Below are 57,671 nucleotides of genomic sequence, written 5' to 3' on the forward strand. Positions count from 1 at the left end.
TCTACAGCAGCCTCATTTGCTGTCAAGTGATTATTTTCAGAAGCTTTCGAAGATTTCTTCAACAACTTCAACCACTTGCGCTTCCGATCTCTCGTTAGCGGGAGGCGAATTCTACAGCGTTACACGCTGCTGTCAACACCTCTTTTTCTCCGCTTTCGACCGAGAAGATCGAATCGTTAATAGCGCCAAACAGCACGACCCTATCAACTCCTTCTGGGCTTCAATGAACTGAAGCAATTCGCCGTCTAATCCTGCATAACTCTTTGTTTACCAAGGAGTTTTACGTTTCGACTGCGCCGGAAGTGGGGAGAATTATAGACAGATACAATTCGCCGTCAACACTTAATTTCAGGTTTATTCGGATTTGAGCGTAATACGCGCAAATGCCTTCTTCCCTGCCTGACAAACGTGGGTAGCACCCAGCTCGTACATAAAGGTGCGATCCACCACTTCACCATCTATACGCACACCGCCAGACCCCAGAAGGTCACGCGCAACCGCCGAGTTCTTCACTAGGCCCGCCTTATTAAGGACAGCAGCAATCGGCATGGCTTCAGCAGCAGTCAATTCAATCTCGGGAAGATCATCCGGCAGCTCGCCATCCTTCATGCGGTTACCCGCCGCACGGTGAGCACTGGCCGCAGCCTCTTCACCATGGAAACGCGCCACGATCTCTTCCGCCAGTTTGATCTTCACGTCCCGCGGATTGGCGCCCGCCTCTACATCCGCACGCAGCGCGCTGATCTCATCCATCGAGCGAAAGCTCAACAGCTCGAAGTAGCGCCACATCAGGGCATCCGGGATAGAGACCAGCTTGCCGTACATCACACCCGGAGCTTCCTGAATGCCGACATAGTTGCCCAGGGACTTGGACATCTTCTTGACACCATCCAATCCTTCCAACAACGGCATGGTCAGGATGCATTGAGCTTCCTGACCATAAGCACGCTGCAACTCACGCCCCATCAGCAGGTTGAATTTCTGGTCGGTACCACCCAACTCAACATCCGCGCGCAGCGCTACCGAGTCATAACCCTGAACCAGCGGATACAGGAATTCATGAATCGCGATCGGTTGATTGGTTGAATAGCGCTTGTCGAAGTCATCACGCTCAAGCATGCGCGCCACGGTGTACTGGGAAGTGAGGCGAATGAAGTCCGCCGGCCCCATCTGATCCATCCAGGTGGAGTTAAACGCCACCTCGGTCTTGGCCGGATCAAGAATCTTGAATACCTGGGTCTTATAGGTCTCGGCATTATCCAAAACCTGCTCACGGGTCAGCGGCGGGCGCGTAGCACTCTTACCGCTCGGATCGCCGATCATCCCGGTGAAATCACCGATAAGGAAGACCACCTGATGCCCCAGCTCCTGGAACTGACGCAGCTTATTAATAAGCACGGTATGCCCCAGGTGCAGGTCCGGCGCGGTCGGATCGAAACCAGCCTTAATACGCAGGGGTTGGCCACGCTTGAGCTTTTCGATCAGCTCGGCCTCGACCAACAGTTCTTCCGCACCACGTTTTATCAGCGCTAGCTGCTCTTCAACCGACTTCATAACAGACCCGCAAGGCTCAGATTCAAAAGGGAACCAACCATACAAGATCAGGGACTAATTACAAGTTTTGCCCTGCGCACGGACACCGTTCAGCAAGCCCAGCGTTCGCGAGCTTGCGTCACAGATGATTTGGTTATATTTTATACAGTTATTTCATCTTCATCATGTCATTCATCTTTTCCATTTCATCTTCAAAGTCAAAATTACCTATGACCACTGAACCGTCTAAAGCGCCGCCGCTTTACCCGAAGACCCACCTGCTCGCTGCAAGTGGTATCGCCGCCCTTCTCAGCCTGGCACTCCTGGTATTCCCTTCCAGTGACGTAGAAGCCAAACGAACATCCCTGAGCCTTGACTTGGAGAGTCCGGTTGAACAACTGACACAAGATCAAGACGCTTCCGACGCACAACAAGCCACAAATGCTCCAACTGAATCGCCGTTTGCCCAGATCGAAAACACGCCGGAAGATACCCAGCAAGCCGCTCAAGAGCAGCAAAAGCTCGTAGCAGAAACCGCCAAGAACCCTCAACACCGCGAAGTGATCGTGGCGAAAGGCGATACGCTTTCTACCCTGTTCGAGAAGGTAGGCCTTCCCGCAGCCACCGTTAACGACGTGCTGGCCAGCGATAAACAGGCCAAGCAATTCATCCAACTCAAACACGGCCAGAAACTTGAGTTCGAACTGACACCAGACGGTCAGTTGAACAACCTGCACACTAAGCTCAGCGATCTCGAAAGCATCTCCCTGACCAAGGGCGCCAAAGGCTTTGCCTTCAACCGCATCACCACCAAGCCAGTCATGCGTTCCGCCTACGCTCACGGCGTGATCAACAGCTCACTGTCACAATCTGCCGCGCGCGCCGGCTTGTCCCATAGCATGACTATGGACATGGCCAGTGTGTTTGGTTACGACATCGACTTCGCCCAGGACATCCGCCAGGGCGATGAGTTCGACGTGATCTACGAGCAGAAAGTCGCCAACGGCAAAGTGGTCGGCACCGGCAACATTCTCTCCGCACGCTTCACCAACCGCGGCAAGACCTACACTGCCGTCCGCTACACCAACAAGCAAGGCAACAGCAGCTACTACACCGCCGACGGCAACAGCATGCGCAAGGCCTTCATCCGCACCCCGGTGGATTTCGCTCGTATTAGCTCGCGTTTCTCCATGGGTCGCAAGCATCCAATTCTGAACAAAATCCGCGCCCATAAAGGCGTCGACTATGCCGCCCCACGCGGCACGCCTATCAAGGCGGCCGGCGACGGCAAGGTCCTGCTCGCAGGGCGACGCGGTGGCTACGGCAACACGGTGATCATCCAGCACGGCAACACCTACCGCACCCTGTACGGCCATATGCAAGGTTTCGCCAAGGGCGTGAAAACTGGCGGCAACGTGAAGCAGGGCCAGGTGATCGGTTATATCGGCACCACTGGCCTGTCCACCGGCCCGCACCTGCACTATGAATTCCAGGTCAATGGTGTGCACGTTGACCCATTGGGCCAGAAGCTGCCGATGGCCGACCCGATAGCCAAGGCCGAGCGCGCGCGCTTTATGCAACAGAGCCAGCCGCTGATGGCGCGCATGGACCAGGAGCGCTCCACCCTGCTTGCTTCGGCGAAGCGTTAAGGTATGCCGCTCTATATAGGCGTGATGTCCGGGACCAGTCTCGATGGCCTGGATATCGCCCTGATCGAACAGGACTCGGCGGTCAATCTGATCGCCACCCACTACACACCCATGCCGGACACCCTGCGCGCAGAGCTGTTAAGCCTGTGCGCCAGCGGCCCGGATGAGATTGCCCGCTCAGCGATTGCCCAGCAGCACTGGGTCACCCTCGCCGCCCACAGCATCCACACGTTGCTCGACCAGCAAAACCTCAAGCCTCGAGACATACGTGCGATCGGCAGCCATGGCCAGACCATCCGTCATGAACCCGCCCGCGGGTTTACCGTGCAGATCGGCAACCCGGCATTGCTTGCGGAGCTGACGGGCATCACCGTAATCAGCGACTTCCGCAGCCGCGATGTTGCCGCTGGCGGCCAGGGCGCGCCTCTGGTGCCCGCATTTCATGAAGCGTTGTTTGGCGAAAGCACCGGCAACCGTGCGGTGTTGAATATTGGGGGCTTCAGCAATCTTAGCCTGATCGAAACCGGCAAGCCCGTAGCTGGCTTCGACTGCGGCCCAGGCAATGTGCTGCTGGACGCCTGGATTCAACAGCAGCGCGGCGAACACTTTGACCGTGACGGGCAGTGGGCGGGTAGTGGCAAGGTCGAGCCTCAACTACTCGCGGCACTACTCAGCGATCCATTCTTCCTGACCAAAGGCCCGAAAAGCACCGGCCGTGAAGTGTTCAACCTCGGTTGGCTGCACCAGCACCTTAGCCGCCTGCCCGCCTTTACCCCTCAGGACGTACAGGCCAGCCTGTTGGAACTGACCGCACTGACCATCGTCGAGGCCCTGCAAACCGCACAACCCCAGACAGAAACGCTACTCGTCTGTGGCGGCGGCACCCATAACACCACAATGATGAACCGTCTGGCAGCGTTGTTGCCGTCCACTCAAGTCAGCAGCACCGCCACCCACGGCGTAGACCCGGACTGGGTCGAAGCCATGGCCTTCGCCTGGCTGGCTCACTGCTGCCTCGAAGGCATTACCGCCAACCGGCCCAGTGTCACCGGCGCACGCGGGCAGAGGGTACTTGGCGCGATCTATCCCGCCTGACGACCACCTCGCCAGAATCGCAGACAGCAAAACGCCGCTTGGCCGATCAAAGCCAAGCGGCGTTTTTTATTCGTTGAGGATCAGGCTGTCGATCAGATCGAGAACGAAGAGCCGCAACCACAGGTGGTGGTAGCGTTAGGGTTCTTGATCACAAAACGCGAACCCTCCAGACCTTCCTGGTAATCCACCTCAGCGCCTGCCAAGTATTGGAAGCTCATCGGGTCCACGACCAGGCTTACGCCCTCGCGCTCAACGATGGTGTCATCGTCGGCCACATCTTCATCAAAGGTGAAACCGTACTGAAACCCTGAACAACCGCCGCCCGTAACGAATACGCGCAGCTTCAAACGATCATTACCCTCTTCATCGACCAGGCTCTTCACCTTGTGCGCAGCACCGTGGGTGAATTGCAAAGCCGTGGGGGTGAAGGATTCAACGCTCATGCTGATAATCTCCCGGCGTAGCGCCGCCATATGCGTAATGACGGGCATTATCCGCTTCTCCTAGAAAAGCGGTCAACTATTGTTACGGTATATCAATCTGCATCGCCGCCATTAGAAACACAAAAGGCCCGATCAACGGGCCTTTTGCACACTCTACCAATCTTCTTAAGGCAACATGCCGGCGTGGGACAGACCGAGTTTTTCGTCCAGACCAAACAGGATGTTCATATTCTGCACAGCCTGGCCCGACGCGCCCTTGACGAGATTATCGATCACCGACAACACCACCACCAGATCACCATCCTGCGGGCGGTGCACAGCAATCCTGCACACATTAGCGCCGCGCACGCTACGGGTTTCCGGATGGCTGCCCGCAGGCATTACATCGACGAACGGCTCGTTGGCATAACGTTTTTCAAACAACGCCTGCAGATCTACCGAACGATCGACCACGGTGGCATACAACGTGGAATGAATGCCACGAATCATCGGCGTCAGGTGTGGCACGAAGGTCAGGCCCACGTCCCTGCCCGCGGCGCGACGCAGCCCCTGGCGGATTTCCGGCAGGTGGCGATGCCCTTTTACTGCGTAGGCCTTCATGCTTTCCGACGTCTCAGAGTACAGCGAACCTACCGCTGCACCACGGCCCGCGCCGCTGACACCCGACTTGCAGTCTGCGATAAGGCGCGAAGCATCCGCCAGCCCGGCTTCGAGCAACGGCAGAAAGCCCAGTTGCGTCGCCGTCGGATAGCAACCCGGCACCGCGATCAGGCGCGCCTGCTTGATCTGCTCACGATTGACTTCCGGCAGGCCGTACACCGCCTCTTCCAACAGATCCGGTGCACCGTGAGGCTGGCCGTACCACTTGGCCCATTCGTCGGCGTCTTGCAGGCGGAAGTCAGCCGATAGGTCGATGACCTTGGTGCCAGCCGCCAGCAGTTCGCCAGCCAACGCATGGGCAACGCCATGCGGGGTGGCAAAAAACACCACATCGCAGGCGCCAAGGGTGTTGATGTCCGGAACGCTGAACGCGAGGCCGTCGTAGTGGCCTCGCAGGTTCGGGTACATATCGGCCACGGCCAGGCCGGCCTCGGATCGAGAGGTAATGACCACCACCTCAGCTTGCGGATGCTGAGCCAACAGACGCAGCAATTCGACACCGGTGTAACCCGTGCCGCCGACGATACCGACCTTGACCATAAACCTGCCCTCAACGAACCCACTGGAAAGCCGTCGATAATAGGGGCCGTATCGTCCTGCGACAACCGTCAGCGTGACGTATGGCTGCATGAGCCACTACTATCTTCGCTACCGTGAACCTGGGAATAACTAAAAATGCTTTATCTATGGGTCAAAGCCTTCCATATCGTCAGCATCGTCTGCTGGTTTGCCGGGCTGTTCTACCTGCCGCGCCTGTTCGTCTACCACGCTCAAAGCGAGGACACCGTCAGCAAGGAACGCTTCAGCGTCATGGAGCGCAAGCTGTACCGCGGCATCATGGGCCCGGCAATGCTGGCCAGCCTGGTGTTCGGTATCTGGCTGATCGCCCTTAACCCCGGCATCTTTCAATCGGGCGCCTGGATCCACGCCAAGTTGACCCTGGTAGTGTTCCTGATTGGTTACCACCACATGTGCGGCGCGCAGGTAAAACGTTTCGCCCGTGGCGAAAACACCCGCAGCCATGTCTTTTATCGCTGGTTCAATGAAGTCCCGGTTCTGATATTGCTGGCTATCGTAATTTTGGTCGTGGTCAAACCGTTCTAACTTCACTTACTCGGGGTACCTCCAATGTCGCTGCCCGCTCTGCTTGAACAACGTCTGCGCCTGCCCGTGGTGGCTGCGCCGATGTTCCTGATTTCCAATCCGCAATTGGTGCTGGCCTGCTGCCGCAATGGGGTAGTCGGGAGTTTCCCGGCGCTCAACCAGCGCGAGAGCAGTGGCTTCAAGGCCTGGCTGGAGGAAATCGAAGCGGGCCTGGCGCAGTTGGACAATCCCGCGCCCTACGCCGTCAACCTGATCGTGCACAACAGCAACCCTCGTCTGCAGGCGGACCTGGCGATCTGCGTCGAGCACAAGGTGCCAATCGTGATCACCAGCCTGGGCGCGGTGAAAGAACTGGTGGATGCCGTGCACAGCTACGGCGGCCTGGTATTTCATGACGTCACTACCCGGCGCCATGCCGAAAAAGCCGCCGAAGCCGGCGTGGATGGCCTGATCGCCGTGGCCGCAGGCGCCGGCGGCCATGCCGGTACCTGGAGCCCATTCTCGCTGATCGCAGAGATTCGCCAATTCTTCGACAAGACCCTGCTGCTGGCCGGCTGCCTTAACCACGGCCATGAGATACTCGCCGCCCAGTTGATGGGGGCAGACCTGGCCTATTTCGGCACACGTTTTATCGGTACCACTGAAAGCCACGCCCCGGATGCGTATAAAGAGATGCTGCTCACATCGCGCGCTGCCGACATCGTGCACACTCCCGCTGTCTCCGGCGTACCAGCAAGCTTTATGCGCCAGAGCCTGGAGAATGCCGGTTTCGACCTCGCTGCCCTGCAAGGCAAAGGCGAAGTAAACTTCGGTTCCAAGCTCAAGCCGCTGAGCGACGAAGCCAAGGCCTGGAAGACCGTATGGTCCGCCGGCCAAGGTGTCGGTGAAATTAATGATTTACCCAGCGTCGATGAACTCGTTGCCCGCCTGGATGCCGAATACCGCAAGGCGCGCGAGCGGGCGACACAGTTGCGCTGGCCACGTTGACCCAACCGCAAGGTCTGCCGATCGAGCAGTCCTGCATTACCCCCACTGATTCAGTGACAAGGATGCCCGCATGAGCGACAACCGTTTCAAGATTGTGTTTGATGGGGCCTTGCTCCCGGGTGTCGAAAGCACCACGGCCAAGCTGAACCTGGCTGAACTGTTCAAGAGCACAGTCGAGGACATCGAGAAACTCTTCACTGGCCGCCCGGTTGCACTGAAGCGCGACCTGTCGCGCCCCGACGCCGAAACCTACCTCACCGCGCTGAAAAACGCCGGGGTCGATGCCCGCATCGAAGCAGAACAACCCGTGGCCTTCAGCCTCGCCGAAACCCACGAGACAGATTCCGACGCTGCGGACCTCTCCCGCCCTGTCGCTTCACCGTACGCACCACCGCGTGCTGCCGTAGGTGAAAGCCTGCCGGAATACGCCACCCTCAAGGTCTTCACCATCAATGGCCGTATTGGTCGTCTGCGGTACCTGGCATGGACGCTGGTACTGACCGTCGCCATGCTCGTCGCAGCAGGTATCCTCAGTACTGTGGGCTTTGCCATCGCGACCGCGTCGCCGACGATAGCCATCATCCTCGGCTCGCTGCTGGGCTTCGCGCTGTTCGTCGCGGTTGTGGTCGTGAGCGTGCAGATCGGCGTGCAGCGTCTGCACGATCTGGGCTGGTCCGGCTGGTTGTACCTGCTGAACCTGGTCCCGCTGGTGAACAGTATTTTCCCGCTGCTGCTGTTGGTAGTGCCAGGTAACACCGGTGCCAACCAGTACGGCGCACCGCCACCGCGCAACTCCACCGCGGTGAAGGTCCTGGCCTCACTGTGGCTGGCATTCATTCCGCTGATGCTCATCATCGTGGTGTCGCTGGGGATGAACGGCTATCTGGATCAGCTCGAGGCCAATGTGGATAGCAGCTACGAAAGCAGCTCCCTAACCTCTGACGAAGACGCGGATCAAGGCGCCACCGTCGAGGAAGACGAAGCGCAAAGTGCTGACGAAGCGGCCGAACCTGTAGACTCTCCAGAACATTAAAAAACGCCCGCCGCCTGTGATGCCTCCGTCACAGGCCCGGCGGCGTTGTGATGGAGAAAGGCATGACCCGTTACGCTCTGATCACCGGCGCCTCCAGCGGCATCGGCCTGGCTTTGGCCGAAGCCCTGGCACGTCGCGGCCGCAGCTTGATTCTGGTGGCCCGCCAGCGTGATCAGTTGGAAAGCATTGCAATCGAATTGACCCAGCGCTTCGGCGTCGAAGTGCTGTTTCGAGCGTGCGACCTGGGCGAGCCATTGCGCTTGTCCGGGTTCCTGCTGGAGCTTGAAGAAGGCGAACGGCAGATAGATTTACTGGTGAACTGCGCCGGCATTGGCACCAGCGGGCCATTCCTGGCCCAGGACTGGATGACCGAGCAGGACCTCATCGAAGTCAACATCCTCGCCCTCACCCGCATGTGTCACGCCCTGGGCAATAGCATGGCGCTGCACGGCGGCGGGCAGATTCTCAACGTCGCCTCGGTCGCCGCGTTCCAACCCGGTCCCTGGATGAGCAGCTACTACGCCAGCAAAGCCTATGTACTGCACTTCTCCGAAGGCTTGCGCGAAGAACTGAAGAGCTGTGGTATCAAGGTCTCGGTGCTTTGCCCCGGCCCTACGCGCACCGCCTTCTTCGGTACAGCGCAAATGGACACAGCCAAACTCGACCGCAGCGAGCAATTGATGAGCCCGGAAGAAGTGGCGCTCTATACCGTGCGCGCACTGGAAAAGAACAAAGCCATCATCATTCCTGGACGACGTAATCGCTGGCTGGCCTTCAGCCCGCGTTTCAGCCCGCGCTGGCTGACCCGCAAGATCGCCGGCGCCATCAACAAGGCCTATTGCCCACGCTGATCGCCTGAGTACACTCACCTTGCACTTTCATAATGGAGAAACAGCTGTGGATACTCTGTTCACCAAGATCATCAACAGAGAAATACCCGCGAAGATTATCTACGAAGATGATCAAGTCCTCGCCTTCCACGATATTGCCCCACAGGCGCCGGTACATTTTCTGGTTATCCCGAAGAAGCCCATCCGCACATTGAATGACTTGACCGAGGACGATAAGGCCCTGGCCGGCCATATTCTGTTCACCGCCCAGCGTTTGGCGGTGGAGCAAGGCTGTGAGAAAGGTTTCCGTGTGGTGATGAACTGCAATGAAGACGGCGGGCAGACTGTTTACCACATCCATATGCATGTACTGGGTCAGCGCCAGATGAATTGGCCACCGGGCTGAACTAGCCCGCAACAAGGGGCGCAGTCCGAGGCTGCGACCCCATGCCCTTGACTCGGGGCAAACGCGTTCCTCTCTCTTGCGGTAAACTGGCCGCCGAGATTCCTCCCGGAGGTCAGCATGACTACCCAACGTCACTACTCGCCGATAGACCGTCTGTTGCTGCAAGCCGACACGGCCATGCGCACGTTGCTGCCCTTCAGCGGCCAACCTTACCGTCCATCACCCGCCATCGTGCAGCCTGATGCGCAGATGAGCGTGACCGAAACCCGTCATGTGGCCGGCCTCATGCGCATCAACCATACCGGCGAAGTCTGCGCCCAGGCGCTGTACCAGGGCCAGGCCCTGACCGCCAAGCTGCCACAGGTACGTGCAGCCATGGAGCACGCGGCCGAAGAAGAAATCGACCATCTTGCCTGGTGTGAACAACGTATTCGGCAGTTGGGTAGCCATCCCAGCGTGCTCAACCCGCTGTTTTACGGTTTGTCATTCGGCATCGGCGCGGCTGCCGGCCTGATCAGCGACAAGGTCAGCCTCGGTTTTGTCGCCGCGACTGAACATCAAGTGTGCAAGCACCTGGATGAACACCTGGAACAATTGCCGGCCGACGACGAAAAGTCCCGGGCAATTCTTGAGCAGATGCGTATCGATGAAGCGCACCACGCCGAGAGTGCATTGGATGCCGGCGGTTTCCGCTTCCCGGCGCCAGTGCGATTTGGCATGAGCCTGCTGGCCAAGGTCATGACCAAAAGCACCTACCGCATCTGACGAAACCTGCAGCTGCAAAAAAGGGCGCTATCGAAGCGCCCTTTTCTTTTGCCGATTGGCGGTCAACCCAACTCGATGATCTCGTAGTCATGGGTGATGGCCACACCCGCCGCGCCGAGCATGATTGACGCCGAGCAGTATTTCTCGGCCGACAACTCGATAGCCCGCTTAACCTGAGCTTCTTTCAACGCCCGGCCCTTCACCACGAAATGCATGTGGATCTTGGTAAACACCTTGGGATCTTCAGTGGCGCGCTCGGCTTCCAGGAAGGCTTCGCAGCTTTCCACGGCCTGGCGAGATTTTTTCAGGATGCTGACCACGTCGAAATTGCTGCAACCGCCCACGCCAAGCAGGAGCATTTCCATCGGGCGTACGCCCAGGTTACGGCCACCGGCTTCCGGCGGGCCATCCATGACCACCACATGGCCGCTGCCCGATTCACCGAGGAACATGGCTTCGCCCGCCCATTGGATGCGTGCCTTCATCGCCCAGACTCCACTGCTAAAAAAGGGTCGCCAGCTTAGCACAGGGCCCGGGCGCAACCGCGCTTCTCATCAAAGCGATCAATAACCGGGCTGACTCGGTAAATTCGCTAATCGAGTCAGAATGTGTCTGTTAAGCTGGCGCCAAATGAGTGGCGTATTGCCACCCTTTATACAACGTGTATCAATGCCGATACCGCTGAGTACAACAAATCCAACCACCTCGCGCTGCCTTTCGGGATACAACCATGGTTGCTCTTACGCCCATACCCAAGATCAAGAATCTCGACAAGTTGCTGATGCACTGCCAGCGCCGGCGTCATCCCGCCAAGCACAACATCATCTGCGCCGGTGAGCGCTCCGAAACCCTGTTTTTCATTATCAAGGGGTCAGTCACCATCCTGATCGAGGATGAAGACGGTCGCGAAATGATCATCGCCTACCTGAACACAGGGGATTTTTTCGGCGAGCTGGGACTGTTTGAACAAGCAGGGAAGGAGCAGGAGCGCAGCGCCTGGGTGCGGACCAAGGTCGAGTGCGAAGTGGCCGAGATCAGTTACGCAAAGTTTCGCGAACTTGCCCAGCAGGACCCCGACATCCTCTACGCCCTCAGCGGTCAAATCGCTCAGCGCCTGCGGGATACCACCCGCAAAGTCGGCGACCTGGCGTTCTTCGACGTCACCGGGCGTGTGGCCCGTTGCCTGCTGGAACTGTGCAAGCAGCCCGATGCAATGACTCACCCCGACGGCATGCAGATCAAGATCACCCGCCAGGAAATCGGGCGCATTGTCGGCTGTTCACGGGAGATGGTCGGCCGCGTGCTCAAGGATCTGGAAGAGCGCAACCTGGTGCACGTCAAAGGCAAGACGATGGTGGTGTTCGGTACCCGTTAACCCGGCAGGAAGCTGGCCAGCATCTGACGGTACAAGGTGTCCAGCCGGCTGATTGCATCCGACGCGGGGAAAGCTTCGTGCAGCGCGATATGGCTGTCGGCACGAACCCGCTGCTCCAGGCCGCAGGCTTCGTTGAACCGATTGACCGCCGCGATCAGTTCTTCGCGATCGTTATCCAGCAACAACGCACCGTGCACCAACCCCACCGGGCGGCCCCCGCTTTGCCGCCAGCGCTGGGCAGTGCCGACCATTTTGCGCCCGTTGAGGTTGACGTTGTAACGACCGTCGCAGAATGCACCTTCGATTTCCCCGACAGAGGCATCGCCGCCCAACTCGATCAGCAAGTCGCAGATGGGTTGGCACAAGCGCAAGTAGCCAGTTTCGATACGATTGTGATCACCTTCACTGCGCGGCGGTGCGTAGACCAAGGCGATATTGACCGTAGCGCTGGACTGCGGCACTGGTTCGCCGCCAGTTTCGCGCAAGAGCACCGGCCAGCCGGCATCCGCAGACACGCGGCTGGCGACATCGAAAGCAGGCAATCGGCTCAAGCGGCGTGGCATCACCAATGCCTGATCGCTGGGCTGCCAGAACAACAACCCAAACACCTGCTCACCCGCGCAAACGGCGGCCAACAAGGCTTGCTCGGCGGCAAGGCCTGCTTCAACACGCATCGATACTGGCTGGATCAATCGGCACCTACCTATCTGAATAAACACAAACCCAAATGTGGAAGGGGGCTTGCCCCCGATAGCGGTGTGTCAGTCAAGGATGCTCCAACTGAACCGCCGCCATCGGGGGCAAGCCCCCCACATTTTGATCGCATTTCAAATCAATCGAGAGTGGAACCGCTGACCGCCACGCCACGCTCCGGGAAGAACAGACGCTGCAGTTCCGCCCCTGGGTTCTCGGCGCGCATGAAGGTCTCCCCCACCAGGAACGAATAAACGTCACTGATTTCCATCAGTTCCACATCGGCACGGTTGACGATGCCACTTTCGGTAATCACCAGGCGGTCGCGCGGAATACGCGGCAGCAGGTCGAGGGTGTTTTCCAGGCTGACTTCGAAGGTGTGCAGGTTACGGTTATTGACCCCCACCAACGGTGTATCGAGGGTTTTCAGTGCGCGCTCCAGTTCATCGCCGTCGTGCACCTCCACCAGCACATCCAGGCCGACACTTTTGGCAACGGCCGCCAGCTCAGCCATCTTCACATCATCCAGTGCGGAGACGATCAACAACACACAATCGGCGCCCAAAGCACGGGCTTCAACGATCTGGTACGGATCGACCATGAAATCCTTGCGGATCACCGGCAACTTGCACGCCGCACGGGCCTGCTGCAGGAACAGGTCGGAACCCTGGAAAAAATCGATATCGGTGAGTACCGACAGGCAAGTCGCCCCACCCTTCTCGTAACTGACAGCGATTTCCGCCGGTACAAAGTTTTCGCGAATCACGCCCTTGCTCGGCGAAGCTTTCTTGATCTCGGCAATCACGGCCGGCTGCTTGAGCTTAGCCTGTGCAATCAGTGCCTTGGCAAATCCACGCGGTGCGTCAGCGGCTTTCGCTTGGGCTTCCAATTCAGCCAGGCTCACACGGGCACGGCGTTCGGCAACTTCTTCAGCCTTGCGGGCCAGGATTTTTTCCAGAACGGTCGGCACACTCATCCTTCATTCTCCATCTTGAATACAGCGGTGAATGCTCCCAGCTCTTCGAGCTTTTCACGAGCCAGACCGGTGTGCAGTGCATCGTGGGCCAATTCGACACCTTCCTTAAGACTATAGGCATGATCGGCTGCGTAAAGTGCCGCGCCAGCATTCAGAACAATCATTTCTGCAGCTTTTTGACCGTTCTCAGTCTTGCGACGCCCCAGGGCATCGCGAATCAGCTCCAGCGACGCCGCCGGGCTTTCCACCGCCAGGCCGTGCAGGCTCTGGCTCTTCATGCCGAGGTCTTCCGGCTCGACCCAGTATTCGGTGATCTGGTCATTCTTCAGCTCAGCCACAAACGTTGGCGCCGCCAGGCTGAACTCGTCCAGGCCGTCTTTGGAATGCACCACCAGCACATGCTTGCTGCCCATGCGTTGCAGCACTTCAGCCAATGGCCGGCACAGCGCCTGGCTGAACACGCCCACCACCTGATGCTTCACACCGGCCGGATTCGTAAGCGGGCCGAGCATGTTGAACAGGGTACGCAGGCCAAGGTCTTTGCGCGGGCCGGCGGCGTGCTTCATCGCACCATGATGGGACTGGGCAAACATAAAGCCGATGCCGACGTTGTCGATGCAGCGCGCCACTTGTACCGGTGTCAGGTTCAGGTAGATGCCGGCCGCTTCCAGCAGGTCGGCACTGCCGCTCTTGCCGGATACCGCACGGTTACCGTGCTTGGCCACGGTGCAACCCGCCGCCGCGACCACAAAGGAAGAGGCCGTCGAGACGTTGAAGATGTTCGCACCGTCACCGCCGGTGCCGACCACGTCGACCACGCCGTCGAGAGTCTTGAGCTCGACCTTGTCCGCCAGCTCACGCATCACCGAGACGGCGCCGACGATCTCGTCGATGCTTTCGCTCTTCATGCGCATCGCCATCATGAACGCGCCGATCTGCGCGTCGGTGCATTGACCGGTCATGATTTCGCGCATCACATCGCTCATTTCAGCGGTGCTCAGGTCCAGATGGCCGACGATACGGCTCAGGGCAGTCTTGATATCCATGGAAAGTCCTTAGCGCGTGCCGCCGCTCTGCTTGAGAAAGTTGGCGAACAGCTCGTAGCCCTGCTCGGTCAGGATCGATTCGGGGTGAAATTGCACCCCTTCGATGTTCAGTGTCTTGTGACGCAGGCCCATGATCTCGTCGACGGAGCCGTCGTCCAGTTGGGTCCAGGCGGTCAGTTCCAGGCATTCCGGCAAGGTTTCGCGCTTGACCACCAGCGAGTGGTAGCGGGTTACGGTCACCGGGTTGTTGAGCGCCTGGAATACGCCCAGGTCCTTATGGAATACCGGGCTGGTCTTGCCGTGCATCACCTGGCGCGCGCGTACCACGTCACCACCAAAGGCCTGGCCGATGGATTGGTGACCCAGGCAGACGCCCAGGATCGGCAGCTTGCCGGCGAAGTACTTGATGGCTTCAAGGGAAATACCCGCCTCGGTCGGCGTGCAGGGGCCCGGCGAAACCACGATGCGCTCCGGGTTGAGGGCGGCGATTTCGGCCACGGTCAGTTCGTCATTGCGAACCACCTTGACCTCGGCGCCCAGCTCCCCCAGGTACTGCACAACGTTGTAGGTAAAGGAATCGTAGTTATCAATCATCAGTAACATGGGGGAAACCTCAAAAATTGGGGGTCTGTTCAGCCAGCGCTACGGCGCGGAACATCGCGCGGCGCTTGTTCAGGGTTTCTTCCCATTCGAGGGCCGGCACCGAGTCGGCGACAATCCCGCCACCGGCCTGCACATGCAGCTCCCCGTCCTTGATCACCGCCGTGCGAATCGCAATGGCGGTGTCCATGTTGCCGTTCCAGGCGAAATACCCCACGGCGCCGCCATAGACACCCCGCTTGACCGGTTCCAGCTCGTCGATGATTTCCATCGCACGGATCTTCGGCGCGCCCGACAAGGTGCCCGCCGGCAGAATCGCCCGCAATGCGTCCATCGCAGTCAGCCCGGCTTTTAACTCGCCGGTGACGTTGGACACGATGTGCATCACGTTGGAGTAGCGCTCAATCACCATCTTTTCGGTGAGTTTCACCGAGCCGATTTCCGAAACTCGCCCGGTATCGTTACGGCCCAGGTCGATCAGCATCAGGTGTTCGGCAATTTCCTTGTCGTCGCTGAGCAGGTCTTCTTCGAGCGCCAGGTCCGCTTCTTCGGTCGCGCCACGCGGGCGTGTGCCGGCAATCGGGCGCACGGTGATCAGGTTGTCCTCGACACGCACCAGCACTTCCGGCGAGCTGCCCACTACGTGGAAGTCGCCAAAGTTGAAGAAGTACATGTACGGCGTCGGGTTGAAGCAGCGCAGCGCCCGGTACAGGTCAATGGGCGCAGCCTTGAAGTCGATGGACATGCGTTGCGACGGCACCACCTGCATGCAGTCACCGGCGAGGATGTATTCCTTGATGGTGTCGACCGCACGCTCGTAGTCATCCTGGGTAAAGCTGGAGCGGAACACCGGGTCGGCTGCCGGTGGACGGGTAAGGTCCAGGCCGCGACGCGGGGTGATCGGCTGGCGCAGTTTTTCCAACAGCGCTTCGAGGCTGGCCTGGCCTTGCTCGAAGGCGTCGGCCTGGGACGGGTCGGCGAGCACGATCGCGTGCATCTTGCCGGCGAGGTTGTCGAACACCACCACCGCGTCGGAGACCATCAGCAGAATGTCCGGCACACCCAGCGGGTCCGGGTTCGGGCATTTGCCCAGGCGTTTTTCCACATAGCGCACGCAGTCGTAGCCGAAGTACCCCACCAGGCCGCCGTTGAAACGCGGCAGGCCAGGGATGGTCGGCACGTTGTAGCGCGCCTTGAAGGCTTCGACGAAGGCAAGCGGGTCTTCGACGTCATGACTTTCGATCTCGACGCCATCATGGGTGATGCTCACATGATGGTCGTGCACCCGCAGCACAGTGCGGCATGGCAGGCCGATGATCGAGTAACGGCCCCACTTCTCCCCGCCCTGTACCGATTCCAGCAGGTAGGAGTTGGGCTCGTCAGCCAGCTTCAGGTAGATCGACAGCGGCGTGTCGAAGTCGGCCAGGGTTTCGCAGGCCAGGGGGATACGGTTATAGCCGGCAGCGGCCAAACGCAGGAATTCTTCGCGGATCATGAGGTGCCTCGTGGCGTGAGGGTCTAACAGTCAGGTATGCAAACGTGCCGCAGGGTGCGGCCAGGATCAGTCAGGCGCGCCAACGCCAGCGGGCCAGGGCCTTGATGACTTTCATCCAGAGTTTGCGAGTGACCACCACGATGGAATTTCCAGAAGAGGACGGATCGATGTCGGGCAACGTTATCTCAGCGCCAGCTCCCAAGCAACCGGGGATTAGCAGTCTCAGGTCATCAATCACCAGCGACGGCGACTCTTCGGCGATCGGACGGCCATGGTTGTAGCCGTAACTCAGGGCCACGCACTGCACGCCGGCCGCTTTCGCCGCCAGCACGTCACTGCGCGAATCGCCGACAAACAACGACTGGGACGCCGGAATATTGGCCATTTTCATCACGAAAAACAGCGCCGCCGGGTCGGGTTTCTTCTGCGGCAAGGTATCGCCCCCGATGATCCAGCGGAAATAACGGCCAATTTTCATCTGGTCCAACAGCGGCGCGACGAAGCGCTCCGGCTTGTTGGTGATCAGGGCCATTTCCACGCCCTGCTTGCTCAGCCATTTGAGGGTGTCGCGCACGCCAGGGTAAACGACGGTCAGTTCGTGGCTGCGCTCATAGGCTGCGTTGAACAGCTCCAGGGCGTGCTCGGCCTCAACCTCATCGACACCTTCGGCATCGATGTGATTGGCCAGGGCCCGGCGCACCAGCATCGGCGCACCATTGCCGACCCATTCGCGTACTGACGCAAGCCCCGCCGGCTTGCGCCCCAGCTTGAGCAGCATCTGGTCCACCGCCGCCGCCAGGTCTGGCACCGAGTCGATCAAGGTACCGTCCAGATCGAACATCACCAGCCGTGGCAATTTGCCGGGGAACAACTGCTCAAAGCCGCTCATGGACGCGCCAGCGCCAATTCGGCGCGCATCTTGGCGATGACTTCCTGATAGTCCGGGGCGTTGAAGATCGCCGAACCGGCCACGAAGGTGTCGGCGCCGGCAGCAGCGATTTCACGGATATTGTTGACGTTGACCCCACCGTCGATTTCCAGGCGGATGTCGCGGCCCGACGCATCGATCAGCGCACGGGCTTCGCGCAGCTTGTCGAGGGTGCCGGGGATGAACTTCTGCCCGCCGAAGCCTGGGTTGACGCTCATCAGCAGCACCATGTCGACCTTGTCCATCACGTACTTGAGCACGTCCAGCGGGGTGGCCGGGTTGAACACCAGGCCGGCCTTGCAACCGCCTTCACGGATCAGTTGCAAGGTGCGGTCGACGTGCAGCGAGGCTTCCGGGTGGAAGGTGATGTAGGTCGCGCCGGCTTCAACGAAGTCACCGATGATGCGATCCACCGGGCTGACCATCAGGTGCGCATCGATCGGCGCGGTGACGCCGTACTTGCGCAGCGCCGCGCAGACCATCGGGCCGATGGTCAGGTTGGGCACGTAGTGGTTGTCCATGACATCGAAGTGCACGAAGTCGGCACCGGCGGCCAACACCTTGTCCACTTCCTCACCCAGGCGGGCGAAATCGGCGGAGAGAATCGATGGAGCAATAACGAAGGGCTGCATGACGCACCTTTTTTGAGCTAAATCACGATGGCGCGCATTGTATACCTCATGCTTTGCCCTGCGCACCGTGACCTAACTCAACGGCTAGTACGCCGCCCGATAGATTTTCTCGATATCGGCCGCGCTGAGCTTGCGCGGGTTGTTACGCATCAAGCGCTCGATACCCGCCGCTTCCGTGGCCATCGCCGGGATGGCGTCCTCGGGAACCCCGAAACTGCGCAGGCCGGAAGGAATCTCCACGGCGGCACACAATCGCGTCATCGCCTCGACGGCCTGGTCGGCGGCATCGTTGACACTCAGGCCGCTGACATTCACGCCCATGGCCTGGGCGATGTCCTGCATGCGCTCGACACAGGCCAGTTTGTTCCAGTGCATCACGTACGGCAGCAACAGCGCATTGCTCACGCCATGGGCGATATTGAACCGTCCTCCCAGCGGATACGCCAGCGCATGCACCGCGCCCACCCCGGCATTCCCGAACGCCATGCCAGCCATCAGGCTGGCGGTGGCCATATCATCGCGGGCCTGCAGGTTGGCCGGGTTGGCGTAGGCTTTGGGCAGCGCCTTGGCGATCAGCTTGATCGCACCGATGGCCAAGGCATCCGTGATCGGCGAGGCGTTCAGGGATAGGTAGGACTCAATGGCATGCACCAGCGCATCCACGCCACTGGCGGCGGTGACACTGCGTGGGCAGGTCAGGGTCATTTGCGGGCTGATCAGCGCGACGTCCGGCAGCAGGTAGTCGCTGACGATGCCTTTCTTCAACTGCGCGACCTTGTCGGAGAGGATCGCCACATTGGTCACTTCCGAGCCGGTACCGGCCGTGGTCGGGATGGCGATCAGCGGCGGGCCTTTGCGCGGCACCTGGTCGACGCCGAATAAGTCCGCCAGGGCGCCGTGGTAACCGGCATAGGCGGCAACGCTTTTGGCAATATCGATGGCACTGCCGCCACCCAGGCCGATCAGGCCGTCGTGGCCACCGTCGCGGTACGCCTGCATGCAGTCTTCGACGATGGAGATTTCCGGGTCGGGCAGCACGCGGTCGAAAATCTCGTAAGGGCGTTCACCCAGGTGTTCGAGCGCCAGCGCTACCGTGCCGGACTTGACCAGCGCCGCGTCGGTGACAATCAACGGGTTATCCACATCCAGGCGCGTCAGTTCAGCAGCGAGTTGCTCAATGGCGCCAGCGCCAGTCAGCAGTTTGTGGGCGATCTTGAATGAGGAAGTACTCATGTGCGCGGCCTCTTATCGGTGATGGGCTGGCACAAGAGTAGCTGACTGGATCGGGTTGTCTTCCATTCAGGCGCTGAATGGTCACAGCCCCCCTGTGGGAGGGGGCTGTGCTGGGCTTTAGACCTGGGCTGTGCGCAGTTTCTCGCTACGCCCACGTAGCCACTCCAGGGTCAGCAACAGCAACACCGAGAAGGCAATCAGCAAGGTCGCCGCCGCCGCAATCGTCGGGCTGAGGTTTTCGCGGATGCCGCTGAACATCTGGCGCGGCAGGGTCGCTTGCTCGGGGCCGGCGAGGAACAGCGTCACTACTACCTCATCGAACGAGGTGGCGAAGGCAAACAGCGCGCCGGAGATGACCCCCGGTGCAATCAGCGGCAAGGTCACCCGACGAAACGCCGTCAATGGCGAGGCGCCCAGGCTGGCGGCGGCCCGTACCAGGTTATGGTTGAAACCCTGCAGGGTCGCAGACACGGTGATGATCACAAACGGCACCCCAAGCACGGCGTGCACCACGATCAGCGAGAAGAAACTGTTGCCCAGGCCCAGCGGCGCAAAAAACAGGTAGCTGGCCACACCGATAATCACCACCGGCACCACCATCGGCGAAATCACCAGGGCCATCACCAGCGCCTTGCCGGGGAAATTGCCGCGGGTCAGGCCGATCGCCGCCAGGGTGCCGAACACCATGGCCAGCACCGTGGCCGCCGGGGCGACGATGATGCTGTTCTTCAACGCACGCATCCATTCCGCCGAGGCGAAGAAATCCTGGTACCAGTGCAGCGAGAAACCTTGCAACGGATACACCAGGAAACTGCCGCTGTTGAACGACAGCGGGATGATGACCAGCACAGGCAATATCAGGAACAACAGGATCAAGCCGCAGAGGATCCGCAAGCTGTAGAACCACACCCGTTCTACTGGTGACATATAAGGGCTCAGCATCGCAAGGTCTCCTCAGCTCAGGCGCAGGCGGCTGGCGCCCACCAGCCAGTTGTAGATCAGGTACAGCACCACGGTCGCCAGCAGCAGCAAACCGCCCAACGCCGTCGCCATACCCCAGTTGATGCTGGTGTTGGTGTAGAAAGCCACGAAGTAGCTGACCATCTGGTCGTTCGGGCTGCCCAGCAGCGCCGGGGTGATGTAGTAACCAATGGCCAGGATGAACACCAACAGGCAGCCGGCGCCGACACCGGCATACGTCTGAGGGAAGTACACGCGCCAGAAGCTGGCGAACGGGTGACAGCCCAGGGAGATGGCCGCACGCATGTAAGTGGGCGAGATGCCTTTCATTACGCTGTAGATCGGCAAAATCATGAACGGCAGCAGGATATGCACCATGGAGATGTAGACCCCGGTGCGGTTGAACACCAGCTCCAGGGGTTTGTCGATCAGGCCGATGCCCATCAGCGCGCTGTTGATCAGCCCGCCGGATTGCAGCAGCACGATCCACGCCGCCACACGCACCAGGATCGAGGTCCAGAACGGCAGCAGCACCAGAATCATCAGCAGGTTACTTTTGCGCGCCGGCAGGTTAGCCAGCAAATACGCCAGCGGATAAGCCAGTAACAGGCAGATGGTGGTGATCACCAGGCCCATCCAGAAGGTGCGGGCGAAGATGTCCAGGTAGATCGCCTGGTCCGGGGTGGCCGGGGCCACTTCACCAAGGTCGTCGATGCGGTGATCGACGGCCGCCAGCAGGTAGAACGGCGTCAGGCTGCTGGTATTGCGCCGGATCGCCTGCCAGTACGCCGGGTCGCCCCAGCGTTCGTCGAGGTTTTCCAGCGCTGCTTTATAAGAGGCAGGCGCTTCGGTAAACGGCAGCGCCCGCGCGGTTTTGGTCAGCAGGCTGCGATAGCCGGCCAGTTCCATGTTCAAGCGTTTGGACAGATCGCCCAGGGTCTGGTTTTTGCGCGCCTCGCCCAGGTCCTCACTCAGAGCCTGATACACCGGTTCACCCGGCAGACCACGACCGTCCCAGGCCGTCACCGCCACCACGGTGCGCGGCAGACCGCCCACCACTTCCGGGTTGCCGACGCTTTTAAACAGCAGCGCAACAATCGGCACCAGGAACACCAGCAGCAAAAACAGCACCAGCGGCGCAATCAAGGCCTGGGCCTTCCAGCGATTGAGCCGCTCGGCACGCGCCAGGCGCTGCTTGAGGGTGGGGCTATTGACCTCGTTCGAGGGAACGGCGATGGCCATGGCTGACTCCGAAACTTGAAAATGAATGCAATCTTTCACACGCAAGAAATCCCCTGTGGGAGGAGGTTGCCCCCCACAGGGTTATGCGGTGTTACTTGGCAGCCCAGGAGTTGAAGCGCTGCTCCAGCTGCTCGCCGTTATCGGCCCAGAAGCTCACATCGATCTGCACCTGATTGGCGATGTTCTCTGGCGTAGTCGGCATATCCTTGAGGATGTCCTTGGCCAGCAGCGGGACGGCTTGGGTGTTGGCCGGGCCGTAGGCGATGTTTTCCGAGTAGGTCTTCTGCTGCTGCGGCTGCACCGAGAAGGCGATGAATTTCTTCGCCGCTTCGGCACGGTCCTTGGCCAGGCCTTTAGGGATGGCCCAGGCGTCGAAGTCGTAGATGCCGCCGTTCCACACCACTTTCAGGTTGCTTTCTTTTTGCACGGCGGCGATGCGGCCGTTGTAGGCCGAGCTCATCACCACGTCACCCGAGGCAAGGTATTGCGGCGGTTGTGCGCCGGCTTCCCACCATTGGATCGACGGCTTGAGTTCGTCGAGCTTCTTGAACGCACGGTCCTGGCCATCTTTGCCGGCCAGCACTTTGTACACGTCCTTCGGCGCCACGCCGTCGGCCATCAACGCGAATTCCAGGGTGTACTTGGCGCCCTTGCGCAGGCCGCGCTTGCCCGGGAATTTCTTGGTGTCCCAGAAATCCGCCCAACTGGTTGGCGCAGAAGCCAGTTTGTCCGCGTTGTAGGCCAGAACGGTCGACCATACGAAGAAGCCCACGCCGCACGGCTGAATCGCACCCTTCACATAGTCGGCGCTGTTACCGAACAGTTTCGGGTCCAGCGGCTCGAACATGTCTTCGTCACAGCCGCGGGACAATTCCGGCGATTCCACTTCCACCAAGTCCCAGGACACGCTCTTGGTGTCGACCATGGCTTTGACCTTGGCCATCTCACCGTTGTACTCACCGGCGATAATCTTGCCGTTGCCCGCGCTTTCCCACGGTGCATAGAAAGCCTTGACCTGTGCAGCCTTGTTCGCGCCACCAAAGGACACGACGGTCAGGTCCGGACCGGCCATGGCCTGTGTCGCGCCCATCAAGCTCAGGGCCAGGACGGAATATTTCAGGGATCTCAACATTGTTGTTCTCTCCACGTGCAGGGTTGGTGAAGCCATGGGGGCGATCAATTCGCCTCTAGAAGTGGGTCGAGTGCGCGAACGTGCTCGACTTGCCAGCCAATCGGTACCACGTCGCCGACCGCCAGGGCCGGGTCCAGCTCGGCGATCGGTTGTTTCACAAAAAAATCGGCCTTGCCGCAGACTTCCAGGCGCACACGCACGTGGTCGCCCAGGTAGATAAATTCCGCCACCCGTCCGGAGAAACGGTTGACGCAGCTTTCGCTGGAGCCATTGAGGCTGACACGCTCGGGGCGCACCGACAGGGTCACCGGGCCGCCGATCTGGCCGACGTTCACCGCCAGCGCCTCGACCTTCTCGCCGCGCGCCAGCTCTACCACGCAGCGCTCGCCGGTATGGCTGTGCAGGCGGCCATTGAGGCGGTTGTTTTCACCGATGAAGTTGGCGACGAAGGTGTTTTTCGGCTCTTCATACAATGTGCGCGGCGCGGCGATCTGCTGGATCTCGCCCTGATGGAACACCGCCACACGGTCGGACATGGTCAAGGCTTCGCCCTGGTCGTGGGTCACGTACACCACGGTCACGCCGAGGCGCTGGTGCAGGTGCTTGATCTCCATCTGCATGTGTTCGCGCAATTGCTTGTCGAGGGCGCCGAGGGGTTCGTCCATCAGCACCAACTGCGGCTCGAACACCAGTGCCCGGGCCAAGGCCACACGCTGCTGCTGGCCGCCGGACAGTTGCGCCGGATAGCGCTGGGCGAAGGCGTCGAGCTGGACCATGCTCAGCACGCGTTTGACCCGCTCGCTGATATCGGTCTTGCTCAAGCCCCGCACCGACAGCGGGAACGCGAGGTTCTCGGCAACCGTCATGTGCGGGAACAGTGCGTAGTTCTGGAACACCATGCCGATGTCGCGCTTGTGCGGCGGCACGTTGTTGATCGAGCGCCCGGCCAGCTGGATTTCGCCGGCGGTCGGCGTTTCGAAGCCAGCCAGCATCATCAGGCTGGTGGTCTTGCCCGAACCGGAAGGCCCGAGCAAGGTGAGGAACTCGCCCTTGCGAATCTCCAGGTTGAGGTCTTTGACGATCAGGTTCTCGCCGTCGTAGCTCTTCTGCACGCCACGAAAGCTGACCAGCACATCATTTGAATCCGCCTCGCTCATACCCGCACCTTTGTGTTTTGGACTGCTGTGGCACAAGCGTAGTCCAGGCGCGAGCCCCCGGAAATCGGGGGCCAGGAGAGAATCGCATCAGCCGGATGGAAGGTTTGGGGTAGGGATCGCCCTACACGGATGGCGGGGATTGAACAGTGCCCCGGCGGCGTACGCCGAGAATGGCTTTACCGGGGCTCAAGGCCTGTCGCAAACAGGCATGGCGTCACAACAGTTTGTGTTCCATCGCGTACTTCACCAGCTCCGCCAGGGACGTGATATTGAGCTTCTGCATCAGCCGCGCTTTGTGAGTGCTGATGGTCTTGCTGCTCAGCGCCAGTTGCTGGGCGATGTCATTGACGTTGGCGCCCTGGGCCAGGCGCTCGAACACTGAGAATTCACGCTCGGACAGCAGCGAATGCAAGGGCCTCGAGTCGGTCAGGCCGACCTCGAAGACCATGCGGTCTGCCAGGTCCGGGTCGATGTAGCGCCCGCCGGCCGCGACCTTGCGAATCGCCATCAGCAGCAGCGCCGGGTCGCTGTCCTTGGTGGCGTAGCCCGCCGCGCCCACCTTCAAGGCGCGGGCGGCCATTTGCGCCTCATCGTGCATCGACAGCACCAGGATTGCCGGCGGATTGCTCAAGGCGCGAATGCGCGCAATCGCTTCCAGGCCATTGACGCCGGGCATCGAGATGTCCAGCAACACCACCTCGCAAGGCACATGGCGCAAGGTCTCCAGCAACTGCTCGCCATTACTCGCCTCGCCCACCACCAGCAGGTCTTTGGCCAGGCCGATCAATTGCTTGATGCCTTCACGAACAATGGTGTGGTCTTCGGCTACCAGTACACGGATCACAAGGGCGTCCTCTTATCGTTATGCATCCAAAGGCACCGTGACACTCAAGGTGGTGCCCTCGCCCAATTGACTGTCCAGGCTCAGTTGCCCGCCCATGATCAGCACCCGCTCGCGCATCCCCACCAGGCCAAACGATACCGGGCGCCCCTGGGCCTGGACGAAACCGACGCCATCGTCGCTGATGGTCAGCCGCAGGTCGTTGCCTTCCAACGCCAGGGTCAGCTCGACAGTATGCGCCTGGGCATGGCGCATCACATTGGTCAGCGCCTCTTGCAGGATACGGAACAGGCCGATGGCCTTGGCATCACTCAAGGTCGGCAGGTTATCCGGTACCTGCACCAGGCAGGGGATTTGCGTGCGCGCTTCGAAACGCCGCGCTTGCCATTCAATCGCCGAGGCAATACCGGCATCGAGAATCGGTGGGCGCAGCGCCGTCGCCACGTCCCGCACCAACTGGAACAGTTGGGCGATCAGGCGCTTCATGCTGTTCAAGCGCTCGTGCAGGCCAGGATCCAGTTGCGCGTAGGACAGCTCGCACATGGAGGTTTCCAGTTTTAGCACCGTGAGCATTTGCCCGAGTTCGTCGTGCACTTCCCGGGCGATGCGGGCCTTTTCTTCCTCGCGCACGGTTTCCAGGTGAGCGGACAACTCGCGCAGTTGCGCTTCACTTTGCATCAACGCGGCCAGGGTGCGGCGCAGTTCGGTGACATCGTTCAGGTAGACCACCAGGTACTCGGCCTCGGCAAATCGCAGAAAGCTCAAGGACACGTTGGCCGGCAGGATGCTGCCATCGGCGCGCAAACAATCGGTGGCGAAATTCTGCGGCCCCTCTTCGCTGGCCCGTGCGCGCTTCCACAGGTTGAGCCAACGGTCCATATCCAGGGTCGGGTCGAGGTCGACCAGCGGTCGTTCGATCAGTGCGCCGGGCTCGTAACCGAGCATGCTTTCGGCCGCACGATTGGCGTAGCGCACATGGCTATCCCAATTGACCCACAGGATGCCGACGGTGCTTTGGTCGATGGAAAACTGCGTCAAGCGCAGCGCTTCGGCACCGGCGGCACGGGCCGCGCTTTCTTCGCGGGCAGCCAGCAGGTCATGCTCCAGCACGCGCTGCTGGCGGCGCAGCCAGAACACCACGGCCAGGCTGGCGAGCAGAAACAGGCCGAGGAGCAGGCTGAGGTTCTGCCAAAGGCCCTTGGATTCGGATAAACGTGGATATTTGGGTTGCAGCCAGCGACTGTGCAGTTGATCCAGGTCGCGGGCCGGGATGGCGCTCAGGGCACTTTCCATGATGCTGGCCAGTTCAGGCCAATCCCGGCGAGTAGCCACCCGCAGCAATTGCGGCAGGCCGATGTCCCCCACCACCGCCAGCCCGCTGAACTCCGCCTCTGCGGACAAGCGGCTTAATTGCGCTTCATCAACAACGGCATAACGCGCCTGCTGGCTGACCAACAATTGCAAGGCCTGGCGCTCCATGGGCACGCCTTGCAGGTTGAGGCCGGGGTAGGTACTGCGCAGGTAATCGGCCACGGCGCTGGGCATGCGCACGGCAACACGGGATTGATCGTCGAGCTTCTCCAGGTCCACGGCACCACCGCCCTCGCGAATCCCGACAATATGTTGAGGCACACGCATATACGGGTCGGTGAACTGCCACAGGCGCAAACCGGCCGGGGTTTGCTGCAGGCCGGGGGCAATGTCCACCTCGTCGTCGTGTACGGCCGCCTCCAGCTGCTCCTGATCAGGGAAGTTGCGCCAGGTCAGCTCGATGTTCAGCGCCTTGGCCAGCCACTGCATCAACTCGACATTCGCCCCGGACAAGCGCTGCAGACGCCGGTCGTATTGCGCGTAAGGCGCCTGCAACACCACGCCCACCCGCAACTCCGGGTGCCGGGCCAGCCATTCGCGCTGCTGCGCATTAAGCTGCGCCTGCGGTGCGGCAGGCGCGGGGGAAGCGTTTGCCATCAAGGCAAGGCACAAACAGCCGATAACCAGCAGACAGCGAAAACCCATGATCCACGTCTCACATCACTGACAAATACTGACCAACCCATTAGGCTGCTGGAATCACTTCTGGCCGGAAATCAACGATGCCCTATCGAAACCGTTCGGCACTGCCAGCATTGTGCCTGTCACTGCTGTTTACCAGTGCCTTTTCTGCGCAGGCCGCTGAGGCCCCCGCGCCAGCCGCCGAAAAACCCGTCGAACGCCAGCCCCTGCCCGAGCGTAGCCAGGAAGAGGCCAGCGCGCTGGAACGCAAAATTCCGCAGCAGGAACAACAACAGTTGCAGGCCGGCAGTGATTCATTCCTTGCCCTGTGGAAACCGGCCAACAGCGCCGAGCCCGAAGGTGTGGTGATTATCGTACCGGGCGCCGGCGAAAATGCTGACTGGCCGCAAGCAATCGGTCCGTTGCGACAGAAATTGCCGGATGCCAATTGGGGCAGCCTCAGTCTTTCGCTACCGGACGTGAGCATGGACACCCTGCCGCCGCGCGTCATGGAAGCGCCCAACGCCACCGTCGACACCAGCAGTAAAGAAGCGAGCACCGCCGACAAACCGATCGAGCAAGCTGCCAGCGCCGAGGCGGAAGGCACCGACCCGGCGGTGGTGCCGGGCGCCGACGAGCAGGACAAGACCGACGCCTCGCGCATCTTTGCGCGCATCGATGCCGCCGTGGCCTTTGCCCAGACCCAGAGCGCACGCACTGTGGTGCTGGTGGGCCATGGCACCGGCGCCTGGTGGGCGGCGCGTTACCTGAGTGAAAAACAACCCTCCCAGGTGCAGAAGCTCGTGATGGTCGCGGCCAAGACGCCCACCGGGCGCCATCCCGACGTGCAGCAACTGGCCCCCGGCCTGAAACTGCCGACCGCCGATGTCTTCTATCAGGACAACGCTCAAGCACGCAAAAACGCCCTGGCACGCGCCCAGGCCGCGAAGCGTTTGAAGAATGATGGTTATAAGCAGGTGTCATTGAAGACCCTGCCCGGCAACAACGCCGCCGAGCAGGAACAGTTGTATCGCCGGATTCGCGGCTGGTTGAGCCCGCAGGCCAGCGCCGACTGAGGATCAGCGCAAAACCAATGTGGTTATCCGTGAAAGAGTGGCCTCTAACGGAAATCCCGGCGCTCGCGAATCAACGCATAGGCGTTGTGCAGTTCACGGGTGCGCTCGGTCGCCTCACGCACTTGCGCAGGGCTGGCACCACTGCCGGCCACCTTGTCCGGATGGTGACGGCTCAGCAGACGGCGATAGGCACGCTTGATGGCCGAGGGCTCTGTGGTAGCTGTCACACCGAGCAAGCGCAACGCTTCCTGATAGGTCGTACCGCGATTGACCAGCGGCTTGCGCTCAGGAGTGTAGTCGGCCGCCAATGCCTGGAGCTGTTGCGGTGTCCAGCCCAACCACTTACCCCACAGGTCGATCAAATCGCGCTCGGCGGCGTCCGCCTTGCCGTCCGCCCAGACCATCCGCCAGCAGGCCCGCAATACCCCTTCCGCCGCATGGGGTTGGGCCTTGAGCACACGCAGGTAGCGGCGTACCCGGTCGGAACCGGATTTGCCTCGGTTGAACGCCGCAATCGCGCGGCGCTGGGCCGACTCGGTCATGTCCAGCGAGCGCATTTCTTGCCGCGCCTGCTGGATATGCCCGTCCACCACACGCCCGTTGCTTTTGGCCAGGCGCCCGAGCAACACAAACAATAACTCGTCATTGCGTAACGCCGGACGCCCGCCCAAGCGCTCGCGCAACTGTGCCCAACTGTGCAGTTGCATTCGGCGATCCAGCGCCTGCCCCAACAGCGCACCCAACAAGGCCCCCGGAATACTGGCTATGGCAAAACCAGCCCCGGCGCCGATCAGCGTCCCTGGCCACAACATGCTACTGCCCCGCTGTGAGCAGGGTTTCGACTTGCGCCAGGCGCTCCAACGTGCCGACATCAATCCAGCGTCCCGCCATGTGTTCCCCCGTTACCAAACCTTTTGCCATGGCCGCACGCAGCAGCGGCGCCAGCTTGAAGGCACCGGCGCTGCAACCCTCGAACAGCCGGGGGTCTAGCACTGAAATGCCACTGAAGGTCAGGTTATCGGCACCGGGCGCCGCATCATGAAGCAAGCCCTGATCAAGGTAGAAATCACCACCCGAGGGATGATGTGCCGGGTTGTCGACCATCACCAAATGGGCCAGGCCTTGGAGCGGTTGCTTGAGCCGGTTGAAGTCGTAGTCGGTCCAGATATCGCCGTTGACTACCAGGAACGGCTCATCCCCCAGCAACGGCAGCGCCTGGAAAATCCCGCCACCGGTTTCCAGCGGTTCGCCCTCCGGGGAGTAGCGAATGCGCAGGCCGAACTGCGCACCATCGCCCAGATAGCTTTCGATCTGCTGGCCGAGCCAGGCATGGTTGATAACGATATCGGTGAAACCGGCCTTGGCCAGCGCCTCCAGGTGGTACTCGATCAGGCGCTTGCCGCCGGCCTGCACCAACGGCTTGGGGGTGTGCAACGTGAGCGGACGCATCCGCTCGCCTTTGCCGGCGGCCAGGATCATGGCCTTCATACGCTGGCCTCAACGGGTTGGCGCAGGCTGGTCAGCAACTCAGCCAGCTCGCTCAACTCCGGACGATCGGCCAGCACCGCTTCTATATAAGCAAAGAAGCGCGGTACATCGGCCAGATAGCGTGGCTTGCCGTCACGATGGCAAATGCGCGCAAAGATGCCGATGACCTTGAGATGGCGCTGCACGCCCATGAGATCGCTGGCGCGCAGGAAGTCTTCGAAATCCGGCTGTACCGGAATGCCGACCTGGGCCGCACGCTCCCAATAGCTGCGTTGCCATTCGCGTACGCGGGCCTGGGGCCAACTGAGGAAGGCGTCCTTGAACAGGCAGGTGATGTCGTAGGTGACCGGACCATACACTGCATCCTGGAAATCCAGCACGCCAGGGTTCGGCTCGCTGATCATCAGGTTGCGTGGCATATAGTCGCGGTGCACCAGCACTTTGGGTTGCGCCAGGGCGCTGTCGATCAAGTGATCGCTGACACGCTGCCAAAGTGCCTGCTGCTGAGTATCCAGCTCGATACCCAAGTGTCGGCGCACGTACCATTCAGGAAACAATTCGAGCTCGCGTCGCAGCAAGGCGACGTCATAGCTGGGCAGTGGCGCGTCCATCGGCAACTGCTGATAAGCCAGCAAGGCGTCGATGGCATCAGCAAACAACTGATCGGCGTTTTCGTCGTTTATCACGTCCAGATAGGTTTTTCTGCCCAGGTCATTGAGCAAAAGAAAGCCTCGGGGCAAGTCTTGCGCATAAATTTTCGGAACATTTATTCCCGAAGTGGATAGCAAATACGCGATATCGACGAAAGGTTTGCAGTTTTCCTGGGGGGGTGGCGCGTCCATTACCACGAAAGTTCGACCGCCGCCGTCCCAACGGAAATAGCGCCTGAAACTCGCGTCGCTGCTGGCCGCAGTCAATGTGGCCGGGGGTACGGCCCCCCAGCCTTGAGCGTTGAAAAGGATCGGCAACTGCTCATCCAGCCAGACTTCCAGCTGTTGTAAACGTAGATCTTGCTCGGGCATTACAAGGGTCTCCGACGGCGCTAGCCGTCAAGCGGGGCATGCTTTATTATCACGCATCTTGTGCGACACGCGTAGCGTGTCTCCAGGTTGGCGGTGAGACGTCATCGTCAAGGGTTTTCCGCAAGGAAACCGATAGCCCGGTAGCCAATCCGGGAAACAAAACAGCCCAGGGGTCCCACTGCTTAGAAGGACTCGTTGTCGCTGCGGCGACAATAGCGAACCCCAAAGCCGCTTAGCACTCAGAAGCGCGGCTATGGTCCGATTTTCGGACTGGGAGTGCCTACTTCACTACTGATGAGGTCGTTATGCATAAACGTCTGGCTCAAAAAGCAGATGTATCTGCAGTTCAGGTAGAAATGCGGAAATTCATTTCAGATACTCTGAACAGAATGACCTGGAACTTCGGCTTGATGACGCTGGTTTCAACCATCGTCATGGTTACTGCCATGTTCCTAATCAGATAGTGCATCCACATAGGTCTCACGACCTACCCATGCGGGAAGAATCCCCGCAGGGATTCCTCCTGCCTTAAACAGGAGGAAATACTCTTTGAGCGTGCTGCCTTGCAGTCCCCCGCTCATATCAAACCGGAGACACGAGCGAAAACTCTGTCTGTCATTGTCCAACTATCTTGCTCTGAGATAGCAGCGGACTCGTTGTGCGACCAACGATAGCCTAGGAAAACATGCGTCACTGGTAACGGTGGGGTGTGAAGCTTTTCCGACAATGTAGTCCCCATCAGGGTGTGCTTTTGCCGTGAGGCAAAGTACAGACGCTCGGAGCAGTACCGGGTCGAGACGCTAGGCTGGTTGGCATGGGTAACGTAAGTGAACTGCTGATAAACGCCGTAATGATAAACATGCCAAAACTGCTGTTAGGCATGGACCAAAAAGGTATGGGGCCAGATATTCCTGTGGGATGTGGGAATACGTCGCTACAAGGCCTCCGGTGAAAAGGCAGACCCTAAACCAATCGTGTGACAGGCAGGGAACGTGGTAAGCCCGTATGGCTGCCTTCGGGCAGGTGAACCGCAAGGGGATCTATTGGCTGTGCGGGTATGGGATCGCAGAAAAAGCGAACGCCGGGCTGTAATGGCGCGGATAGGGGTTGGAACATTACCCCACGGGAAACCGGGCAGACTTCTGCGTGGTCTTTTATCGCATGAACGCTGAGTAAACCTGTCTCAATCATCTTCGAAGTCCGGCAGTAATGGGCTTCTTATTCATCCACTCCTGACGGGAGCGTCCATTCCCGTCAGGGGATGCGTACGTCTTCTGCTCGGGGAAACTTGAGAGGAAGGCAGCATGTTAGTACCTAGCCAACTGGCCGGGTCTGCGCCTTCTGGCGTTCCGCAGCATTGGCATGACATCGATTGGTGTCGTGTGCAGCAGAACGTACGGGCGATGCAGATTCGGATTGCGAAGGCTTGTCGGGAAGGCAATTGGCGCCGGGTGAAAGCCCTGCAACGGATGCTGACCCGCTCTCGTTCGGCCAGATATTTGGCCATACGGAGAGTCACTGAAAACCAGGGCAAGCGCACGGCGGGAGTCGACCGCGTGCTCTGGGATACACCCGATGCCAAGTGGAAGGCGGCAAATGGGTTGAAGCGCCACGGGTATAAACCACGGCCATTACGGCGTGTGTTTATCCCGAAGTCGAATGGAAAGGAACGCCCTCTGGGCATTCCAACCATGACTGACAGAGCCATGCAGGCGCTATACCTGCTAGCCCTGGCGCCTATCGCTGAAACCACCGGCGATCCAAACAGCTACGGCTTTCGGATCGAGCGCTCCACGGCTGATGCGATGGGACAGTTGTTCGTTTGTCTATCCAAGAAGGCTTCGGCCCAATGGGTCTTGGAAGCGGACATCAAAGGCTGCTTTGACCACATCAACCATGACTGGCTGATCGAAAATGTCCCAACGGACAAAGAAATCCTCCGAAAATGGTTGAAAGCTGGAGTGATTCACAAAGGCCAGCTACAGGCAACGAATGCCGGTACACCACAGGGCGGGATTATCTCGCCCACCTTGGCGAATTTGGTGCTGGATGGACTGGAATCACAGCTCAAGCAACACCTGGGCGTGACGAAGGCGAAGAAGCTGAAAATTAACGTGGTGCGATATGCGGATGATTTTGTGATTACCGGTAGCTCGAAAGAGATGCTCGAAAATGAGATCAAACCTTGGGTTGAGCGGTTTCTCGCGGTGCGAGGATTGCAGCTGTCGTTTGAGAAAACCCACGTCGTCCACATAGATGAAGGTTTCGACTTCCTTGGTTGGAATTTCCGCAAATACGGAGGGAAACTCCTGATCAAACCTGCCAAAAAGAACGTGAAAGCGTTCTATAGGAAGGTAAAAGAAGTCATCAGTACTAACAAAGCGGTGAAACAGGAGGAGTTGATCCGCCTGCTTAATCCGATACTGCGAGGCTGGGCGCTGTATCACCAGCCTGTGGTCGCCAAGAAGGCTTACAGCCGCATGGACCACCAAATATTCCAAGCGCTTTGGCGTTGGGCGAAAAGGCGGCATCCAAACAAAAGTCTCGACTGGGTAAGGGAGAAGTATTTCCAAACCTATGAAAGTCGAAGCTGGGTGTTCGCCACCACGGTCATAACGGAGTCAGGAGGCAAAGAGGCAATTCGGTTATACGCCCTAGAGGCCACGCCGATTGAGAGGCACAGGAAGATCAGCGGGGATTTCAATCCGTTTGATCCCTCTATGGAGGAAATGGGAGAGGCATTGCGGATGTCCCGGATGCTCGGGAAATTGAAGTACCGCAAACAAATTCTTCATCTATTTCAATCCCAAAAAGGACTGTGCGTACTATGCAAAAGCCCAATATCTAGGGAGACTGGGTGGCACGACCACCACATCATTTATCGCTCACAAGGCGGTGGTGACTCGCTGGACAACCGGGTACTATTGCATCCCATTTGCCACCAGCAGCTTCACGCTCGTGGACTAACAGTGTACAAACCGGCTCCCCCAAGGGGGGCTTCGTAAAGACTTGAGCCGTATGCGCTGAAAGGCGCACGTACGGTTTTTAGGGGGGAGCAGACCAGAAATGGTCTGTTCCTACCCAACTTTCAGACCATCGAGAGGCGTGCGGCCCAAACCGCGGGCAGATGGCACGCAGGAAGCCCGGACTAATAAGATGGCATTGAAATCCCCCGCGTTTCGTAGAAAATTTCCGTTGCTGGTAACCGGCAGTCTGCTGGCCATGCAACCCTTCGCCACCTCATTCGTGGTCGCCGCGGAACAGTATGACTGCTCAGTCTCTGCTTCGGGTGCCTGGGACTGCGCGCCGAAGACCGCCGCCGCCCCATTGCCACCGCGCCCGGTGCATGACGGCGCGGCCGTCAGCTCGGCCAACAGCACGGCGCAGGCCGACGCTGGCGGCAGTGCCGAAGCCGAGCCGAAGACCGCACTGGTCACCGAGTCCAAGGGCCGTGGCCTGCGTTCGCGCAGCGCCGACTACAGCCACTTGGACTGGGTGCCTCGCGAAAAGTTGACCGCAGCCCAGCTGGCAGAAACCGGTCCTTACTGCGGCGGTGCGTACATCGAGCCAACTCGTCCTGGCATGAACGACAAGACGAACAAGAGCGATGCGCCCACCTTCATCGGTGCCAAGGCCTCTCGTTACGAGCAGGAACAACAAGTCGCAACCCTGGCCGGTGACGTCGTCATGCGCCAGGGCAGCATGCAGCTGGAGTCGGAAGAAGCCAGCCTGTATCAGGCCGAGAACCGTGGTGAGCTGAACGGTAACGTGCGACTGCGCGACAACGGCGCCTTGATCGTCGGCGACCACGCCCAGGTTCAGCTGGACACCGGCGCGGCGCAGATCGACAACGCCGAATACGTGATGCACAAGTCGCGTATCCGCGGTAACGCGCTGTACGCCAAACGCGCCGAAAACGCGATCATCCGTCTCAAGGACGGTACGTACACCACCTGCGAGCCGGACAGCAACGCCTGGCAGCTCAAGGGCAACAACATAACGTTGAACCCGGCCACCGGTTTCGGTACGGCCACCAACGCGACGTTGCGGATCAAGAACATCCCGATCCTGTACACCCCTTACATCTATTTCCCGATCGACGACCGTCGTCAGTCCGGCTTCCTGCCACCGAGCTTCAGCACCGGCAGCGAAACCGGCTTCACCCTGGTCACGCCGTACTACTTCAACCTGGCGCCAAACTACGATGCCACGTTGTACCCGCAATACATGACCAAGCGCGGCATGATGATGGAAGGCGAATTCCGCTACCTCACCAAGTCCAGCGAAGGTCAGTTCGGCGGCGCGTACCTGAACGACGACAGCGACGAACGCAAGCTGCAGACCGATTACGACAAAACCCGCTACATGCTCAATTGGCAGCACAAAGGTGGCTTGGATTCGCGTGTACTGACCCAGGTCGACTACACCAAGATCAGTGACCCTTACTACTTCCAGGACCTCAAGTCCTATCAGGAGGGTGTTGAGAGCCGGACCTTCGTCAACCAACAGGGCTCCGTGGCCTATCGCGGCGACTCCTTCCAGGCGCGCTTGAATGTCCAGGCTTATCAGCTGGCGACGATTTCCCAGATCACACCGTATGACCGGCTGCCACAGATCACCTTCAATGGTGCCCTACCTTACAGCCCGGGGGGCTTGCAGTTCGCTTATGAAACCGAAGCTGTAAGATTTGATCGGGATCTTGAGAACGGCGACTTCACCGATAAAGACGGTGTCACCAGCGCTCGACTGGATACCAACGTGAGGGGCCTGACCCGCGCAAACGGCACGCGCCTGAACCTGGCACCGAGCATTTCGCTTCCGCTTAATACGACGTACGGTTTCATCACGCCGAAGCTGAAATACGTTTACACCAAGTACGACCTCGATCTCGATACCATCGGCAAGAACTCGCTGGCTGCTGGGGACGAATTCAAAAGTTCTCAAAGCCGCGCCGTTCCAATTGCCAGCGTCGACAGCGGCCTGTACTTCGACCGCAACACCAACTGGTTCGGCAAGGAATATCGCCAGACCCTGGAGCCGCGTGCGTTCTACCTTTACGTTCCAAACAAAGACCAGAGCGATATTCCTGTCTTTGATACCAGCGAGTACTCGTTCAGCTACGCCTCGCTGTTCCGTGACAACCGCTTCAGTGGTTCCGACCGCATCGGCGATGAGAACAAACTGTCGCTCGGCCTGACCAACCGCTGGATCGAAGAAAACGGCTTCGAACGTCAACGCGTCAGCGTCGGCCAGGCTGTGTATTTCAAGGACCGCGAAGTTCAACTGCCGGGCGTGCTGGCAGCCGACCGTGCCGATGCGCAGTCCGATGTATCGCCTGTTGCGCTGGACTACGAGTTCCGCTTCAACCGCGACTGGCGCGCCACTGCCGACTACAACTGGGACACCGAGGAGCACAGCCCTCGTTCCGGTAGCGCGATGCTTCACTACCAGCCGGAAGACAACCCGAACAAGATCATCAACGTCGGTTATCGCTATCGTAACGACCAGGTCGTCTACAACCAGCTGACCGGCAAATGGCAGTTCGGCGGTGACTACGGACAGCCAGGCGATCCGAACTTCGTGAAGGATTACTACAAAATCCAACAACACGACTTCTCGATGATGTGGCCGATCATTCCCCAGTGGAACCTGATCACCCGCTGGCAGTATGACTACGCTCGCAACCGTACCCTGGAAGCCTTCGGTGGTTTCGAGTACGACAACTGCTGCTGGAAACTGCGCGTCATCAACCGTTACTGGGTTTCCAACGACGAATACAGCCAGATCGCCCCGCTTAACGAAAAGGGTGACCACGGGCTCTTCCTGCAGATCGTCCTCAAAGGACTCGGCGGCCTGACCGGCGCCAAGGTAGAGAGCTTCCTCGACAAAGGCATTGAAGGTTATCGTGAACGTGAAGACCAAGCTTTCTGATTGTCTGCGCCCGCTAGTGCTGGGCGCGCTGTTCCTGGGCACCGTATCGGCTCACGCTGCGGTTCAGCAACTGGATAAAGTAGTGGCCATCGTCGATAACGACGTGATCATGCAGAGCCAACTGGACCAGCGCGTCAAGGAAGTGCAGCAAACCATCGCCAAGCGTGGCGGTGGCGTGCCACCTACCAGCGTGCTGGACCAACAGGTACTGGAGCGCCTGATCGTCGAAAACCTGCAACTGCAGATCGGCGAGCGTTCCGGCATCCGTATTTCGGACGAAGAACTGAACCAGGCGGTCGGCACCATCGCTCAACGCAACAACATGAGCATTGATCAATTCCGCGCAGCCCTGGCCCACGACGGTCTTTCATATGAAGACGCCCGTGACCAGATCCGCCGCGAAATGATCATCAGCCGTGTGCGTCAGCGTCGTGTTGCCGAGCGAGTTCAGGTGTCCGAGCAGGAAGTGAAGAACTTCCTGGCCTCAGATTTGGGCAAGATGCAGCTTTCCGAAGAACTGCACCTGGCCAATATCCTGATCCCGACCCCGGACAGCGCCAACTCCGAGCAACTGAACGCGGCAGCGGCGAAAACCCAGGCTATCTATGATCGCCTGAAAGCCGGTGCTGACTTTGCCCAGATGGCCATTGCCCAGTCCGGCAGCGACAACGCCCTTGAAGGTGGCGATATGGGCTGGCGTAAAGCTGCTCAACTGCCACCTCCGTTCGACCGTGAACTGAGTGCCATGGAAGTGGGTGGCATCACCCAGCCAGCCCGCACCCCAGGCGGCTTCATCATCCTGAAGTTGCTGGAACGTCGCGGTGGCGAGACCTCGCTGAAAGACGAAGTGCATGTTCGTCATATTCTGGTCAAACCAAGCGAAATTCGCACCGAAGCACAAACCAAGGAACTGGCCCAGAAGATCTATGACCGCATCGAAAGCGGTGAAGACTTTGCCACCCTGGCCAAGAGCTTCTCGGAAGACCCAGGTTCCGCCCTCAACGGCGGCGACCTTAACTGGATCGACCCGAAAGCCTTGGTGCCCGAGTTCCAGCAGGTGATGGCCGATACTCCGCAAGGCGTACTGTCCAAGCCGTTCAAAACCCAATATGGCTGGCATGTGCTGGAAGTCCTTGGCCGTCGCGCCACCGACAACACCAGCCAAGCCCGCGAGCAGCAGGCTCTGAACGTACTGCGTAACCGCAAATACGACGAAGAGCTGCAAACCTGGCTGCGTCAGATCCGTGACGAAGCCTACGTGGAAAACAAGCTGCCAGGCGCCGAGCAAACAGGCACCGACCAGGCAGCTCCGTGAAACCCCAGCGTTTCGCCGTGACACCCGGCGAGCCGGCCGGCATTGGTCCAGACCTGTGCCTGCTGCTCGCCTCGCAGCCCCAGCCTCACCCCCTGATTGCCATTACCAGCCGCGACCTCCTCCTTGAGCGGGCCGCGCAGCTGGGTGTGGTCGTCAATCTGCTGGACGTGGCACCGGGCAACTGGCCCGACCTGCCGGCAGCCGCTGGCAGCTTGTATGTGTGGAACACCCCGCTGCACGCCAAGGTCGTTGCCGGAAAACTCGACAAGGCCAACGCGGCGTTCGTCCTGGAAACCTTGACCCGCGCGGGGCAAGGCTGCATCGACGGCGACTTCGCCGGCATGATCACCGCGCCAGTCCACAAGGGCGTGATCAACGAATCGGGCATTGCGTTTTCCGGCCATACCGAATTCCTGGCCGAGCTGACCAACACCGCTCAAGTCGTCATGATGCTGGCCACACGCGGCCTGCGGGTCGCCCTGGTGACCACGCACCTGCCATTGCGCGACATTGCCGACGCCATCACCGCCGAGCGTGTGGAGCGCGTTACGCGCATCCTGCATGCCGACCTGCAACAAAAATTCGGCATCGCCCAACCGCGCATTCTGGTCTGCGGGCTCAACCCCCACGCCGGCGAAGGCGGACACTTGGGCCATGAAGAAATAGACATCATTGAACCAACCCTGGAGCGTCTGCGCCAAGAAGGCATGGACCTGCGCGGCCCACTGCCAGCAGACACTCTGTTTACCCCAAAATATCTGGAGCACTGCGACGCAGTGCTGGCGATGTACCATGACCAGGGGCTGCCGGTGCTGAAGTACAAAGGTTTCGGCGCCGCGGTCAACGTGACGCTGGGCCTGCCGATCATCCGCACCTCCGTCGACCATGGCACCGCCCTGGACCTGGCGGGCAGCGGCAAGATCGATACCGGCAGCCTGCACGTGGCCCTGGAAACCGCCTATCAGATGGCCGAGACCCGTATATGACCGAGCATTACCAACACCGGGCGCGTAAGCGCTTCGGGCAAAACTTCCTGCACGACGCTGGCGTGATCGACCGTATCCTGCGCTCCATCCATGCCAAGCCAGAAGACCGTCTGCTGGAAATCGGCCCGGGCCAGGGCGCGCTGACCCAAGGCTTGCTCGCCAGCGGCGGCCAACTGGACGTGGTTGAACTGGACAAGGACCTGATCCCCATCCTCAACCAGCAGTTCGCCGACAAGCCCAATTTCAACCTGCATCAGGGCGATGCACTGAAGTTCGACTTCAATACCCTCAACGCCGCGCCCAACAGCCTGCGCGTGGTGGGTAACCTGCCGTACAACATCTCCACACCGCTGATTTTCCACCTGCTGAACAACGCCGGGATCATCCGCGACATGCACTTCATGCTGCAGAAAGAAGTGGTGGAACGCCTGGCCGCCGGCCCAGGTGGTGGTGATTGGGGTCGCCTGTCGATCATGGTTCAGTACCACTGCCGCGTCGAACACCTTTTCAATGTCGGCCCGGGTGCGTTCAACCCACCGCCGAAGGTCGATTCGGCCATCGTGCGCCTGGTGCCTCACGCCGTACTGCCGCACCCGGCCAAGGATCACAAATTGCTGGAACGCGTGGTACGTGAAGCGTTCAACCAACGCCGCAAGACCCTGCGCAACACGCTCAAGGCGCTGCTGAGCAACGCCGAGATCGAAGCCGCCGGCGTCGACGGCAGCCTGCGCCCCGAGCAACTGGACCTGGCCGCGTTCGTGCGTCTGGCCGACCAGCTTGCCATCCAGCCTGCGCCGTCCGCCGACTGAAGCACCCAGGCATGGCCAGACACATGTCTGGCCTAGTGCCCACCTCTTGGCCTAGACTGATCCGCATCTGCTGTCCTCCGCTTTTGCTTTTAAGGCCTCTTGCATGTCCGATCCTCGCTACCAGATCGACGTCAGCGTCGTCACCCGCTTCCTGGCGGACCAATCGCAACCTGAACAGAACCGCTTCGCCTTTGCCTACACCATCACGGTGAAAAACAACGGCCAGGTGCCGGCCAAGCTGCTGTCACGCCACTGGGTGATCACCGACGGTGACGGTCAGGTCGAGGAAGTTCGCGGCGCAGGCGTTGTCGGCCAACAACCGTTGATCGACATCGGCGCCAGCCACACCTACAGCAGCGGCACGGTAATGACCTCCAAGGTCGGCACCATGCAAGGCTCGTATCAGATGAAAGCCACTGACGGCAAACTGTTCGACGCCATCATCAAGCCTTTTCGCCTCGCCGTACCAGGGTCCCTGCACTGATGGCAACGTACGCGGTCGGCGACCTGCAAGGCTGCCTGGAGCCCCTCAAGTGCCTGCTTGAACGGGTGGCCTTCGACCCGGCGAATGATCGCCTGTGGCTGGTAGGCGACTTGGTCAATCGCGGCCCCGAGTCCCTGGAAACGCTACGTTACCTGTATAGCGTGCGCGATTCCCTGGTGTGCGTACTGGGCAACCATGACCTGCACCTGCTGGCGGCCGGCAGTAACATCGAGCGCCTGAAAAAGGGCGATACCTTGCGCGAAATCCTCGAAGCGCCAGATCGCGCGCAACTGCTTGACTGGCTGCGTCGGCAAAAGATCATGCATTACGACGAAAGCCGCAATATGGCCTTGGTCCATGCGGGTATCCCGCCGCAGTGGACGCTGAAAAAAGCCCTCAAGTGCGCCGCCGAAGTCGAAAACGCCCTGGCCGATGACAGCCTGTACACCGCCTACCTCGACGGCATGTATGGCAACGAGCCAGTGAAGTGGGACAACGACCTCACTGGCGCGGCCCGCCTACGGGTGATTACCAACTATTTCACACGCATGCGCTTCTGCACTGCCGAGGGCAAGCTGGACCTCAAGAGCAAGGAAGGCGCCGACACGGCGCTGCCCGGCTACAAACCGTGGTTTGCCCACAAGGAACGCAAGACCCGCGACACCAGGATCATCTTTGGTCACTGGGCGGCCCTTGAAGGCAAGTGCGACGAACCTGGCGTGTTTGCCCTCGACACCGGCTGCGTGTGGGGCGGCGCCATGACCTTGATGAACATCGACACCGGCGAGCGCCTGAGCTGCCAGTGCGAATCTCCCCTTCCCGTTACACTGCCAGCTGCCGCCAAACGCTAGTCCCCGCAGCCATGCACAAGGAGCCCACCATGAGCGAATTCAAACGTATCCCTCCCGAACAAGCCCAAGCCCTGCGCGAGCAAGGTGCGGTGGTGGTCGATATCCGCGACCAGCCTACTTACGCCGCCGCTCACATCGCCGGCGCCCAGCACCTGGACAACGTCAACATCGCCGATTTCATCCGCGCCGCCGACCTTGACGCGCCGGTGATCGTGGCCTGCTACCACGGCAATTCCAGCCAAAGCGCCGCCGCCTACCTGATCAGCCAGGGCTTCTCCGACGTCTATAGCCTGGACGGCGGCTTTGAGCTATGGCGTACGACCTATCCTGCAGAAATTTCATCCGGCGATTCGCAATAATTTTTTTCACACACCGCTACCCCGCGTGACGCTTGGGCTCGCGCCGTTTCTGACGAACGGCGCAGGCAAACTAATTGCTCATCGTCCCTTGCCCTCTCCGATTCCGACTATCCTTAAGCGCAGGCCATCCGAATCAGGGGAGAGCCGGTACACCGGCGTGCGGGTCATCGGTAGCGTTTAGGGTGTTCTGGGGGGAAAACGGCCATTGGCGTTCGTCAATGACTGCCAGCATCGACTGATAGATCCGGCGTCGGCTCCACGTATCGAGCGAGGTGACGACGTCATGAGTATTTTTAGCCACTTCCAACAACGCTTCGCATCCACACAGCAGGAAGAACTCACGCTTCAGGAGTATCTCGAGCTGTGCAAACAGGATCGCAGCACCTACGCGTCTGCCGCCGAACGCCTGCTATTGGCGATTGGCGAGCCGGAGCTGGTGGAAACCGCCAATAATTCGCGCCTGTCGCGAATATTTTCCAACAAGGTGATCCGCCGCTATCCGGCCTTTGAAGACTTCCACGGGATGGAAGAATGCATCGACCAGATCGTCTCCTACTTCCGCCACGCCGCTCAGGGCCTGGAAGAGAAGAAACAGATCCTCTACCTGCTCGGCCCCGTTGGCGGTGGTAAATCGTCCCTGGCCGAAAAACTCAAGCAACTGATCGAGAAGGTGCCCTTCTACGCCATCAAGGGCTCACCGGTCTTCGAGTCGCCCCTGGGCCTGTTCAACGCCACGGAAGATGGCGCGATCCTCGAAGAAGACTTCGGCATCCCACGACGTTACCTCAACACCATCATGTCGCCCTGGGCCACCAAGCGCCTGGCCGAGTTCGGCGGCGACATCAGCCAGTTCCGCGTGGTGAAACTCTACCCGTCGATCCTCAACCAGATCGGCGTGGCCAAGACCGAACCGGGCGATGAGAACAACCAGGACATTTCGGCGCTGGTGGGCAAGGTCGATATCCGTAAACTGGAGGAATTCCCGCAGAACGACGCCGACGCCTACAGCTACTCGGGTGCACTGTGCCGGGCCAACCAGGGCCTGATGGAATTCGTGGAAATGTTCAAGGCGCCGATCAAGGTGCTGCACCCACTGCTCACCGCCACCCAGGAAGGCAACTACAACAGTACTGAAGGCCTGGGCGCGATTCCGTTCACAGGGATCCTGCTGGCTCACTCCAACGAATCGGAATGGCACACCTTCCGCAACAACAAGAACAACGAAGCCTTCATCGACCGGATCTATATCGTCAAGGTGCCTTACTGCCTGCGGGTCAGCGATGAAATCAAGATCTATGACAAGCTGCTGTTCAATAGCTCACTGGCCAAGGCCCACTGCGCACCCGACACCCTGAAGATGCTCGCCCAGTTCACCGTGCTGTCGCGTCTCAAGGAGCCGGAAAACTCGAATATCTATTCGAAGATGCGTGTGTACGACGGCGAAAACCTCAAGGACACCGATCCCAAGGCCAAGTCGATCCAGGAATACCGCGACACAGCGGGCGTGGATGAAGGCATGAACGGCCTGTCGACGCGCTTTGCGTTCAAGATCCTGTCCAAGGTCTTCAACTTCGACCCCCACGAGATCGCCGCCAACCCGGTGCACCTGCTGTATGTGCTGGAGCAGCAGATCGAACAGGAACAATTCCAGGCGGAAACCCGCGAACGCTACCTGCGCTTCCTCAAGGAATACCTCGCGCCGCGCTACATAGAGTTTATCGGCAAGGAAATCCAGACCGCGTACCTGGAGTCCTACAGCGAGTACGGCCAGAACATCTTCGACCGCTACGTGCTGTATGCGGACTTCTGGATCCAGGACCAGGAATACCGCGACCCGGAAACCGGCGAAATCCTCAACCGCGTAGCCCTAAACGAAGAATTGGAGAAGATCGAAAAACCCGCCGGCATCAGCAATCCGAAGGATTTCCGCAACGAAATCGTCAACTTCGTACTGCGCGCCCGCGCCAACAACAACGGCAAGAATCCCACCTGGCTCAGCTACGAGAAGCTGCGGGTGGTCATCGAGAAGAAAATGTTCTCCAACACCGAGGATCTGCTGCCGGTCATCAGCTTCAACGCCAAGGCCAGCAAGGAGGACCAGCAAAAACACAACGACTTCGTCACACGAATGGTCGAGCGCGGCTACACCGACAAACAGGTACGACTGCTCTCCGAGTGGTACCTGCGGGTTCGCAAATCGCAGTAAGGCAGCGATAGGCGTGCACTGCCAGGTCATGGGCCTGGCAGTTGACCGCTTGTCTCTAAGCTTCCAGCTCGCCGCTTGAAGCTTGTAACGTGAAGCTGCCCGGAGGGCTCCTCATGAGCTATGTGATCGACCGACGCCTCAATGGCAAGAACAAGAGCACGGTAAACCGCCAGCGTTTCCTGCGGCGTTACCGTGACCACATCAAAAAGGCCGTTGAAGAGGCCGTCAGCCGCCGCTCCATTACAGACATGGAGCATGGCGAACAAATCAGCATTCCCGGACGCGACATCGACGAACCGGTGCTGCACCACGGCCGGGGCGGCAAACAGACTGTCGTGCACCCCGGCAACAAGGAATTCACCACCGGCGAGCATATCCAGCGCCCGCAGGGCGGCGGCGGTGGCAAAGGCCCGGGCAAGGCCGGTAACTCCGGCGAGGGCATGGACGAATTCGTGTTCCAGATCACCCAGGAAGAGTTCCTCGAATTCATGTTCGAGGACCTGGAGTTGCCCAACCTGGTCAAGCGGAACCTGACCGGCACCGATACTTTCAAGACCGTACGGGCGGGGATCAGCAACGAAGGCAACCCCTCTCGAATCAACATCATCCGCACGCTGCGCTCGGCCCATGCGCGGCGTATCGCCCTGTCGGGCAGCAGCCGCGCCAAATTGAGGACGGCGAAGGAAGAGTTGGAGCGTTTGAAGCGCGAAGAGCCGGATAACTTCGGCGACATCCAGGAAATCGAGGCAGAAATAGAGAAACTCAGCGCGCGCATCCACCGCGTGCCGTTCCTCGATACTTTCGACTTGAAGTACAACCTGCTGGTCAAGCAGCCTAATCCCAGCTCCAAGGCGGTAATGTTCTGCCTGATGGACGTGTCCGGTTCCATGACCCAAGCCACCAAGGACATCGCCAAGCGATTCTTCATCCTGCTGTACCTGTTCCTGAAGCGGAACTACGACAAGATAGACGTGGTATTCATCCGCCATCACACCAGTGCCAGGGAAGTCGACGAAGAAGAGTTCTTCTACTCGCGGGAAACCGGCGGCACCATCGTCTCCAGCGCCTTGAAGCTAATGCAGGAAATCATGGCCGAACGCTACCCGGCCAACGAGTGGAATATCTACGCAGCCCAGGCCTCTGACGGCGACAACTGGAACGACGATTCGCCGATCTGCCGCGATATCCTGATCAACCAGATCATGCCGTTTGTGCAGTACTACACTTACGTCGAAATCACCCCCCGTGAGCACCAGGCCCTGTGGTTCGAATACGAGCGCATCGGCGAAGCCTTTGCCGACACGTTCGCCCAGCAGCAACTGGTCTCGGCCGGCGATATCTATCCGGTCTTCCGTGAACTCTTCCAGCGCAGGTTAGTGACATGACCGCCAAAAAAGAGACTAAGCGCCAACCCATTTCCACCGGCTCCGAGTGGACCTTTGAACTGATCCAGGCTTATGACCGGGAAATCAGCCGCATCGCGGCAGGTTATGCCCTGGACACCTACCCCAACCAGATCGAAGTGATCACGGCCGAACAAATGATGGATGCCTACGCCTCCGTCGGCATGCCCTTGGGTTACCACCATTGGTCCTACGGCAAACATTTCCTCAGCACCGAGAAGTCCTACACCCGGGGCCAGATGGGCCTGGCCTACGAGATTGTGATCAACTCCGACCCGTGCATCGCCTATCTGATGGAAGAAAACACCATCTGCATGCAGGCATTGGTGGTGGCTCATGCCTGCTATGGGCACAACAGCTTCTTCAAAGGCAACTACCTGTTCCGAACCTGGACAGACGCCAGCTCGATCATCGATTACCTGGTGTTCGCCAAGCAGTACATCATGCAGTGCGAGGAGCGCCACGGTATCGACGCCGTGGAAGACTTACTCGACTCCTGCCACGCCCTGATGAACTACGGCGTCGACCGGTACAAACGCCCGTACCCTATTTCTGCCGAAGAAGAACGCCTGCGCCAGAAGGAGCGCGAAGAGCACCTGCAGAAGCAGATCAACGACCTGTGGCGCACCATTCCCAAACGCGCCGGCAAGAACAGCGACAAGGACAACGCGCGCTTCCCCTCCGAACCCCAGGAAAACATCCTGTACTTCCTGGAAAAGCACGCACCGCTGCTGGAGCCGTGGCAACGGGAAATCGTGCGCATTGTGCGCAAGATCGCCCAGTACTTTTACCCACAGCGCCAGACCCAGGTGATGAACGAAGGTTGGGCGACGTTCTGGCACTACACGCTGATGAACGACCTGTACGACGAAGGCCTGGTCACCGACGGTTTCATGATGGAGTTCCTGACGTCCCACACCAGCGTGGTGTTTCAACCCGGCTTCGACAGCCCGTATTACAGCGGGATAAACCCTTACGCGCTGGGTTTTGCCATGTACCGCGATATCCGGCGCATGTGCGAACACCCCACCGATGAGGACCGCCGCTGGTTCCCGGAAATCGCCGGCAGCGATTGGCTGTCGACGATCAAGTTCGCCATGAGCAGTTTCAAGGATGAGAGCTTTATCCTGCAGTACCTCTCACCCCAGGTTATTCGGGATCTCAAGCTGTTCAGTATTCTCGATGATGACCTCAAGGACGACCTGGTTGTACCGGCCATCCATGATGAGCCCGGCTACCGCATCATTCGTGAGACGTTGGCCGCGCAGTACAACCTGGGCAACCGTGAGCCCAATGTGCAGATCTACAGCATCGATGTGCGCGGCGACCGCTCGCTGACCCTGCGCCACCAGCAGCACGACCGTAAACCCCTGGGGGAATCCACCGAGGAAGTGCTCAAGCACCTGCATCGGCTATGGGGCTTCGACATCCATCTGGAAACCCTGCAGGGCGACCAAGTGATGAAGACCCACCATGTGCCACCGCGCAACGATCATAACGACAACGACTACGGCCGCCTGGACCTGGCTGTCGTTCATCTCTGAAACAGCAAAGCCTCCATTGCTCAGGTACAGGCGGTATCCTGTGCCGCTAATGGAGGCTTTTTCATGAAAATCTACAAAGTCGGCGGCGCCGTGCGTGACCGCTTGCTGGGCATCAAGGTCACTGATATCGACCGTGTGGTTGTCGGCGCCACTACCGAGCAGATGCTTGCCAAGGGCTTCAAACCGGTCGGCGCTGACTTCCCGGTGTTCCTGGACCCGAAGAGCGGCGACGAATATGCCCTGGCCCGCACCGAGCGCAAAAGTGGTCGGGGTTATGGCGGGTTTGTATTTCACGCCAGCCCCGAGGTTACGCTGGAAGAAGACCTGATCCGTCGTGATCTGACCATCAACGCGATGGCCGAAGACGACGATGGCAATCTGACCGATCCTTACAATGGTCAGCGCGATCTCAAAGCACGCACTCTTCGTCACGTTTCCCCCGCGTTCGCCGAAGATCCCCTGCGAGTTCTCCGTGTTGCGCGCTTTTCTGCACGCTATGCGCACCTGGGTTTTACAGTGGCACCGGAAACGCTGGAGCTGATGCGGCAACTCGGCGAGTCCGGCGAATTGGAAGCCCTGACACCGGAGCGCAGCTGGAAAGAAATCTCCCGGGCGCTGATGGAAGATCAGCCCCAGGTGTTTATCCAGGTACTTCGGGACTGTAATGCGCTGAAGATCTTGATGCCGGAAGTGGACGCACTCTTTGGTGTGCCACAACCCGAGGCCCATCACCCCGAGATAGATACTGGCGTGCACACCTTGAGCGTGCTGGAACAAGCTGCCTTGCACAAACAGCCACTGACCGTGCGCTGGGCCTGCCTGCTGCACGACCTGGGCAAGGGCCTGACGCCTGTGGATAAGTTACCGCAGCACATTGCTCATGAGCATCGAGGCTTGAAGCTGATCAAGGCCGTCAATGAACGCTTCAAGGTGCCGAGGGATTGCCAGGAATTAGCGCTGTTGGTGGGCCAGTATCACACCCACGGTCATCGTGCGCTGGAGCTGAAAGCCTCGACGCTGCTGGAGTTGCTGCAAAGTTTTGACGTATACCGCAGGCCACAGCGCTTTGAGGAGTTTGTGGTCGCCTGCGAAATGGATGCCCAGGGCCGCAAGGGGCTGGAGCAAAGAAGTTATCCACAGGCGGATTACTTGCGCGGCGCGGCGAAGGCAGCGCGCGAGGTTGCCGTTGCGCCACTGCTCGAGAAAGGCTTCAAAGGCCCGGAGTTGGGCGAGGCACTCAAGCGCGAACGGCTCAATGCACTTAAAGCCTACAAGGAACAACACAAACCCTTGTAGGAGCCGAGCTTGCTCGCGAAGAGCGTCGACGATAACGCAGCGCTCTCAGTTTTTCGCGAGCAAGCGCGCTCCTACAAGAGCGAGTCCGGGGTGAGTTGCTGGCCCTGCCATTCAAACCCGACAGGCGCCAGCACCTGATCAATCTGAGCATCACGCCACAGCGCAGCCATCGTCTTGCCCGCTTCGGGGTGCAAGCGATCCGGTGCCATCATCGACAACGGCCACAACACAAAGGCATTTTTCAGGATCTCTGCCCGCGGCAGGATCAAACCATCGAAGTTGCCCACCAACTCGCCGTAAAGCAGCACGTCGATATCCAGCGGCAAGCCTTTGCGGTCCGGCGCATAGCGACCGTTTTCGGCCTCGATGAATTTCAACCGGCGATCCAACTCCATCAATGGCAGGTCGGTATAGGCCGACACCACCAGATTGAAGAACGGCCCGCTTTTGATGCCCACCGGTTGGCTTTCGAACACCGCCGAGCAGCGCATATCCGTCAGAAAACTCGCCAACGCGTCGAGCCCGGCGCACAGATGGAGCTCGCGCTCGATATTGCTACCGAGGCCAAGGTAAACCTGAGTCAGCGACATCCGCGCTCAATCTCCACGCCCACACCCTTGGCAGCCGGCACTGCGCCGGGCTTGGTCAGTTTGAGGTGCAGCCAGGGAATCTGGAACTCGCTCATCAGCACTTCGGCCAGGCGCTCGGCAAAGGTCTCCACCAGTTGGTACTGGGACTGCTCGGCAAAGGCCTGGATACGCGCGGACACGCTGGCGTAATCCAGCGCCAGGGTCAGGTCGTCGCCGGCCGCAGCCGGGCGGTTATCCCACGCGAAGCTCAGGTCCAGGCGCAGGCATTGGCGGATCCCGCGCTCCCAGTCGTAGGCCCCGATCACGGTGTCGACTTCCAGGCCTTCGATAAACACTCTGTCCAAGCTCTTCTCCGCAGCACGACAAGGGCGCGATGCCCCGTTAGAATCAGGGCGTCCTCGCCCGGAATAGTTAGCATGTTTTGGTCACTGGCGATTCTCGCCTACCTGCTCGGCTCGCTGTCCTTCGCCATTTTGCTCAGCCGCCTGACGGGAAATCCCGACCCGCGAATGAGTGGCTCTGGCAATGCCGGCGCCACCAATATGTTGCGCCTGGCCGGCAAGAAGCTCGCCGTACTGACGCTGCTGGGTGACGTGTGCAAGGGCCTGTTGCCCGTACTGATCGCCAACCTCGCCGGCCTGCCCCTGCAACAGCAGGCCTGGGTGGGCGTGTGCGCCGTCCTCGGCCATCTGTTTCCCCTGTACTTCCGCTTTCGCGGCGGCAAAGGTGTCGCCACGGCAGCCGGCATGCTGCTGGGGATCTACCCGCCGGCGGCGTTGCTCGCCGTACTCGCCTGGCTATTGACGTTCTACCTGACCCGCACCAGCTCGCTGGCTGCGCTGATCGCCACACCGCTCACCCTGCCGTTGCTCGCCTGGCAGGAACCGGCGGCGCTGCTGCCGATGAGCGTGCTGACACTGCTGATCGTCTGGCGACACCGGGGCAATTTACGCGACCTGTTTGCCGGGCGCGAACGGCATTTTTAAATACCGTCAATGAGCACGGCTCACGTTGCGTATTTACAAGGGCGGCAACTGCTCCATCGGCCAGCGCGCCTGCACGCTGATCGCCAGGCTTTCGTGCTGCCCGGCCTGCAGGCGCTGACACCCGGCATAGGCGATCATCGCGCCATTGTCGGTGCAGAACTCAGGGCGGGCGTAGAACACATCTCCCTTCATATCACCGAGCATCTTTTCCAATGAGCTGCGCAACGCCTTGTTGGCGCTGACGCCACCAGCGATCACCAGGCGCTTCATGCCTGCCTGTTTCAGGGCGCGCTTGCACTTGATGGTCAAAGTCTCCACCACGGCCTGCTGGAACGCCAGCGCGATGTCGCAACGGGCTTGCTCACTGTCGTCCCCGGCGCTGACGCTGTGCTGCCAGGTATTCAGCGCGGAGGTTTTCAAGCCGCTGAAGCTGAACATCAGGCCAGGGCGATCGCACATCGGGCGCGGGAAGGTGTAGCGGCCGATAACGCCTTTTTCGGCGAGGCGGGCGATTTCCGGGCCGCCCGGATAATTGAGGCCCATCATCTTCGCAGTCTTATCGAAAGCTTCGCCGGCGGCGTCATCCAAGGACTCGCCCAAAAGCGTGTATTGACCGATTCCGTCGACCTGAACCAGCTGCGTATGCCCGCCCGAAACCAACAAAGCGACGAACGGGAACTGCGGCGGTTTTTCTTCCAGCATCGGCGCCAGTAAATGGCCTTCCATATGGTGCACGCCGAGGGCCGGAATACCCCAGGCAAAAGCAAGCGCTTGGGCGCAAGAGGCGCCAACCAGAAGGGCTCCGACCAATCCGGGGCCCGCCGTATAGGCAATCGCATCGATCTCGGTCGGCACGCAACCGGCCTCGTCCAACACCTGGCGAATCAACGGCAGCATACGTTTGACGTGATCACGACTGGCCAGCTCCGGCACAACGCCGCCATAGGCCCGATGCAAGTCGATCTGACTGAACAGTGCATCGGCCAAAAGCCCGCGTTCACTGTCGTAAAGTGCGACACCGGTTTCGTCGCAGGAGGTTTCAAGTCCCAGTACTAGCATGGGTTTGCGCCTTGTAGAGGCTGAATTCGAAGCCGCGCATAATAGTCGCCACTCCCCCTCCCGACTAGCGGTTTTCGATCAGAGGCTTTGCATTCCTGCCAATGAGGGGTTAACATCCGCAACCCTTAAAAACCGACGACCTCAGCCGCGAATTTTTTGCGACGAGAACGTTGATTCCCGGTAATGAAAGAAGGTAGCTCTGGATGCCAGCCGTCAAAGTAAAAGAGAACGAACCCTTCGACGTAGCTCTGCGTCGTTTCAAGCGCTCCTGCGAAAAAGCCGGTGTTCTGGCTGAAGTTCGTAGCCGCGAATTTTATGAGAAGCCAACTTCTGAGCGTAAGCGTAAAGCAGCAGCCGCTGTTAAGCGTCACGCCAAGAAAGTTCAGCGCGAACAGCGCCGCGCCGTTCGTCTGTACTAATACACAGACGTTCGTAGCAAGCTTCTGCCAAGCCCGGCCCTCAGCCGGGCTGTTGGCATTTGCGGATATCGCTTGATGTTTCATCGTTGAGGCCGCACACGCGACTGATACACCTGCTTCAAACGTCAGGACTGGCTCTTTTGCCAGCGGTGCACGTCTCTTCTGACGAGCCTAACAAGGCTACTGACGAGCACACTCATTTATAAGCAGGCGATCAACTGTATCGACTGTGCCCACCGATGAGCATCCGAGGCCACCATTGGTCAACGCCGGACTCCAGGGCTCTACGCCGAAAAACTGATTGAAACTAACGTCAGTGATTGTTCGGCAGATACACTTCCTGACAGCCCAAGCAGACGATCGATGGTCGAGCCATTCGATACGTGCACTTGAGCACTTCACGGGCACTCATTTACACGCAGTGATGACGAGAACGCCATGGCCGGGCTGATTCCCCAGAGCTTTATTGACGACCTTCTGAACCGCACCGACATCGTCGATGTTGTCAGCTCACGCGTGCAATTGAAGAAAGCCGGCAAAAACTACACAGCCTGCTGCCCGTTCCACAAGGAAAAGACCCCGTCATTCAGCGTCAGCCCCGACAAGCAGTTCTATTACTGCTTCGGCTGCGGCGCAGGCGGCAACGCCCTCGGCTTCCTGATGGACCACGACAACCTGGACTTCCCCCAGGCGATCGAGGACCTGGCGAAAGCCGCCGGCATGGAAGTCCCCCGCGAAGAAAGTGGCCGCCCACATAAACCACGGCAGCCCACCGACTCGCCGCTGTACCCGCTGCTGACTGCCGCTGCCGACTTTTACCGTCAGGCACTTAAAAGCCATCCGCAGCGCAAGGCCGCCGTCGACTACCTGAAGGGGCGCGGCCTGACCGGCGAAATCGCCCGCGACTTCGGCCTCGGCTTCGCTCCACCCGGGTGGGACAATCTGTACAAACACCTGAGCAGCGACGCCCTGCAGCAAAAAGCCATGATCGACGCCGGCCTCCTGGTTGAGAACGCCGAGACCGGCAAGCGCTACGACCGCTTCCGCGACCGTGTGATGTTCCCGATCCGCGACAGCCGTGGCCGCATCATCGCCTTCGGCGGCCGGGTGCTGGGGGATGACAAGCCCAAGTACCTGAACTCCCCGGAAACCCCGGTATTCCACAAGGGCCAGGAACTCTACGGCCTGTTCGAAGCGCGCAAGAACAATCGAAACCTCGATGAAATCATCGTGGTTGAAGGCTATATGGACGTGATCGCCCTGGCCCAGCAAGGTCTGCGCAACGCTGTGGCCACCCTAGGTACCGCCACCAGCGAAGAACACTTGAAGCGCCTGTTTCGTGTAGTGCCCAGCGTGCTGTTCTGTTTCGACGGTGACCAGGCCGGCCGCAACGCCGCCTGGCGCGCACTCGAAGCCACGCTGCCGAGCCTGCAGGACGGGCGCCGCGCGCGCTTCCTGTTCCTGCCCGAAGGTGAAGACCCGGATACCCTGGTGCGCTCGGAAGGCACCGACGCATTCCGCGCACGCATCAATCAACACGCGCAGCCGCTGGCGGATTATTTCTTCCAGCAACTGACCGAGGAGGCCGACCCGCGCTCCCTCGAAGGCAAGGCGCATATGGCCACCCTTGCGGCGCCATTGATCGACAAGGTTCCAGGCGCGAACCTGCGCACCCTGATGCGCCAACGCCTGCTGGAAATTACAGGGCTGAGTGGCGAAGCCGTCAGCCAGCTGGTACACAGCGCACCGCAGGACGCGCCACCTGCCTACGACCCAGGCATGGATTATGACGCCATGCCCGACTATGCCGACTTCCATCAACCCCAGGATGCGTACGCGCCCCAACAGGAATGGACGCCGAAGAAACCCGGTGCCGGCGGCAAGAAATGGGATAAGAAACCCTGGAGCAAGAATGGCAAACGCGGCGATCGCGATGAGGGTTACGCCCCGCGTACGCCGGTCGCTGTAGAAGCGCCTACATTGATTGCCCTGCGCACGCTTATCCACCACCCGCAATTAGCGAGCAAGGTCGAAAGCGCTGACCATTTTGCCAACGCGAGCAATACCTACGCTCAGGTGCTCATCGCACTGATCGAGGCCGTGCAGAAAAATCCTAAGCTAAACTCCATTCAGCTGATGGCTCGCTGGCATGGCACAGAACAGGGTCGTCTGTTGAAGGCACTCGCGGAAAAGGAGTGGCTAATTGACGGCGATAACCTTGAACAACAGTTTTTAGACACCATTACTAGGTTATCCGCGGGTCAGCACACGCAGACCCTCGATGAACTCATCAAGAGAGCAAGACAGCCGGGATTATCGGCTGAAGAGCAAATTCAGATAGCAAAACAGATGCGCGACCTCTTAAAACAGAATGTTTCCGCATCAAACCCGACCTCAGCTGGCGTGTGAGGTCATAGCTCGGGTATAATCCTCGGCTTGTTTTTTGCCCGCCAAGACCTTCAGTGGATAGGGTGTTATGTCCGGAAAAGCGCAACAGCAGTCTCGTATCAAAGAGTTGATCACCCTTGGTCGTGAGCAGAAGTATCTGACTTACGCAGAGGTCAACGATCACCTGCCTGAGGATATTTCAGATCCTGAGCAGGTGGAAGACATCATCCGCATGATTAATGACATGGGGATCCCCGTACACGAGAGTGCTCCGGATGCGGACGCCCTTATGTTGGCCGACGCCGATACCGACGAGGCAGCCGCTGAAGAAGCCGCTGCCGCGTTGGCCGCGGTGGAGACCGACATCGGTCGCACGACTGACCCAGTGCGCATGTATATGCGTGAAATGGGTACCGTCGAGTTGCTGACGCGCGAAGGCGAGATCGAAATCGCCAAGCGTATCGAAGAGGGTATCCGTGAAGTGATGGGCGCAATCGCGCACTTCCCTGGCACGGTTGACCACATTCTCTCCGAGTACACTCGCGTCACCACCGAAGGTGGCCGCCTGTCCGACGTCCTGAGCGGTTATATCGACCCGGACGACGGCATCGCGCCGCCTGCTGCCGAAGTACCGCCGCCTGTCGATGCCAAAGCCGCGAAAGCGGACGATGACACCGAAGACGACGAGGCTGAAGCCAGCACCGACGACGAAGACGAAGTCGAAAGCGGCCCAGACCCGATCATTGCTGCCCAGCGTTTCGGCGCGGTTTCCGATCAAATGGAAATCACCCGCAAGGCCCTGAAAAAGCACGGTCGCTCCAACAAGCTGGCAATTGCCGAGCTGTTGGCGCTGGCTGAGCTGTTCATGCCGATCAAGCTGGTACCGAAGCAGTTCGAAGGCCTGGTGGAACGTGTTCGTAGCGCCCTTGAGCGTCTGCGTGCACAAGAGCGTGCGATCATGCAGCTCTGTGTCCGTGATGCGCGCATGCCGCGTACCGACTTCCTGCGCCAGTTCCCGGGCCACGAAGTTGACGAAAGCTGGAGCGACGCTCTGGCCAAAGGCAAGGCGAAGTACGCTGAAGCCATTGGTCGCCTGCAGCCGGACATCATCCGTTGCCAGCAGAAGCTGACCGCACTTGAGACCGAAACCGGTCTGACGATTGCCGAGATCAAGGACATCAACCGTCGCATGTCGATCGGTGAGGCCAAGGCCCGCCGCGCGAAGAAAGAGATGGTTGAAGCGAACTTGCGTCTGGTGATCTCCATCGCCAAGAAGTACACCAACCGTGGCCTGCAATTCCTCGATCTGATTCAGGAAGGCAACATCGGCTTGATGAAGGCTGTGGACAAGTTCGAATATCGTCGCGGCTACAAATTCTCGACTTATGCCACCTGGTGGATCCGTCAGGCGATCACTCGCTCGATCGCCGACCAGGCCCGCACCATCCGTATTCCGGTGCACATGATCGAGACGATCAACAAGCTCAACCGTATTTCCCGGCAGATGTTGCAGGAAATGGGTCGCGAACCGACCCCGGAAGAGCTGGGCGAACGCATGGAAATGCCTGAGGATAAAATCCGCAAGGTATTGAAGATCGCTAAAGAGCCGATCTCCATGGAAACCCCGATCGGTGATGACGAAGACTCCCACCTGGGTGACTTCATCGAAGACTCGACCATGCAGTCGCCAATCGATGTCGCCACTGTTGAGAGCCTTAAAGAAGCGACCCGCGACGTACTGTCCGGCCTCACTGCCCGTGAAGCCAAGGTACTGCGCATGCGTTTCGGCATCGACATGAATACCGACCACACCCTTGAGGAAGTCGGTAAGCAGTTTGATGTGACCCGCGAGCGGATCCGTCAGATCGAAGCCAAGGCGTTGCGCAAGTTGCGCCACCCGACGCGAAGCGAGCATCTGCGCTCCTTCCTCGACGAGTGACACCAGAACCCCCGGCCCAGGCCGGGGGTTTTGCTTTGTATCGATAAAATTCCCCGCTACGCCCCTCCCCCGCAATGCCCGTCTACACTCGAAACATTCCCCGTGCCATAACGAGACCGTTATGCCCAGATTGCCGACTGTGTTACTCCTGTCGCTGCTGACCTGGACCGCAACGGCTGACGCGTTGACTCTTAGCGATGATGAGCGCGGCTGGCTGGCGGACCATCAGGAGTTGCGCGTGGGCGTGGACGCCTCCTGGCCACCCTTCGAATACCGTGATGAAGATGGCCGCTACCAAGGCTTGGCGGCGGATTACGTTCGCCTGATCCAGGAACGCCTGGGTGCCAGGATCAAACTGATCGAGCCGGTCAATTGGAGTGCCTTGCTGGAGCAGGCACGCCACAACCAACTCGACCTGCTGCCGGGCATCATGTCTACCCCCGAGCGCCAGGGCTTTATGGCATTCACACGGCCTTACCTGGACTTCCCCATTGTCATCCTTGCCCATGAAGGCGGCGCCCGACCACGCAACCTCAATGACCTTTATGGGTTGAAGATTGCCGTGGTGGAAAATTATGCGCCCCATGAACTGCTACGCACCCACCATCCAGATCTCAACCTGGTGGCCATGCCAAATGTCAGTTCGACGCTGCAGGCCTTGGCCACCGACGAAGTCGACGCCGTGGTAGGCGACCTCGCATCGAGCGTCTGGAGCCTGCGCCAGCTCAAGCTTGATGGCCTGTACGTAAGTGGCGAAACGCCATACCGCTATCAATTGGCGATGGGGGCACCACGCGACAACAAAATACTGGTGGGCATCCTGGACAAGGTTCTTGCTGACCTCAGCCCGGCCGAAACCGAAGCCATCCAGCAACGCTGGGTGGGCAGCCTCACCGACCACCGTACGTTCTGGACCGACCTGCTGATGTACGGCTTGCCCGCTGTGCTGTTGTTGAGCACCGTATTGGCCATCGTCATTCGGATCAATCGCCGGCTCAGCTCGGAAATTTCCCGCCGTGTCGCCCTTGAACAGGAACTGCGCAGCAGCGAATACCACTATCGCGGCCTGGTGGAGAGCTTGTCCGCTATCGCCTGGGAAGCCAGCGTTACCGATTTCACCTACAGCTATGTATCACCTCATGCAGAGGAACTACTCGGCTATCCACGCGCCCACTGGCTGATTCCAGGCTTCTGGCGCAACATCATTCACCCCGCCGACCTGCTCCGTGCAGAAACGTACTGCTACCGCGAAACCCGTGCCAACCGCGATCACAGCGTTGATTATCGCGTGATCACCGCCGACGGCCGCTGCCTGTGGGTGCGTGACATTGTCAGCCTGATCGAGCACGGCCATGAGCCGGTGCTGCGGGGCTTGATGATCGACATCAGCGAAGCCAAACGCACTGAAGAGGCGCTGCAGCTTTCCGAGCAAAAGTTTGCTTCCGTGTTTCAACAATGCCCGGACATCCTGGTGATCGCGCGGCTGTCCGATGGCTGCCTGCTGGAGGTCAATAAAGCGTTTGAGGATCAAGTAGGCCTGAAGGCCGCAGACGTGATCGGAAAAACCGCCACCGCCCTGAATATCTGGGACATCCCAGGCATTGGCCCGGACCTGTTGCAACGGGTGCAGACCACCAGCATTCGCAACCTGGAAATGCCTTTTCTGCGCAGCAACGGCCAGGCCTTTACCGGGCTGGTTTCCGCCGAGCCGTTTCAACTCGACACCACGGAAGCCATCGTGGTGGTGGTACGTGACATCACCCAGCTCAAGGAAACCCAGCAGCAACTGCAAACCTCCGAGGAAAAATTCGCCAAGGCCTTCCATGCCTCTCCCGACGGCTTGCTGTTGAGCCGCCAGAGTGATGGCCTGCTGATTGAAGTGAACGATGGTTTCAGTCGCATCACCGGCTTCGCCAGTGCGACATCCATCGACCAATCAACCCTGGACCTGGGCATCTGGGTCGACCTCAACGAACGTAAACACATGCTGGAATTGATGCAGCGAGACGGGTTTGTGCGTGATTTCATCTGCCATATACGGCGCAGCGACGGCCAGATTCGACTGTGTGAAGTCTCCAGCCGCCCACTGCCAATCGCCGGTGAAGAGTGCATGCTCACCATCGCCCGGGACATCACCGAGCGCCAGCTGATGCAGGAAAAGCTGCAACAGGCCGCGACGGTATTCGAAAGTACCGCCGAGGGCGTATTGATCACCGATACCCGCCAGAACATCAGCGCCGTCAACCGCGCCTTCAGCGAAATCACCGGCTACAGCGAAACCGAAGCACTTGGCCAGACACCGCGCCTGCTCGCCTCCGGCCTGCATGACAGCGCCTTCTACGCCGCAATGTGGCACCAGCTGACGGCCCAAGGTCATTGGCAGGGCGAGATCTCCAACCGCCGCAAGAACGGCGAGTTGTACCCCAGTTGGCTGACCATCAGCGCCGTGCGCAACCGCGATCAGTTGATCACGCATTTTGTCGCGGTGTTTGCCGACATCTCCAGCCTCAAGCTGGCCCAGGCGCGCCTCGACTATCAGGCGCACCACGACCCACTGACCGGCCTGCCGAACCGCACGCTGTTTGAAAGTCGGTTGCAGGCGGCCCTCAACGGCCATCAGGAAACCGGTAAACAAGGCGCGGTGCTGTTTCTCGACCTGGACCGCTTCAAACACATCAACGACAGCCTCGGCCACCCGATCGGCGACCTGCTG

52 protein-coding genes and 1 pseudogene (1 of these 53 running past the window's edge) are annotated in these 57,671 nt (G+C 59.6%); 29 read left to right on the forward strand and 24 right to left on the reverse strand.

The annotated features are described in order from the left end of the window. Positions 1–232: pseudogene (locus tag FBY10_RS31610) on the forward strand (hypothetical protein); the annotation flags it as partial. 122 nt (positions 233–354) lie between these two features. On the opposite strand, the gene tyrS reads toward FBY10_RS31610, so the two are convergent. Further along, entirely contained in the window at positions 355–1,554 is a 1,200-nt protein-coding gene (tyrS, locus tag FBY10_RS05260) for a tyrosine--tRNA ligase (protein ID WP_131699147.1), read from the reverse strand. Between the two features lie 209 nt (positions 1,555–1,763). Here tyrS and FBY10_RS05265 point away from each other — a divergent pair, with 209 nt between their 5' ends. Together FBY10_RS05265 and FBY10_RS05270 are read left to right on the forward strand one after the other, a co-directional pair. After that, positions 1,764–3,182 (forward strand): peptidoglycan DD-metalloendopeptidase family protein, encoded by a 1,419-nt coding sequence (locus FBY10_RS05265; RefSeq protein WP_131699146.1) that lies wholly within the window; start codon positions 1,764–1,766, stop codon positions 3,180–3,182. A 3-nt stretch (positions 3,183–3,185) separates the two neighbouring features. Continuing rightward, positions 3,186–4,277, forward strand: a complete 1,092-nt coding sequence (locus tag FBY10_RS05270) for an anhydro-N-acetylmuramic acid kinase (RefSeq protein ID WP_145336822.1) — start codon at positions 3,186–3,188, stop codon at positions 4,275–4,277. Between the two features lie 92 nt (positions 4,278–4,369). Here FBY10_RS05270 and erpA read toward each other — a convergent pair whose 3' ends face one another. Beyond that, complete coding sequence (erpA, locus tag FBY10_RS05275) at positions 4,370–4,720, reverse strand: iron-sulfur cluster insertion protein ErpA (protein WP_003176443.1); 351 nt, start codon at positions 4,718–4,720, stop codon at positions 4,370–4,372. A 165-nt stretch (positions 4,721–4,885) separates the two neighbouring features. Beyond that, positions 4,886–5,920, reverse strand: a complete 1,035-nt coding sequence (gene argC / locus FBY10_RS05280) for an N-acetyl-gamma-glutamyl-phosphate reductase (RefSeq protein ID WP_131699144.1) — start codon at positions 5,918–5,920, stop codon at positions 4,886–4,888. A 135-nt stretch (positions 5,921–6,055) separates the two neighbouring features. Here argC and hemJ point away from each other — a divergent pair, with 135 nt between their 5' ends. The 6 genes from hemJ to coq7 all read left to right on the forward strand — a co-directional run bounded on the left by hemJ (position 6,056) and on the right by coq7 (position 10,505). Next, the gene (hemJ, locus tag FBY10_RS05285) at positions 6,056–6,484 is read left to right on the forward strand and encodes a protoporphyrinogen oxidase HemJ (RefSeq protein WP_027605887.1); all 429 of its coding nucleotides are present in this window, start codon (positions 6,056–6,058) and stop codon (positions 6,482–6,484) included. Positions 6,485–6,508: 24 nt separating this feature from the next. After that, positions 6,509–7,471, forward strand: a complete 963-nt coding sequence (locus tag FBY10_RS05290) for a nitronate monooxygenase family protein (RefSeq protein WP_131699143.1) — start codon at positions 6,509–6,511, stop codon at positions 7,469–7,471. Between the two features lie 70 nt (positions 7,472–7,541). Then, positions 7,542–8,504 carry a DUF805 domain-containing protein gene (locus FBY10_RS05295; RefSeq protein ID WP_145336823.1) on the forward strand — a complete coding sequence of 321 codons (963 nt, stop codon included), beginning with the start codon at positions 7,542–7,544 and terminating at the stop codon, positions 8,502–8,504. 62 nt (positions 8,505–8,566) lie between these two features. Then, positions 8,567–9,355, forward strand: coding sequence for an SDR family oxidoreductase (locus tag FBY10_RS05300; protein WP_145336824.1), 789 nt, complete (start codon positions 8,567–8,569; stop codon positions 9,353–9,355). A gap of 46 nt (positions 9,356–9,401) precedes the next feature. Further along, complete coding sequence (locus tag FBY10_RS05305; protein WP_003194682.1) at positions 9,402–9,740, forward strand: histidine triad nucleotide-binding protein; 339 nt, start codon at positions 9,402–9,404, stop codon at positions 9,738–9,740. Positions 9,741–9,857: 117 nt separating this feature from the next. Further along, positions 9,858–10,505 carry a 2-polyprenyl-3-methyl-6-methoxy-1,4-benzoquinone monooxygenase gene (gene coq7 / locus FBY10_RS05310; RefSeq protein ID WP_145336825.1) on the forward strand — a complete coding sequence of 216 codons (648 nt, stop codon included), beginning with the start codon at positions 9,858–9,860 and terminating at the stop codon, positions 10,503–10,505. 62 nt (positions 10,506–10,567) lie between these two features. On the opposite strand, the gene FBY10_RS05315 is transcribed toward coq7, so the two are convergent. Beyond that, positions 10,568–10,990, reverse strand: a complete 423-nt coding sequence (locus tag FBY10_RS05315) for an OsmC family protein (protein ID WP_005792019.1) — start codon at positions 10,988–10,990, stop codon at positions 10,568–10,570. A gap of 245 nt (positions 10,991–11,235) precedes the next feature. Between FBY10_RS05315 and crp the strand changes: the two genes are divergently transcribed. Continuing rightward, positions 11,236–11,880: a cAMP-activated global transcriptional regulator CRP gene (gene crp / locus FBY10_RS05320; protein ID WP_027605892.1), complete on the forward strand. Its 645-nt coding sequence runs from the start codon at positions 11,236–11,238 to the stop codon at positions 11,878–11,880. Here crp and FBY10_RS05325 read toward each other — a convergent pair. The 14 genes from FBY10_RS05325 to FBY10_RS05390 all read right to left on the reverse strand — a co-directional run bounded on the left by FBY10_RS05325 (position 11,877) and on the right by FBY10_RS05390 (position 26,831). Continuing rightward, the gene (locus FBY10_RS05325) at positions 11,877–12,572 is read right to left on the reverse strand and encodes a lipoate--protein ligase family protein (RefSeq protein WP_131699140.1); all 696 of its coding nucleotides are present in this window, start codon (positions 12,570–12,572) and stop codon (positions 11,877–11,879) included. The two genes, crp and FBY10_RS05325, sit on opposite strands and share 4 nt — an antisense overlap. Before the next feature lie 140 nt (positions 12,573–12,712). Beyond that, entirely contained in the window at positions 12,713–13,549 is an 837-nt protein-coding gene (gene trpC / locus FBY10_RS05330; protein ID WP_131699139.1) for an indole-3-glycerol phosphate synthase TrpC, read from the reverse strand. Next, positions 13,546–14,595, reverse strand: a complete 1,050-nt coding sequence (gene trpD / locus FBY10_RS05335) for an anthranilate phosphoribosyltransferase (RefSeq protein WP_065938244.1) — start codon at positions 14,593–14,595, stop codon at positions 13,546–13,548. Before trpD ends, trpC begins: the two co-directional genes overlap by 4 nt. A 9-nt stretch (positions 14,596–14,604) precedes the next feature. Beyond that, on the reverse strand, positions 14,605–15,198 hold the full coding sequence (locus tag FBY10_RS05340) for an aminodeoxychorismate/anthranilate synthase component II (protein WP_145336826.1): 594 nt from the start codon (positions 15,196–15,198) through the stop codon (positions 14,605–14,607). A 10-nt stretch (positions 15,199–15,208) separates the two neighbouring features. Then, positions 15,209–16,690, reverse strand: coding sequence for an anthranilate synthase component I (trpE, locus tag FBY10_RS05345; protein WP_145336827.1), 1,482 nt, complete (start codon positions 16,688–16,690; stop codon positions 15,209–15,211). Positions 16,691–16,760: 70 nt separating this feature from the next. Then, positions 16,761–17,579 (reverse strand): phosphoglycolate phosphatase, encoded by an 819-nt coding sequence (locus FBY10_RS05350; protein WP_145336828.1) that lies wholly within the window; start codon positions 17,577–17,579, stop codon positions 16,761–16,763. Continuing rightward, positions 17,576–18,250: a ribulose-phosphate 3-epimerase gene (rpe, locus tag FBY10_RS05355; protein ID WP_131699136.1), complete on the reverse strand. Its 675-nt coding sequence runs from the start codon at positions 18,248–18,250 to the stop codon at positions 17,576–17,578. Before rpe ends, FBY10_RS05350 begins: the two co-directional genes overlap by 4 nt. Before the next feature lie 84 nt (positions 18,251–18,334). Continuing rightward, on the reverse strand, positions 18,335–19,483 hold the full coding sequence (locus FBY10_RS05360; protein WP_065925379.1) for an iron-containing alcohol dehydrogenase: 1,149 nt from the start codon (positions 19,481–19,483) through the stop codon (positions 18,335–18,337). A gap of 117 nt (positions 19,484–19,600) precedes the next feature. Then, positions 19,601–20,425 carry an ABC transporter permease gene (locus FBY10_RS05365; protein ID WP_017739612.1) on the reverse strand — a complete coding sequence of 275 codons (825 nt, stop codon included), beginning with the start codon at positions 20,423–20,425 and terminating at the stop codon, positions 19,601–19,603. A 12-nt stretch (positions 20,426–20,437) separates the two neighbouring features. Further along, positions 20,438–21,685 (reverse strand): ABC transporter permease, encoded by a 1,248-nt coding sequence (locus FBY10_RS05370; RefSeq protein WP_131699134.1) that lies wholly within the window; start codon positions 21,683–21,685, stop codon positions 20,438–20,440. A gap of 91 nt (positions 21,686–21,776) precedes the next feature. Then, a complete protein-coding gene (locus FBY10_RS05375; RefSeq protein WP_131699133.1) occupies positions 21,777–22,817 on the reverse strand; it encodes an ABC transporter substrate-binding protein in 1,041 nt (346 codons plus the stop codon). Between the two features lie 44 nt (positions 22,818–22,861). Then, positions 22,862–23,974: an ABC transporter ATP-binding protein gene (locus FBY10_RS05380; protein WP_053131173.1), complete on the reverse strand. Its 1,113-nt coding sequence runs from the start codon at positions 23,972–23,974 to the stop codon at positions 22,862–22,864. Between the two features lie 214 nt (positions 23,975–24,188). Next, on the reverse strand, positions 24,189–24,818 hold the full coding sequence (locus FBY10_RS05385) for a response regulator transcription factor (protein ID WP_027605903.1): 630 nt from the start codon (positions 24,816–24,818) through the stop codon (positions 24,189–24,191). An 18-nt stretch (positions 24,819–24,836) separates the two neighbouring features. Then, positions 24,837–26,831, reverse strand: coding sequence for a histidine kinase (locus FBY10_RS05390; protein WP_145336829.1), 1,995 nt, complete (start codon positions 26,829–26,831; stop codon positions 24,837–24,839). A gap of 77 nt (positions 26,832–26,908) precedes the next feature. Here FBY10_RS05390 and FBY10_RS05395 point away from each other — a divergent pair, with 77 nt between their 5' ends. After that, a complete protein-coding gene (locus FBY10_RS05395; protein ID WP_145336830.1) occupies positions 26,909–27,883 on the forward strand; it encodes an alpha/beta hydrolase family protein in 975 nt (324 codons plus the stop codon). Positions 27,884–27,927: 44 nt separating this feature from the next. Here the strand turns inward: FBY10_RS05395 and FBY10_RS05400 are convergent, their stop codons facing one another. Genes FBY10_RS05400 through FBY10_RS05410 form a run of 3 tightly spaced genes read right to left on the reverse strand, consistent with a single transcriptional unit; the run spans position 27,928 to position 30,393 of the window. Next, positions 27,928–28,695: a TerB family tellurite resistance protein gene (locus FBY10_RS05400; protein WP_145336831.1), complete on the reverse strand. Its 768-nt coding sequence runs from the start codon at positions 28,693–28,695 to the stop codon at positions 27,928–27,930. A 1-nt stretch (position 28,696) separates the two neighbouring features. Beyond that, positions 28,697–29,371, reverse strand: a complete 675-nt coding sequence (gene murU, locus FBY10_RS05405) for an N-acetylmuramate alpha-1-phosphate uridylyltransferase MurU (protein WP_145336832.1) — start codon at positions 29,369–29,371, stop codon at positions 28,697–28,699. Continuing rightward, positions 29,368–30,393 carry an aminoglycoside phosphotransferase family protein gene (locus FBY10_RS05410; protein ID WP_145336833.1) on the reverse strand — a complete coding sequence of 342 codons (1,026 nt, stop codon included), beginning with the start codon at positions 30,391–30,393 and terminating at the stop codon, positions 29,368–29,370. Before FBY10_RS05410 ends, murU begins: the two co-directional genes overlap by 4 nt. Positions 30,394–30,698: 305 nt before the next feature. Between FBY10_RS05410 and FBY10_RS31450 the strand changes: the two genes are divergently transcribed. The 13 genes from FBY10_RS31450 (at position 30,699) to FBY10_RS05475 (ending at position 47,577) form a co-directional block, all read left to right on the forward strand. After that, complete coding sequence (locus FBY10_RS31450) at positions 30,699–30,857, forward strand: hypothetical protein (protein ID WP_159440257.1); 159 nt, start codon at positions 30,699–30,701, stop codon at positions 30,855–30,857. A gap of 840 nt (positions 30,858–31,697) precedes the next feature. Further along, on the forward strand, positions 31,698–33,398 hold the full coding sequence (ltrA, locus tag FBY10_RS05420; protein ID WP_145336834.1) for a group II intron reverse transcriptase/maturase: 1,701 nt from the start codon (positions 31,698–31,700) through the stop codon (positions 33,396–33,398). A gap of 151 nt (positions 33,399–33,549) precedes the next feature. Then, on the forward strand, positions 33,550–36,324 hold the full coding sequence (locus FBY10_RS05425; RefSeq protein ID WP_131699126.1) for an LPS-assembly protein LptD: 2,775 nt from the start codon (positions 33,550–33,552) through the stop codon (positions 36,322–36,324). Then, positions 36,299–37,639, forward strand: a complete 1,341-nt coding sequence (locus FBY10_RS05430) for a peptidylprolyl isomerase (protein WP_027605910.1) — start codon at positions 36,299–36,301, stop codon at positions 37,637–37,639. The genes FBY10_RS05425 and FBY10_RS05430 overlap by 26 nt, the downstream gene beginning before the upstream one ends. Further along, positions 37,636–38,625, forward strand: coding sequence for a 4-hydroxythreonine-4-phosphate dehydrogenase PdxA (gene pdxA, locus FBY10_RS05435; RefSeq protein ID WP_131699125.1), 990 nt, complete (start codon positions 37,636–37,638; stop codon positions 38,623–38,625). Before FBY10_RS05430 ends, pdxA begins: the two co-directional genes overlap by 4 nt. Beyond that, on the forward strand, positions 38,622–39,434 hold the full coding sequence (gene rsmA / locus FBY10_RS05440; protein WP_131699124.1) for a 16S rRNA (adenine(1518)-N(6)/adenine(1519)-N(6))-dimethyltransferase RsmA: 813 nt from the start codon (positions 38,622–38,624) through the stop codon (positions 39,432–39,434). The genes pdxA and rsmA overlap by 4 nt, the downstream gene beginning before the upstream one ends. A gap of 103 nt (positions 39,435–39,537) precedes the next feature. Further along, complete coding sequence (apaG, locus tag FBY10_RS05445; protein ID WP_145336835.1) at positions 39,538–39,918, forward strand: Co2+/Mg2+ efflux protein ApaG; 381 nt, start codon at positions 39,538–39,540, stop codon at positions 39,916–39,918. Then, positions 39,918–40,769 carry a symmetrical bis(5'-nucleosyl)-tetraphosphatase gene (locus FBY10_RS05450; protein ID WP_131699123.1) on the forward strand — a complete coding sequence of 284 codons (852 nt, stop codon included), beginning with the start codon at positions 39,918–39,920 and terminating at the stop codon, positions 40,767–40,769. The genes apaG and FBY10_RS05450 overlap by 1 nt, the downstream gene beginning before the upstream one ends. Before the next feature lie 29 nt (positions 40,770–40,798). Then, complete coding sequence (gene glpE, locus FBY10_RS05455; protein ID WP_131699122.1) at positions 40,799–41,128, forward strand: thiosulfate sulfurtransferase GlpE; 330 nt, start codon at positions 40,799–40,801, stop codon at positions 41,126–41,128. Between the two features lie 283 nt (positions 41,129–41,411). Next, positions 41,412–43,334 carry a PrkA family serine protein kinase gene (locus FBY10_RS05460; protein WP_003194732.1) on the forward strand — a complete coding sequence of 641 codons (1,923 nt, stop codon included), beginning with the start codon at positions 41,412–41,414 and terminating at the stop codon, positions 43,332–43,334. A 113-nt stretch (positions 43,335–43,447) separates the two neighbouring features. Beyond that, positions 43,448–44,719, forward strand: a complete 1,272-nt coding sequence (locus tag FBY10_RS05465; protein ID WP_145336836.1) for a YeaH/YhbH family protein — start codon at positions 43,448–43,450, stop codon at positions 44,717–44,719. After that, complete coding sequence (locus tag FBY10_RS05470) at positions 44,716–46,281, forward strand: SpoVR family protein (protein WP_145336837.1); 1,566 nt, start codon at positions 44,716–44,718, stop codon at positions 46,279–46,281. Before FBY10_RS05465 ends, FBY10_RS05470 begins: the two co-directional genes overlap by 4 nt. Before the next feature lie 63 nt (positions 46,282–46,344). Continuing rightward, the gene (locus FBY10_RS05475) at positions 46,345–47,577 is read left to right on the forward strand and encodes a multifunctional CCA addition/repair protein (protein ID WP_145336838.1); all 1,233 of its coding nucleotides are present in this window, start codon (positions 46,345–46,347) and stop codon (positions 47,575–47,577) included. Positions 47,578–47,648: 71 nt separating this feature from the next. On the opposite strand, the gene folK is transcribed toward FBY10_RS05475, so the two are convergent. Next, positions 47,649–48,167, reverse strand: coding sequence for a 2-amino-4-hydroxy-6-hydroxymethyldihydropteridine diphosphokinase (folK, locus tag FBY10_RS05480; protein WP_145336839.1), 519 nt, complete (start codon positions 48,165–48,167; stop codon positions 47,649–47,651). Then, positions 48,158–48,511 (reverse strand): dihydroneopterin aldolase, encoded by a 354-nt coding sequence (folB, locus tag FBY10_RS05485; RefSeq protein WP_015886183.1) that lies wholly within the window; start codon positions 48,509–48,511, stop codon positions 48,158–48,160. Before folB ends, folK begins: the two co-directional genes overlap by 10 nt. A gap of 72 nt (positions 48,512–48,583) precedes the next feature. Here folB and plsY point away from each other — a divergent pair, with 72 nt between their 5' ends. Then, positions 48,584–49,153, forward strand: coding sequence for a glycerol-3-phosphate 1-O-acyltransferase PlsY (gene plsY / locus FBY10_RS05490; RefSeq protein ID WP_027605921.1), 570 nt, complete (start codon positions 48,584–48,586; stop codon positions 49,151–49,153). A gap of 33 nt (positions 49,154–49,186) precedes the next feature. On the opposite strand, the gene tsaD is transcribed toward plsY, so the two are convergent. Further along, positions 49,187–50,212: a tRNA (adenosine(37)-N6)-threonylcarbamoyltransferase complex transferase subunit TsaD gene (gene tsaD / locus FBY10_RS05495; RefSeq protein WP_145336840.1), complete on the reverse strand. Its 1,026-nt coding sequence runs from the start codon at positions 50,210–50,212 to the stop codon at positions 49,187–49,189. Positions 50,213–50,415: 203 nt separating this feature from the next. Between tsaD and rpsU the strand changes: the two genes are divergently transcribed. The 4 genes from rpsU to FBY10_RS05515 form a co-directional block, all read left to right on the forward strand. Beyond that, positions 50,416–50,631 (forward strand): 30S ribosomal protein S21, encoded by a 216-nt coding sequence (gene rpsU / locus FBY10_RS05500; protein ID WP_002551877.1) that lies wholly within the window; start codon positions 50,416–50,418, stop codon positions 50,629–50,631. A 438-nt stretch (positions 50,632–51,069) separates the two neighbouring features. After that, on the forward strand, positions 51,070–53,040 hold the full coding sequence (dnaG, locus tag FBY10_RS05505; RefSeq protein WP_145336841.1) for a DNA primase: 1,971 nt from the start codon (positions 51,070–51,072) through the stop codon (positions 53,038–53,040). Positions 53,041–53,107: 67 nt separating this feature from the next. Next, positions 53,108–54,958, forward strand: a complete 1,851-nt coding sequence (gene rpoD, locus FBY10_RS05510; RefSeq protein WP_065925398.1) for an RNA polymerase sigma factor RpoD — start codon at positions 53,108–53,110, stop codon at positions 54,956–54,958. A gap of 121 nt (positions 54,959–55,079) precedes the next feature. Beyond that, positions 55,080–57,671, forward strand: the 5' portion of a protein-coding gene (locus FBY10_RS05515; protein ID WP_131699116.1) for an EAL domain-containing protein. It continues 1,152 nt past the right edge of the window; only the first 2,592 of its 3,744 coding nucleotides appear in the window; it begins with the start codon at positions 55,080–55,082; its stop codon lies off the right edge, out of view.

This window comes from Pseudomonas sp. SJZ103 (assembly GCF_007828335.1).
Taxonomy (GTDB): Bacteria; Pseudomonadota; Gammaproteobacteria; order Pseudomonadales; family Pseudomonadaceae; genus Aquipseudomonas.

What these genes read in the sequence shown, in the direction of transcription:
- tyrS (WP_131699147.1), bottom strand. Translation starts at nt 1,554, where the DNA reads ATGAAGTCGGTTGAAGAGCAGCTAGCGCTGATAAAACGTGGTGCGGAA.
- FBY10_RS05265 (WP_131699146.1), top strand. Translation starts at nt 1,764, where the DNA reads ATGACCACTGAACCGTCTAAAGCGCCGCCGCTTTACCCGAAGACCCAC.
- FBY10_RS05270 (WP_145336822.1), top strand. Translation starts at nt 3,186, where the DNA reads ATGCCGCTCTATATAGGCGTGATGTCCGGGACCAGTCTCGATGGCCTG.
- erpA (WP_003176443.1), bottom strand. Translation starts at nt 4,720, where the DNA reads ATGAGCGTTGAATCCTTCACCCCCACGGCTTTGCAATTCACCCACGGT.
- argC (WP_131699144.1), bottom strand. Translation starts at nt 5,920, where the DNA reads ATGGTCAAGGTCGGTATCGTCGGCGGCACGGGTTACACCGGTGTCGAA.
- hemJ (WP_027605887.1), top strand. Translation starts at nt 6,056, where the DNA reads ATGCTTTATCTATGGGTCAAAGCCTTCCATATCGTCAGCATCGTCTGC.
- FBY10_RS05290 (WP_131699143.1), top strand. Translation starts at nt 6,509, where the DNA reads ATGTCGCTGCCCGCTCTGCTTGAACAACGTCTGCGCCTGCCCGTGGTG.
- FBY10_RS05295 (WP_145336823.1), top strand. Translation starts at nt 7,542, where the DNA reads ATGAGCGACAACCGTTTCAAGATTGTGTTTGATGGGGCCTTGCTCCCG.
- FBY10_RS05300 (WP_145336824.1), top strand. Translation starts at nt 8,567, where the DNA reads ATGACCCGTTACGCTCTGATCACCGGCGCCTCCAGCGGCATCGGCCTG.
- coq7 (WP_145336825.1), top strand. Translation starts at nt 9,858, where the DNA reads ATGACTACCCAACGTCACTACTCGCCGATAGACCGTCTGTTGCTGCAA.
- FBY10_RS05315 (WP_005792019.1), bottom strand. Translation starts at nt 10,990, where the DNA reads ATGAAGGCACGCATCCAATGGGCGGGCGAAGCCATGTTCCTCGGTGAA.
- crp (WP_027605892.1), top strand. Translation starts at nt 11,236, where the DNA reads ATGGTTGCTCTTACGCCCATACCCAAGATCAAGAATCTCGACAAGTTG.
- trpC (WP_131699139.1), bottom strand. Translation starts at nt 13,549, where the DNA reads ATGAGTGTGCCGACCGTTCTGGAAAAAATCCTGGCCCGCAAGGCTGAA.
- trpD (WP_065938244.1), bottom strand. Translation starts at nt 14,595, where the DNA reads ATGGATATCAAGACTGCCCTGAGCCGTATCGTCGGCCATCTGGACCTG.
- FBY10_RS05340 (WP_145336826.1), bottom strand. Translation starts at nt 15,198, where the DNA reads ATGTTACTGATGATTGATAACTACGATTCCTTTACCTACAACGTTGTG.
- trpE (WP_145336827.1), bottom strand. Translation starts at nt 16,690, where the DNA reads ATGATCCGCGAAGAATTCCTGCGTTTGGCCGCTGCCGGCTATAACCGT.
- FBY10_RS05350 (WP_145336828.1), bottom strand. Translation starts at nt 17,579, where the DNA reads ATGAGCGGCTTTGAGCAGTTGTTCCCCGGCAAATTGCCACGGCTGGTG.
- rpe (WP_131699136.1), bottom strand. Translation starts at nt 18,250, where the DNA reads ATGCAGCCCTTCGTTATTGCTCCATCGATTCTCTCCGCCGATTTCGCC.
- FBY10_RS05360 (WP_065925379.1), bottom strand. Translation starts at nt 19,483, where the DNA reads ATGAGTACTTCCTCATTCAAGATCGCCCACAAACTGCTGACTGGCGCT.
- FBY10_RS05365 (WP_017739612.1), bottom strand. Translation starts at nt 20,425, where the DNA reads ATGCTGAGCCCTTATATGTCACCAGTAGAACGGGTGTGGTTCTACAGC.
- FBY10_RS05370 (WP_131699134.1), bottom strand. Translation starts at nt 21,685, where the DNA reads ATGGCCATCGCCGTTCCCTCGAACGAGGTCAATAGCCCCACCCTCAAG.
- FBY10_RS05375 (WP_131699133.1), bottom strand. Translation starts at nt 22,817, where the DNA reads ATGTTGAGATCCCTGAAATATTCCGTCCTGGCCCTGAGCTTGATGGGC.
- FBY10_RS05380 (WP_053131173.1), bottom strand. Translation starts at nt 23,974, where the DNA reads ATGAGCGAGGCGGATTCAAATGATGTGCTGGTCAGCTTTCGTGGCGTG.
- FBY10_RS05390 (WP_145336829.1), bottom strand. Translation starts at nt 26,831, where the DNA reads ATGGGTTTTCGCTGTCTGCTGGTTATCGGCTGTTTGTGCCTTGCCTTG.
- FBY10_RS05395 (WP_145336830.1), top strand. Translation starts at nt 26,909, where the DNA reads ATGCCCTATCGAAACCGTTCGGCACTGCCAGCATTGTGCCTGTCACTG.
- FBY10_RS05400 (WP_145336831.1), bottom strand. Translation starts at nt 28,695, where the DNA reads ATGTTGTGGCCAGGGACGCTGATCGGCGCCGGGGCTGGTTTTGCCATA.
- murU (WP_145336832.1), bottom strand. Translation starts at nt 29,371, where the DNA reads ATGAAGGCCATGATCCTGGCCGCCGGCAAAGGCGAGCGGATGCGTCCG.
- FBY10_RS05410 (WP_145336833.1), bottom strand. Translation starts at nt 30,393, where the DNA reads ATGCCCGAGCAAGATCTACGTTTACAACAGCTGGAAGTCTGGCTGGAT.
- FBY10_RS31450 (WP_159440257.1), top strand. Translation starts at nt 30,699, where the DNA reads ATGCATAAACGTCTGGCTCAAAAAGCAGATGTATCTGCAGTTCAGGTA.
- ltrA (WP_145336834.1), top strand. Translation starts at nt 31,698, where the DNA reads ATGTTAGTACCTAGCCAACTGGCCGGGTCTGCGCCTTCTGGCGTTCCG.
- FBY10_RS05425 (WP_131699126.1), top strand. Translation starts at nt 33,550, where the DNA reads ATGGCATTGAAATCCCCCGCGTTTCGTAGAAAATTTCCGTTGCTGGTA.
- rsmA (WP_131699124.1), top strand. Translation starts at nt 38,622, where the DNA reads ATGACCGAGCATTACCAACACCGGGCGCGTAAGCGCTTCGGGCAAAAC.
- apaG (WP_145336835.1), top strand. Translation starts at nt 39,538, where the DNA reads ATGTCCGATCCTCGCTACCAGATCGACGTCAGCGTCGTCACCCGCTTC.
- FBY10_RS05450 (WP_131699123.1), top strand. Translation starts at nt 39,918, where the DNA reads ATGGCAACGTACGCGGTCGGCGACCTGCAAGGCTGCCTGGAGCCCCTC.
- glpE (WP_131699122.1), top strand. Translation starts at nt 40,799, where the DNA reads ATGAGCGAATTCAAACGTATCCCTCCCGAACAAGCCCAAGCCCTGCGC.
- FBY10_RS05460 (WP_003194732.1), top strand. Translation starts at nt 41,412, where the DNA reads ATGAGTATTTTTAGCCACTTCCAACAACGCTTCGCATCCACACAGCAG.
- FBY10_RS05465 (WP_145336836.1), top strand. Translation starts at nt 43,448, where the DNA reads ATGAGCTATGTGATCGACCGACGCCTCAATGGCAAGAACAAGAGCACG.
- FBY10_RS05470 (WP_145336837.1), top strand. Translation starts at nt 44,716, where the DNA reads ATGACCGCCAAAAAAGAGACTAAGCGCCAACCCATTTCCACCGGCTCC.
- FBY10_RS05475 (WP_145336838.1), top strand. Translation starts at nt 46,345, where the DNA reads ATGAAAATCTACAAAGTCGGCGGCGCCGTGCGTGACCGCTTGCTGGGC.
- folK (WP_145336839.1), bottom strand. Translation starts at nt 48,167, where the DNA reads ATGTCGCTGACTCAGGTTTACCTTGGCCTCGGTAGCAATATCGAGCGC.
- plsY (WP_027605921.1), top strand. Translation starts at nt 48,584, where the DNA reads ATGTTTTGGTCACTGGCGATTCTCGCCTACCTGCTCGGCTCGCTGTCC.
- tsaD (WP_145336840.1), bottom strand. Translation starts at nt 50,212, where the DNA reads ATGCTAGTACTGGGACTTGAAACCTCCTGCGACGAAACCGGTGTCGCA.
- rpsU (WP_002551877.1), top strand. Translation starts at nt 50,416, where the DNA reads ATGCCAGCCGTCAAAGTAAAAGAGAACGAACCCTTCGACGTAGCTCTG.
- dnaG (WP_145336841.1), top strand. Translation starts at nt 51,070, where the DNA reads ATGGCCGGGCTGATTCCCCAGAGCTTTATTGACGACCTTCTGAACCGC.
- rpoD (WP_065925398.1), top strand. Translation starts at nt 53,108, where the DNA reads ATGTCCGGAAAAGCGCAACAGCAGTCTCGTATCAAAGAGTTGATCACC.